This window comes from Streptomyces sp. NPDC057939 (assembly GCF_042887545.1).
Classification (GTDB): Bacteria; Actinomycetota; Actinomycetes; order Streptomycetales; family Streptomycetaceae; genus Streptomyces.
The window spans coordinates 1-57671 of record NZ_JBHVPG010000043.1 but is presented as its reverse complement, the minus strand read 5'-3'; the positions used below and the strand labels follow the sequence as shown (position 1 = coordinate 57671).

At 73.3% G+C, this 57671-nt stretch carries 34 protein-coding genes and 2 riboswitches (1 of these 36 running past the window's edge); of the genes, 11 read left to right on the top strand and 23 right to left on the bottom strand.

Annotated features, from left to right (window positions below):
- From ACFVS6_RS32890 to ACFVS6_RS32875, 4 genes are all read right to left on the bottom strand, one after another.
- Positions 1–6439 carry the 5' portion of an amino acid adenylation domain-containing protein gene (locus ACFVS6_RS32890; RefSeq protein WP_389709719.1) on the bottom strand. The gene continues 713 nt to the left of window position 1, outside the view, so 6439 of the gene's 7152 nt are visible here — the first part of the coding sequence; the start codon lies at positions 6437–6439; its stop codon lies off the left edge, out of view.
- Positions 6440–6459: 20 nt separating this feature from the next.
- A complete protein-coding gene (locus ACFVS6_RS32885; RefSeq protein WP_389709690.1) occupies positions 6460–20745 on the bottom strand; it encodes an amino acid adenylation domain-containing protein in 14286 nt (4761 codons plus the stop codon).
- 221 nt (positions 20746–20966) lie between these two features.
- Positions 20967–22295: an enterobactin transporter EntS gene (entS, locus tag ACFVS6_RS32880; protein WP_389709688.1), complete on the bottom strand. Its 1329-nt coding sequence runs from the start codon at positions 22293–22295 to the stop codon at positions 20967–20969.
- A 32-nt stretch (positions 22296–22327) separates the two neighbouring features.
- Positions 22328–22576, bottom strand: coding sequence for a phosphopantetheine-binding protein (locus tag ACFVS6_RS32875; RefSeq protein ID WP_389709686.1), 249 nt, complete (start codon positions 22574–22576; stop codon positions 22328–22330).
- 174 nt (positions 22577–22750) lie between these two features.
- Between ACFVS6_RS32875 and ACFVS6_RS32870 the strand changes: the two genes are divergently transcribed.
- Positions 22751–23251: a GNAT family N-acetyltransferase gene (locus ACFVS6_RS32870; protein WP_389709684.1), complete on the top strand. Its 501-nt coding sequence runs from the start codon at positions 22751–22753 to the stop codon at positions 23249–23251.
- Positions 23252–23330: 79 nt separating this feature from the next.
- Here the strand turns inward: ACFVS6_RS32870 and ACFVS6_RS32865 are convergent, their stop codons facing one another.
- The 12 genes from ACFVS6_RS32865 to ACFVS6_RS32810 all read right to left on the bottom strand — a co-directional run bounded on the left by ACFVS6_RS32865 (position 23331) and on the right by ACFVS6_RS32810 (position 37233).
- The gene (locus ACFVS6_RS32865; protein WP_389709683.1) at positions 23331–23540 is read right to left on the bottom strand and encodes an MbtH family protein; all 210 of its coding nucleotides are present in this window, start codon (positions 23538–23540) and stop codon (positions 23331–23333) included.
- Between the two features lie 9 nt (positions 23541–23549).
- On the bottom strand, positions 23550–26366 hold the full coding sequence (locus tag ACFVS6_RS32860; protein ID WP_389709681.1) for a condensation domain-containing protein: 2817 nt from the start codon (positions 26364–26366) through the stop codon (positions 23550–23552).
- 3 nt (positions 26367–26369) lie between these two features.
- Entirely contained in the window at positions 26370–26513 is a 144-nt protein-coding gene (locus ACFVS6_RS32855) for a hypothetical protein (RefSeq protein ID WP_389709679.1), read from the bottom strand.
- Between the two features lie 365 nt (positions 26514–26878).
- Entirely contained in the window at positions 26879–27592 is a 714-nt protein-coding gene (locus ACFVS6_RS32850) for a hypothetical protein (RefSeq protein WP_389709677.1), read from the bottom strand.
- 165 nt (positions 27593–27757) lie between these two features.
- Positions 27758–29659 (bottom strand): SIP domain-containing protein, encoded by a 1902-nt coding sequence (locus ACFVS6_RS32845; protein ID WP_389709675.1) that lies wholly within the window; start codon positions 29657–29659, stop codon positions 27758–27760.
- Positions 29660–29797: 138 nt separating this feature from the next.
- Complete coding sequence (locus ACFVS6_RS32840; RefSeq protein WP_389709674.1) at positions 29798–30838, bottom strand: ABC transporter substrate-binding protein; 1041 nt, start codon at positions 30836–30838, stop codon at positions 29798–29800.
- Between the two features lie 15 nt (positions 30839–30853).
- Positions 30854–31705, bottom strand: coding sequence for an ABC transporter ATP-binding protein (locus ACFVS6_RS32835; RefSeq protein WP_389709672.1), 852 nt, complete (start codon positions 31703–31705; stop codon positions 30854–30856).
- On the bottom strand, positions 31702–32844 hold the full coding sequence (locus ACFVS6_RS32830) for a FecCD family ABC transporter permease (RefSeq protein ID WP_389709671.1): 1143 nt from the start codon (positions 32842–32844) through the stop codon (positions 31702–31704). Before ACFVS6_RS32830 ends, ACFVS6_RS32835 begins: the two co-directional genes overlap by 4 nt.
- On the bottom strand, positions 32841–33890 hold the full coding sequence (locus tag ACFVS6_RS32825) for a FecCD family ABC transporter permease (protein WP_389709669.1): 1050 nt from the start codon (positions 33888–33890) through the stop codon (positions 32841–32843). Before ACFVS6_RS32825 ends, ACFVS6_RS32830 begins: the two co-directional genes overlap by 4 nt.
- A 378-nt stretch (positions 33891–34268) precedes the next feature.
- The gene (locus ACFVS6_RS32820; protein ID WP_389709667.1) at positions 34269–35111 is read right to left on the bottom strand and encodes an ABC transporter ATP-binding protein; all 843 of its coding nucleotides are present in this window, start codon (positions 35109–35111) and stop codon (positions 34269–34271) included.
- Between the two features lie 35 nt (positions 35112–35146).
- The gene (locus tag ACFVS6_RS32815; RefSeq protein ID WP_389709718.1) at positions 35147–36151 is read right to left on the bottom strand and encodes a FecCD family ABC transporter permease; all 1005 of its coding nucleotides are present in this window, start codon (positions 36149–36151) and stop codon (positions 35147–35149) included.
- A gap of 89 nt (positions 36152–36240) precedes the next feature.
- Positions 36241–37233, bottom strand: coding sequence for an ABC transporter substrate-binding protein (locus ACFVS6_RS32810; protein WP_389709665.1), 993 nt, complete (start codon positions 37231–37233; stop codon positions 36241–36243).
- 344 nt (positions 37234–37577) lie between these two features.
- A riboswitch (cobalamin riboswitch) is annotated at positions 37578–37714 on the bottom strand.
- 260 nt (positions 37715–37974) lie between these two features.
- Positions 37975–38195, top strand: a riboswitch (cobalamin riboswitch).
- Positions 38196–38367: 172 nt separating this feature from the next.
- On the opposite strand from ACFVS6_RS32810, the gene metE reads away from it, so the two are divergent.
- Positions 38368–40689, top strand: a complete 2322-nt coding sequence (gene metE, locus ACFVS6_RS32805; RefSeq protein ID WP_389709663.1) for a 5-methyltetrahydropteroyltriglutamate--homocysteine S-methyltransferase — start codon at positions 38368–38370, stop codon at positions 40687–40689.
- Between the two features lie 155 nt (positions 40690–40844).
- Positions 40845–41546, top strand: a complete 702-nt coding sequence (locus ACFVS6_RS32800) for a hypothetical protein (RefSeq protein ID WP_389709661.1) — start codon at positions 40845–40847, stop codon at positions 41544–41546.
- A gap of 63 nt (positions 41547–41609) precedes the next feature.
- Here the strand turns inward: ACFVS6_RS32800 and katG are convergent, their stop codons facing one another.
- On the bottom strand, positions 41610–43841 hold the full coding sequence (gene katG, locus ACFVS6_RS32795; RefSeq protein WP_389709659.1) for a catalase/peroxidase HPI: 2232 nt from the start codon (positions 43839–43841) through the stop codon (positions 41610–41612).
- A 264-nt stretch (positions 43842–44105) separates the two neighbouring features.
- Here katG and ACFVS6_RS32790 point away from each other — a divergent pair, with 264 nt between their 5' ends.
- Together ACFVS6_RS32790 and ACFVS6_RS32785 are read left to right on the top strand one after the other, a co-directional pair.
- Complete coding sequence (locus tag ACFVS6_RS32790; protein WP_389709656.1) at positions 44106–44516, top strand: Fur family transcriptional regulator; 411 nt, start codon at positions 44106–44108, stop codon at positions 44514–44516.
- Between the two features lie 204 nt (positions 44517–44720).
- Positions 44721–46199, top strand: a complete 1479-nt coding sequence (locus tag ACFVS6_RS32785) for an MFS transporter (protein WP_389709654.1) — start codon at positions 44721–44723, stop codon at positions 46197–46199.
- A 79-nt stretch (positions 46200–46278) separates the two neighbouring features.
- On the opposite strand, the gene ACFVS6_RS32780 is transcribed toward ACFVS6_RS32785, so the two are convergent.
- The 3 genes from ACFVS6_RS32780 to ACFVS6_RS32770 all read right to left on the bottom strand — a co-directional run bounded on the left by ACFVS6_RS32780 (position 46279) and on the right by ACFVS6_RS32770 (position 51017).
- Positions 46279–47196: a hypothetical protein gene (locus ACFVS6_RS32780; RefSeq protein WP_389709652.1), complete on the bottom strand. Its 918-nt coding sequence runs from the start codon at positions 47194–47196 to the stop codon at positions 46279–46281.
- Positions 47197–47286: 90 nt separating this feature from the next.
- Positions 47287–47721: a hypothetical protein gene (locus ACFVS6_RS32775; protein ID WP_389709650.1), complete on the bottom strand. Its 435-nt coding sequence runs from the start codon at positions 47719–47721 to the stop codon at positions 47287–47289.
- Positions 47718–51017 carry a CHAT domain-containing protein gene (locus tag ACFVS6_RS32770; RefSeq protein ID WP_389709648.1) on the bottom strand — a complete coding sequence of 1100 codons (3300 nt, stop codon included), beginning with the start codon at positions 51015–51017 and terminating at the stop codon, positions 47718–47720. The genes ACFVS6_RS32775 and ACFVS6_RS32770 overlap by 4 nt, the downstream gene beginning before the upstream one ends.
- Before the next feature lie 293 nt (positions 51018–51310).
- On the opposite strand from ACFVS6_RS32770, the gene ACFVS6_RS32765 reads away from it, so the two are divergent.
- The 3 genes from ACFVS6_RS32765 to ACFVS6_RS32755 all read left to right on the top strand — a co-directional run bounded on the left by ACFVS6_RS32765 (position 51311) and on the right by ACFVS6_RS32755 (position 54524).
- Positions 51311–52624 carry an extracellular solute-binding protein gene (locus ACFVS6_RS32765; protein WP_389709646.1) on the top strand — a complete coding sequence of 438 codons (1314 nt, stop codon included), beginning with the start codon at positions 51311–51313 and terminating at the stop codon, positions 52622–52624.
- A gap of 14 nt (positions 52625–52638) precedes the next feature.
- Positions 52639–53610: a carbohydrate ABC transporter permease gene (locus tag ACFVS6_RS32760; protein ID WP_389709644.1), complete on the top strand. Its 972-nt coding sequence runs from the start codon at positions 52639–52641 to the stop codon at positions 53608–53610.
- 89 nt (positions 53611–53699) lie between these two features.
- Complete coding sequence (locus tag ACFVS6_RS32755) at positions 53700–54524, top strand: carbohydrate ABC transporter permease (RefSeq protein WP_389709716.1); 825 nt, start codon at positions 53700–53702, stop codon at positions 54522–54524.
- 84 nt (positions 54525–54608) lie between these two features.
- Here ACFVS6_RS32755 and ACFVS6_RS32750 read toward each other — a convergent pair whose 3' ends face one another.
- Both ACFVS6_RS32750 and ACFVS6_RS32745 read right to left on the bottom strand, forming a co-directional pair.
- Complete coding sequence (locus tag ACFVS6_RS32750; protein WP_389709642.1) at positions 54609–54923, bottom strand: 4a-hydroxytetrahydrobiopterin dehydratase; 315 nt, start codon at positions 54921–54923, stop codon at positions 54609–54611.
- A 1-nt stretch (position 54924) separates the two neighbouring features.
- A complete protein-coding gene (locus ACFVS6_RS32745; RefSeq protein ID WP_389709640.1) occupies positions 54925–55596 on the bottom strand; it encodes a hypothetical protein in 672 nt (223 codons plus the stop codon).
- 56 nt (positions 55597–55652) lie between these two features.
- Between ACFVS6_RS32745 and ACFVS6_RS32740 the strand changes: the two genes are divergently transcribed.
- Positions 55653–56000 carry a hypothetical protein gene (locus ACFVS6_RS32740; RefSeq protein WP_389709638.1) on the top strand — a complete coding sequence of 116 codons (348 nt, stop codon included), beginning with the start codon at positions 55653–55655 and terminating at the stop codon, positions 55998–56000.
- Between the two features lie 27 nt (positions 56001–56027).
- The gene (locus ACFVS6_RS32735; protein ID WP_389709636.1) at positions 56028–56159 is read left to right on the top strand and encodes a hypothetical protein; all 132 of its coding nucleotides are present in this window, start codon (positions 56028–56030) and stop codon (positions 56157–56159) included.
- A 267-nt stretch (positions 56160–56426) separates the two neighbouring features.
- Here the strand turns inward: ACFVS6_RS32735 and ACFVS6_RS32730 are convergent, their stop codons facing one another.
- A complete protein-coding gene (locus ACFVS6_RS32730) occupies positions 56427–56897 on the bottom strand; it encodes a Dps family protein (RefSeq protein WP_389709634.1) in 471 nt (156 codons plus the stop codon).
- Positions 56898–57165: 268 nt separating this feature from the next.
- Between ACFVS6_RS32730 and ACFVS6_RS32725 the strand changes: the two genes are divergently transcribed.
- Entirely contained in the window at positions 57166–57645 is a 480-nt protein-coding gene (locus ACFVS6_RS32725) for a peroxiredoxin (RefSeq protein ID WP_389709632.1), read from the top strand.
- The last annotated feature ends 26 nt before the right edge of the window (positions 57646–57671 follow it).

The following is a 57671-nucleotide window of genomic DNA, read 5'->3' as shown; positions in this document are numbered from 1 at the left end:
CCAGGTGACGCAGCAGACCGGTGTACTGCCAGCTGAACCCGGAGGCCGGGTGGAAGCAGAACAGCGGGGCGGCCGTGCCGCGTTCGCGCAGCGGCATCAGGACCCGCAGCGCGTCGCGGCGGGCGTCGTCACCGATCCGGGAGGCGATGTCCGCCACCGTCGGGGCGGACATGACCGTGGCCACCTGGATCGGGATGCCGAGCTCCGCGCGGATCCGGCCGACCAGCCGCATCGCCAGCAGCGAATGCCCGCCCAACTCGAAGAAGTTGTCCTCCGCGCCGACCCGCTCCAGACCCAACACCTCCGCGAACGCGGCGGCGATCAGCTCCTCCCGCGCGTCCTTGGGCGGACGGCCGCCACCGTCCCCGAAGTCCGGCGCGGGCAGCGCCGACCGGTCCACCTTGCCGTTCACCGTCAGCGGCAGCGCCGCCAGCTCGACGAAGGCCGAGGGGACCATGAACTCCGGCAACGAGGAGGACAGTTCCGCCCGCAGCCGGGCCGGATCGGTCGATCCCGACGCGGTGGGCACCGTGTAGGCGACCAGGCGCTTGACCCCGGACGCCCCCGTGTGGACGGCGACGGCGGCCGCCGACACGCCCGCCAGGTCCGACACCGCCGACTCGATCTCGCCGAGCTCGATCCGGAAGCCCCGGATCTTCACCTGGTCGTCGGCCCGGCCCAGGTAGTCGAGCCGGTCGTCGGGCCGCCGGCGCACCAGGTCGCCGGTCCGGTACATCAGCGTGCCCGCCTCGCCGAACGGGTCGGCGACGAACCGCTCCGCCGTCAGGGCCGGCCGGCCGAAGTAGCCGCGCGCCAGTCCGGCACCCGCCAGGTACAGCTCCCCCGACACCCCGGCCGGGACCGGCCGCAGCGCACCGTCCAGCACGTAGGCACGGGTGTTGTGGATCGGGCTGCCCACGCACGAGGTGTCGCTGTCGGCGACGTCCGCGCCGAGCGCGTTGATCGTGTACTCGGTGGGACCGTACAGGTTGTAGCCCATGGTGCCCTCGGTGCGCCGGAGACGGTCCCACAGCGAATCGGGCACCGCCTCGCCGCCCAGCAGGAACAGCGCGGGCCGGTGCCGGTCCGCGTCGAGCAGACCGGCCTCGATCAGCTGCTGCCCGTACGACGGGGTCACGTTCACCACGTCGATGCCCACCCGGTCGTAGTGCGCCGTCAGCGCCGCCGGGTCCAACCGGAGCTCCTCGCCGATCACGTGCACCTCGTGCCCGTCGACCAGCCAGAAGAACTCCTCCCACGACATGTCGAAGGCGAACGAAACGGTGTGCGCCACCCTCATCCGACGCGCCCCCGCGAGCCGGGCGGCCGGCGAGAAGATCCGCTCCCGGTGGTTGAGCAGCATGTTCGTCAGACCCGCGTAGGGCACCACGACGCCCTTGGGGCGGCCGGTGGAACCGGAGGTGTAGATGACGTACGCCGGGTGCCTGCCGTCCCTGCGGCCCGTCAGCTCCTCCTCGGACGGTCCGGCCGGGGACAGCGAGGCCAGTTCGGCCACGGTCGCGGGGTCGTCCAGCGCCAGCGCGGGCACCCCTTCCACGACCGGGACCCGGTCCGTCACCGGAGCCGTCGTCAGCAGGCACAGCGGGCCGGCGTCGGCGACCATCGTCGCCAGCCGGTCCACCGGGTGGTCGAGGTCCAGCGGCAGGTACGCCGCCCCGGTCTTCAGTACGGCGAACAGCGCGACGACGAAGTCGGCCGAGCGGGGCAGCCCCAGGGCCACGACCCGCTCCGGCCCGACCCCCCGCGCCACCAGGGCGCGCGCCAGCCGGTTGGCCCGACCGTCGAGCTCCGCGTACGTCAGCCGCTCGCCCTCGAAGACCAGCGCCGTGTCGTGCGGGGTGCGCGCCGCCTGCTCCGCGAACAGGTCGATCACGGTGGTGTCCGGCACGGGTCGGCCCGACTCGTCACCGCGGGACAGTTCCGCGGCCCGCTCCTCGGGCGTCAGGGTGGCCAGCCGGCCTACCGGCAGCGCCCCGCCGTCGGCCAGCTGTTCCACGAGCAGACCCAACCGCCCGGCGAGGCCGCGCGCGGTCTCCTCGTCGTACAGGTCGGGGCGGTAGGCCAGGGTCAGTTCCAGCGACCGGCCCGGAGTGACCGCCAGGGTCAGCGGATAGTGGGTGCCGTCCACACTGTGCGTCCAGCCGATCTGGTGTTCCGCGACGGCCGCCTCGCGGGCCGCGTCGTCCAGCGGCGTGTTCCGGAACACGTACAGGGTGTCGAAGAGCTGCCCGATGCCCGTGTCCCGCTGGACCGGACCCAGCCCCACGTAGTGGTGCGGCAACAGCGCGGCGTGCTCGCCCTGGACCCGCACCAGCAGGTCCCGCAACCGCTCGCCCGGCCGCAGCGCCACCCGGAACGGCAGCGTGTTCATGAACATGCCGATCATGCGGTCCACGCCCGGCAGGTCCGCGGGGCGGCCCGAGACGGTGGCGCCGAACACCACGTCGTCGCGGCCCGTCATCCCGGAGAGCGCCATCGCCCAGGCCGTGCTCAGCACCGTGTTCAAGGTGACCCCGGCGCCCCGGGCGAAAGCCCGCAGCCGGTCGCTGGTCGCCTCGTCCAGGGACAGGTCCACGACCTCCGCCGTCACCGGCGTCCGCGCCGGGTCGGCCGGCGCCACCAGGGTGCCCTGCTCCAGACCCGACAGGTGCGCCCGCCACGCCCCCACCGAGGCGTCCGTGTCCACGGCCGCCAGCCACCGCAGGTACTCCCGGTACGGAGTCACCGGCGCGGCCTCCTCCACCGCCGCGCCCCGCGCCCCGTACAGCGCGAACAGCTCCTCGAAGAACAGCGACTCCGACCAGCCGTCCGTCAGGATGTGGTGCTGCGTCACGCACAGCATCCACCGGTCCGGCGCGAACCGCAGCAGCGTCACCCGCATCAACGGAGGCGCCGCCAGGTCGAACCGGGTGGCCGCGTCGGCCAGGGAGAACTCGCGCAACGCCGCGTCCTGCCCGTCCCGGTCCAGCCCGGTGTGGTCCACGACCCGCCAGGGCAGCTCCCACTCCCCGGGCACGACCTGGACGGGACCCGGCAGGCCCTCGTGCCAGAAGCCCGACCGCAGGTGCGGGTGGCGTCCCAGCAGCGTCTCGAACGCCGCCCGCAGCGCGCCCTCGTCCACCGCGTGCCGCAGCTCGACGAAGTTCTGCATCAGGTACACGTCCAGCGCGTGGTCGTCGTACACCGCGTGGAAGTACAGGCCCTCCTGGAGCGGGGCCAGGGGCAGCACCTCCTCGCCCGACGGGAACACCCCGTCGAGCACGGCACGCTGCTCCGCGGTCAGCTCCACCAACGGTCCGTCCGAGACGGGCAGCTGCGCGGCCGGCTGCCCGGCCGTCCCCGCCGAACCCGCCAGCCGGGCGGGCGTACGATGCTCGAACACGTCCCGGGGGGTCAGGACGAGACCCTCCTTGCGGGCCCGCGCCACCAGGCGGATCGAGACGATGCTGTCACCGCCCAACGCGAAGAAGTCGTCGTCGACACCGGCCGACCCCAACCCCAGGACCTCCGCGAACACCGCGCACAGCTGCTCCTCGGCGGGCGTGCGCGGCGCCCGCGAAAGGGCCGCCCCGCCGAGCGCCGGGGCCGGCAGCGCCGCCCGGTCCAGCTTGCCGCTGACGTTCACCGGCAGGGCCTCCAGGACCACCACCGCCGCCGGCACCAGGTAGTCCGGCAGCCGCGCCGCCAGCCGCTCCCGCGCCTCCACCGGATCGACGTCACCGGTGACGTAGCCCACCAGCCGCTTCACCCCCGGGGTGTCCTCCCGGACCACGGCGGCCGCACCGGCCACCCCGTCCAGGGCGCTCAGCTCGGCCTCCACCTCACCCAGCTCGATGCGGAACCCGCGGATCTTGACCTGGTCGTCGGCCCGACCGAGGAACTCCAGCTCCCCGTCCGGCCGCAACCGCACCAGGTCGCCCGTCCGGTACATCCGGCTGCCGGCGGGCCCGTACGGATCGGCCGTGAACCGCTCCGAGGTCAACGCCGGTCTGCCCAGGTAGCCGCGCGCGATGCCGTGACCGGCCAGGTACAGCTCACCGGGGGTGCCCGCCGGGACCGGCCGCAGTGCCCCGTCGAGGACGTACGCCGCGGTGTTGCCGATGGGCCGCCCCACCACCGCCGTGTCCGACACGGACAGGTCGGCCGCGAGGGCGTCCACCGTGTACTCGGTGGGCCCGTACAGGTTGACGGACATCACGCCGGGCGCCGACCGCACCTCGCTCCACACCGACTCCGGTACCGCCTCACCGCCCAGCAGCAGCAGCCCCGGCCGGTGGTGCGCCGCGGCGAGCAGCCCCCACTCCAGCAGCGCCTGCGCGTGGGTCGGCGTCACGTCCATGGCGTCGATCCGCTGCTCGCGGACGTACCCCACGGTGAACTCGGCGTCCCTGCGCCCCACTTCGTCCAGGACGTGCAGCTCATGGCCCGCGATCAGCCAGAACAGCTGTTCCCAGGACGTGTCGAAGCTGAACGAGGCGGTGTGCAGGGCGCGCAGTCGCCGACCGCCGGCCGCCGCGACGACCGGTCCGAGGATCTCGGCCAGGTGGTTGGCGTACAGGTTGGACAGACCGCCGTGGGTCAGCACCACGCCCTTGGGCACACCCGTCGAACCCGAGGTGTAGATCACGTACGCGGGGTGCGCCGCGTCGACCGCCACCACCGGCAGGACCGCTGGGTACGAGGCGAGTTCCCGCTCGGTGTCGGGCGCGTCGAGCACGATCCGCGCCGGCCCGTCCCCGTCGGGCAGCAGCCCCAGAGCGTCCTCCGTCGTTACCACGCACAGCGGACGCGCGTCGCCGAGCATCAACGCGAGTCGATCCGCCGGGTAGTCCAGGTCGAGCGGCAGATAGGCGGCCCCCGCCCGCAGCACCGCGAGGACGGCCACGGCCGAGTCCACCGACCGGGGCACGGCCAGCGCCACCACCGTGTCGGGACCCGCTCCCCGCGCGGCGAGCAGCGCGGCCAGCCGGCCGGCCCGCTCGTCGAGCTCGGCGAACGTCAGTCGCCGCTCCCCGGCGACGACCGCACAGGCGTCCGGTGTGGCCGCCGCCTGCTCCGCGAAACGGTCGGCGACCGTTCCCGCGGGCACGTCGCGCGCGGCGCCGTGCCAACCGGCCACCAGCTCGGCGCGTTCGGCGGGCGTCAGCAGCTCCAGGGAGCCGATCGGCAGCTCCGGATCGGCCGCGACCTGCTCCAGCAGGTCCGCGAACCGTTCGGCGACGACCGCCACGGCGCGGCCGGTGAACAGGTCGGGGCGGTATTCCAGGGCCAGTTCGGCCCGTTCGTCCAGGGACACCGCCAGCGTCAGCGGGTAGTGGGTGCCGTCACGGGCCTCGACGCCCGTCACCCGCACCCCGTCGGAGAGCGCGGACCGGGCCGCCGGATCCACCGGGTAGTTCTCGATGACGACCAGCGTGTCGAACAGCTCGCCGCCACCCGCCTGCTTCTGGATCAGCCGCAAACCCAGGTGGTGGTGGGCCAACAGGCCGTTCTGCTCGTCCCGGAACCGGCGCAGCACCTGAGCGACGCCCTCCCCGGGCCGCGCCGCGAAACGCACCGGGACGGTGGTGATGAACAGCCCGACCATCGACTCGACGCCCGGTATCTCCTCGGGCCGACCGGCCACCGTCAGACCGAACACCACGTCCTGACGGCCCGTGAGCGAACCGAGCAACAGCCCCCACACCGCCTGGATCACGGTGCTCGGCGTGGTGCCCAACCTGCGGGCCGTCGCCGTCAGCCGTGCCGTCGCCGCCTCGCTCAGCTCCAACCGGTGCACACCGGGTCGCACGGCCGTCCGCGCCGGGTCGGCCGGCGCCACCAGCGTGGCCCCGTCCACCCCCGCCAGGGCCGAGCGCCAGGCCGCCTCGGCGGCGCCGGTGTCCTGCTGCTTGAGCCACTTCAGGTAGTCGCGGTACGGACGTACGGGAGCCAACCCGGCCGGGGCGCCGTCGCGGTCGTACAGCGCGAGCAGATCGGCCACCAGCAGCGGCATCGACCAGCCGTCGACCAGGATGTGGTGGACGGTGATCACCAGCCGGTGGTCGTCGTGCCCCAGCCGGGCCAGCGCCAGGCGGAGCAGCGGCGGCTTGTGCAGCTCGAACCGGCGGGCCAACTCGGCCCGCTCGATCCGACGCACCGCCGACGGCGACGGGTCGTCCGACAGGTCGACCCGGTCCAGCGCGAAGGTCACCTCGGCCGGCACGAACTGCACCGGCTGCGGGACGCCCTCGTACCAGAACCCGGCCCGCAGGTTCGGGTGCCGGCGCAGCAACGCCGTCGCCGCCCGCTCCAACCGGTCCGCGTCGACCGGTCCGCCCAGCGACACCGACACCTGCACGGTGTACACGTCCGGGGCGCCGCGGTCGTACACGGAATGGAACAGCATGCCCTGCTGCAAGGGGGACAGCGGAAGCATGTCCTCGATCCGAGCCTGCGTCACTGCTGGGCCCTCCACATTTCTTCGAGCATGTCGATCTGGTCCTGGTCGAGTTCGACCAGGTCGAGGTCCGAGGGGGTGTGCCCCGCGGTGGTGCCGCCGGAAGCCCAGGCGGCGAGGGTGTCGAGGGCGGCCAGCCAGCGGTCGGCGATCAGCGCGACGGTCTCCTCGGGCAGGGCCTCACCGGCCCTGACGAACACGGCGGCCAGTTCCGGGCCGTCCGTCCCGTCGACGATCTCGACGTTGATCTCCAGCGCGTGCGACAACGGCAGCTCCGGGTGCGGACGGCCCGACAGGGCCTGCGCCTCCGCGGCCGGACCCCACGCGGAGGCGTCCGCGCCGGTCTGCCGGCCGAGGTAGTTCCAAAGGATCTCGGCGTTGCCCGTACCGGCGAACAGGGCGGCGGTCGCCGGGTTCCCGTACCGCAGCAGCCCGGCGCCGATGCCCCCGTCGGGCACCTCCCGCAGGAGCTCCTTGACCTCCTTCAGGGCGGCCCCGGCGTCCTCCCGCCCGTCCAGCACGGCCGCCGGATCGTACGAGGACGCCGCCAGCCGCACCGGATGGATGCTGGTCAGCCAGCCGACCGTACGGGTGAGGTCGGCGCCCGGCAGCAACTCCTGCTCCCGGCCGTGCCCCTCCAGGTCGACGGTGAACCCGCGAGCCCCGGACCGTCCGTGCCGGGCCGCCCACTCGCCGACGGCCAGCGACAGGGCCGTCAGCAGGGTGTCGCCGACCGTCCCGTGGAAGGCCGACGGCACGGCCTGCAGCAGCGGCGCCGTCCGCTCGGCCGACAGGCGCACCGTCAGCGCCCGGGCGGTGGCCGCCGTGTCCCGGGCCGGATCCAGCGGACGCCCGGCGAGCAGCGGCCCGCCCGGCGCGGCCGCCAGCCAGCGGTCGAGCTCGGCGGTCCGCCGGGGGTGCTGCGCCTCGGCCAGCAGGTGCGTGGTCCAGGTCCGCAGGGACGTCCCGACGGGTTCCAGCACCGGTGTCCCGCCGGCGACGGCCTGCTCGTACGCCGACCGGAGGTCGGGCAGCAGGATCTGCCAGGACACCTCGTCCACCGCCAGGTGGTGCGCGGCGATCAGCAGCCGCCCGGCGGCGCCGGGACCCCGGTCGAGGTGCACGGCCCGCACCAGCGTCCCGGCCACCGGGTCGAGCAGCCCCGACAGGCGGGCCGACTGCCCGGCCACCAGCTCCCTCAGCTCGGCGTCCCCGGCGGCGGACGCGTCGACGCGTTCCATGACGGCCGACGCCGCCACCGCGCCCACGGGCCGGACCTCCGCGCTCCACACCCCGGCACGGGGCACGGTCAGGAGCTGCCGCAACCCGTCGTGGTGGTCCAGTACGGACTGCAACGCGGTCACCAGGTGCGCGTGGTCCACCCCGGCGGGCAGCAGCACCAGCCGGGCCTGCCCGAACGAGGCGAACGGACCGCCGCGCGCGGCGAGCCACTGCGCGACGGGCGGCAGCGGCAGCGGCCCCGGGCCCCCGTCGGAGGCCCGCGCCGGGGCCGGCGGGGCGTCGGCCCGCGAGGTCGCGACGGCCGCGAGACCGGCCGGCGTCGGGTGCTGGAACACCTGCCGGGCCGAGACCGTCAGCCCGGCCCTGCGGGCCAGGCCCACCAGCCGGATCGAGATGATGCTGTCCCCGCCGAGCTCGAAGAAGTTCTCCTCGGTGGTGATCATCGGCAGTCCGAGGACCTCCGCCATCAGGGCGGCCAGCACCTGCGCCGGGTCCGCGGCCGGACCGGAGCGCGGTGCGGCCTCCGGCGCGGGGCGCGGCGGGGAGGCCGGTGCGGGCAGGGCCCGCCGGTCGAGCTTGCCGTTCGGCGAGAGCGGGAGCCGCTCCAGCGCGACGAAAACCGCCGGGACCATGTACTCGGGCAGGCGCGCGGCGGCCAGGACGCGCAGGGCCTGCGGATCGAGGTCCGTCCCGGGCGCGGGGACCGCGTACGCCACCAGCCGCTGCACCCCGGGCACGTCCTCGCGCACCAGTACCGCCGTCTGCTCCACCCCCGGCGCCGAGGCGAGCACGGCCTCGATCTCGCCGAGTTCGATGCGGAACCCGCGGAGCTTGACCTGGTCGTCGGTGCGGCCGAGGTAGTGGAGGTGGCCGTCGGGCAGCCACTGGGCGAGGTCGCCGGTGCGGTACATGCGCGCGCCGGGTGCGCCGTGGGGGTCGGCGGTGAAGCGTTCCGCGGTGAGGCCGGGCCGGGCCAGGTAGCCGCGGGCCAGCTGGATTCCGGCCAGGTACAACTCCCCGGGCGTACCAGGGGGTACGGGCCGCAGACGGGCGTCGAGGACGTAGGTCCGGGTGTTCCAGACGGGGGTGCCGATGGGGGCTCCGGTGCGGCCCGGCACGAGGGTCCCCGGGGTGCAGGTGGTGGCGGTGACGTCGACGGCGGCTTCGGTGGGGCCGTAGAGGTTGGCGAGGTGGACGGGGGTGGGTGGGGTGTGGAAGCGGGTGACGAGTTCGGCGGGGAGTGCTTCGCCCGAGCAGGTGACGAGGCGGAGGGTGGGGCAGTCGGTGAGGTCGGATTCGCCGAGGAAGGCGGTGAGCATGGAGGGGACGAAGTGGAGGACGGTGATGTGTTGTTGGCGGATGAGGTCGGCGAGGTACTCGGGGTCTTTGTGTCCGTCGGGGCGGGCGATGACGAGGGGGGTGCCTTGGGTGAGGGGCCAGAAGAATTCCCAGACGGATACGTCGAATCCGGCGGGTGTTTTTTGGAGTACGCGGTCGTGGGTGGTGAGTTGGTAGGTGTGCTGCATCCATTGGATGCGGTTGACGATGGCTTCGTGTTCGACCATGACGCCCTTGGGGCGTCCGGTGGAGCCGGAGGTGAAGATGACGTAGGCGGGGTGGCGGGGGAGCAGGGGTGCCACCCGGTCCGCGTCCGACACCGGATCGCGGGACAGCCGCTCCAGTTCGACCCCGATCTCCGGCGCGTCCACGACCACCACCTCGGCGCCCGGGGGCACCGGGACGAGGCCCAGCGACACCAGGTCCGTCACCACGCACACCGGGGCGGCGGTCTCGGCCATGTAGCCGAGGCGTTCGGTGGGCAGGGTGAGGTCGAGGGGGAGGTAGGCGCCGCCGGCGCGGACGACCGCGTGCAGGGCCACGAGCAGGGACAGGGACCGGGGCAGGGCGACCGCGACCACCGTCTCGGGGCCCGCGCCCCGGTCGATCAGCAGTCGGGCGAGCCGGTTGACGCGCTCCTCGAACGCGGGTCGTGACAGCTCCACCCCCTCGAAGACGAGCGCGGGGCCGGCAGCGCCGAGGGCGCCCTCGGAAACCAGGTCGGCGAGGGTGGCCGGGCCGGTCACGGGAACGGCGGTGTCGTTCCAGCGGTGCAGCACCAGCTCGCGCTCCTGCGCGGACAGCACCTCCAACTCCGCCACCGGACGGTCCGGAGCGGCCACCGCGGCATCGAGCAACCGCACGAGCCGGTCCGCGAGGGTGCGCACCGTCCCCTCGTCGAACAGGTCGGACGCGTAGCGGATGCCGCCCTCGATGCCCGCGCCCTCGCGGGCCGTACCGAAGGCGATCTCCAGGTCGAACTTGGCCCCGCCGGTCTCCACCGTCAGCTCGGCCGCCGGCATCCCGAACAGCTCGGGCAGCACGGAGTCCACCGAGTGGTAGGTCACCATCGTCTGGAACAGGGGGTTCCGGGAGCGGGACCGTTCGTGGTCCACCGCCTCGACGACCGCCTCCCACGGCAGGTCGGCGTGGGCGAAGGCGGCCAGCCCGGTGTCGCGCACCCGTGCCACCAACTCGCCGAACGTCGGCGTGCCGGAGAGGTCCGCCCGCAGGACCAGCGTGTTCAGGAAGAAGCCGGCCAGGCCCTCCCACTCCGCGCCGTCCCGCCCGGAGACCGGGCTGCCGAGCGGGATGTCGTCGCCCGCGCCCAGCCGGTGCAACAGGGCGGCGACCGCGGCGTGCACCACCATGAACGGCGTCGCGCCGCCCTCTCGGGCGATCCGCAGCAGGCCGTCCGTCGTCGCGGCGGACACCGAGAAGCCCACCACGCCGCCCTCGTACGAGGGCTCCGCCGGCCGGGACCGGTCGGTGGGCAGCGCCACCTCAGCCGGGAGCCCGGCGAGGGCGCCGCGCCAGAACTCGGTCTGCCGGGCGGCCACCGACAGCGGGTCCGCGGCGTCGCCCAGCACCTCCCGCTGCCACTGGGCGAAGTCCACGTACTGGAAGGGCAGTTCGGCCCGATCCGGAGCCGTACCCGCCCGCCGCGCCGTGTAGGCCTCGTCCAGGTCCGCGAGCAGCAGGGCCGTCGAGGACTCGTCGGTGGCGACGTGGTGCACGAGCAGGAGCAGGACGTGGTCGTCCGGCGCGGCCCTCAGCAGGGTCACGCGGACCGGGATCTCCGAGGCCAGGTCGAAGAGGTGACCGCCGGCCCGGACGGCCTCGTCGGCCGGCCGGTCGACGGGCACGTCACGGAGCTCCACCGGCACGTCCACCCCGACGGGCAGCACGCGCTGGTACGGCTCGCCGTCGTGCTCCGCGATCACCGTGCGCAGCACCTCGTGCCGCGCCACCAGGTCCCCGACCGCGGCGCGCAGCGCCGTGAAGTCGACCGGACCCCGCAGACGGACCGCGACGGGCACGTTGTACGTGGCCGCCGGGCCGCGGACACTGTCCACCACCCACAGCCGGTGCTGGGCGAAGGACAGCGGAGGCCGTTCGGGCCTGACGCCCGCGCCCGGTCGGGGCCGGCTGCCCGCGCCGGCCGGTGCCAGCCGCGCGGCGAGCGCCTCGACGGTCCGCAGCTCGAACACGTCGCGGATCCCGCACTCGACGCCGAGCACCTCACGGATCCGTCCCGCCGCGCGGGCCGCCAGCAGCGAGTGGCCGCCCAGGGCGAAGAAGTCGTCCCGTACGCCCACGGTCGGACGCCCCAGCACGGAGGCCAGGATCCCCGTCAGAACCTCCTCGCGCACGTCCCGGGGGGCGCGCGAGGAGGACACGGCCGCGAGTTCCGGCGCGGGCAGGGCCCGCCGGTCGAGCTTGCCGTTGGGGGAGAGGGGCAGGGCGGGGAGGGCGACGAAGGCGGTCGGAACCATGTACTCGGGGAGCCGGTCGGCGGCCAGCGCGCGCAGGGCGTCCGGGTCGCTGTCGGTGCCGGGCGCCGGGACGACGTAGGCCACCAACTGCTGCATCCCGGGTACGTCCTCGCGCACCAGCACGGCGGCCTGGGCGACGGACGCGGAGGACGTCAGGACCGTTGCTATTTCGCCGAGTTCGATGCGGAAGCCGCGGAGTTTGATTTGGTCGTCGGTGCGGCCGAGGTAGTGGAGGTGGCCGTCGGGCAGCCACTGGGCGAGGTCGCCGGTGCGGTACATGCGGGTGCCGGGAGGGCCGTAGGGGTTGGCGGTGAAGCGTTCCGCGGTGAGGCCGGGTCGGGAGAGGTAGCCGCGGGCGAGTTGGGTGCCGGCGAGGTAGAGCTCGCCGGGGGTGCCTGGGGGTACGGGGTTGAGGTTGTGGTCGAGGACGTAGGTCCGGGTGTTCCAGATGGGGGTGCCGATGGGGGCGGTGGTGTGGGTGTCGGTGTGGGGGGTGCAGGTGGTGGCGGTGACGTCGACGGCGGCTTCGGTGGGGCCGTAGAGGTTGGCGAGTTGGGTGTGGGTGCTGGGGGTGTGGAAGCGGGTGACGAGTTCGGTGGGGAGTGCTTCGCCGGAGCAGGTGACGAGGCGGAGGGTGGGGCAGTCGGTGAGGTCGGATTCGCCGAGGAAGGCGGTGAGCATGGAGGGGACGAAGTGGAGGACGGTGATGTGTTGTCGGCGGATGAGGTCGGCGAGGTATTCGGGGTCTTTGTGTCCGTCGGGGCGGGCGATGACGAGGGGGGTGCCTTGGGTGAGGGGCCAGAAGAATTCCCAGACGGATACGTCGAATCCGGCGGGTGTTTTTTGGAGTACGCGGTCGTGGGTGGTGAGTTGGTAGGTGTGCTGCATCCATTGGATGCGGTTGACGATGGCTTCGTGTTCGACCATGACGCCCTTGGGGCGTCCGGTGGAGCCGGAGGTGAAGATGACGTAGGCGGGGTGGCGGGGCAGGAGCGGGGTGATCCGCTCGGAGTCCGACAACGGACCGGTTCGCTGTGCCGCCAGGAGCTCCGCGGCCTCCCGGGAGTCCATCAGCAGCCGCTCGACGGCCGGGTCCGACGGAAGGAGAGTTGCCGACAGTGTGTCGGTAAGAATCAGGGTCGGGGCGGCCGTCCGCGTCATGTACGAGAGGCGATCGGCCGGCAGGCCGAGGTCCAGCGGGAGGTAGGCGCCACCCGCGCGGACGACCGCGTGCAGGGCCACGAGCAGTTCGAACGAACGGGGCAGGGCGACCGCGACGACGCTCTCCGGCCCGACGCCGCGGCCGATCAGCAACCGGGCGAGGCGGTCGACGCGCTCCTCGAACGCGGGCCGTGACAGCTCGACCCCCTCGAAGACCAGGGCGGCCCCCGTCGCGCCCGCCGTGCCGGCGAAGACCAGGTCGGCGAGGGTGGCCGGGCCGGTCACGGGAACGGCGGTGTCGTTCCAGCGGTGCAGCACCAGCTCGCGCTCCTGCGCGGACAGCACCTCCAACTCCGCCACCGGACGGTCCGGAGCGGCCACCGCGGCATCGAGCAACCGCACCAGACGCGCGGTCATCGCCTCGACGGTCTTCGCGTCGAACAGGTCCGTCGCGTAACGGATTCCGCAGGTCATCCCCGGAACCCCGGCCGCGGCACGCCGGAAGAGGATCTCCAGGTCGAACTTGGCGGCGCCGGCCGACACCGGCACCTCCTCGGCCGTCAGCCCCTCGAACAGGGCGACCGGGCCGCGCCCCGCGCCCTCGTACGCCACCAGGGTCTGGAACAGCGGGTGCCGCGACAGCGACCGCTCCGGGTTCACCGCCTCCACGACCGCCTCGAAGGGGAGGTCGGCGTGTTCCAGGGCCGCGGTGGCGGCCGAGGCCGTGCGCAGCAGCAGCTCGCGGAACGTCGGCGTCCCGGACAGGTCGGCGCGCAGGACCACCGTGTTGACGAAGAACCCGACCAGCGGGTCGAGGGACTCCTCGCCGCGTCCCGCGACGGGGCTGCCGAGCGGGACGTCGTCACCGGCGCCCAGCCGGTGCAGCAGGGCGGCGACCGCCGCCGACACCACCGTGAAGGCCGTCGTGCCCGTCGCCGCGGCGAGGGCGTCCAGACCGGAGACCAGTTCGGCGGGCAGTTCGGCGGTGACCGTCCGTCCCGTGTACGTGGGCTCCGCCGGGCGCGGCCGGTCCGTGACCAGGGGCAGCTCCTGGGGCAGGCCCGCCAGGGCCGTGCTCCAGTAACCCGCCTGGCGGTGCGCCAGGGCCCCCTCCCGCGCGGCGTCGCCCAGCAGCTCGCGCTGCCACAGCGCGTAGTCCGCGTACTGCACCGGCAGGACCGCGAACCGCGGTTCCGCACCGGCCGACCGGGCCGCGTACGCCTCCGCGAGGTCCGCCAGCAGCGGGCCCGTCGACCACTCGTCCCCGGCGATGTGGTGCATCAGCAGGAGCAGCGTCCACTCCTCCGGGCCGGCCTCCAGCAGGGTCGCCCGCAGCGGGAGCTCGGTCGCGAGGTCGAAGGGCCGGGCCGTCTCCCGGTCGATCCGTGCCGCGTGCCCGGCGGCCGGCGCCCGCTCCACGACGAAGGGCACCTCGACGTCCCCGACGGGCAGGATCCGCTGGTACGGACCCTGTGCGTCCTCCGCGTACACGGTGCGCAGCGCCTCGTGCCGGGCCACCACGTCCCCCACGGCCGCGGCCAGCGCGGCCGGGTCCAGGGCGCCGCGCAGCCGCAGCGCGAGCGGGATGTTGTAGGTCGCGGACGGGCCGTCCAGCCGGTGCAGGAACCACAGGCGGGCCTGTGCGTACGACAGGGGCAGCCGCTGCGGGCGCACGCCGCCCACCGGGGCGGGGCGGCCCGCCCCGCCGCGGTCGGCGAGCCGGGTGGCCAGCCGGGCGACGGTCCGGGCCTCGAACACGTCGCGGACCGAGCACTCCGTGCCCGCGGCGCGGATCCGGGCCGCCACCCGGGTGGCCAGCAGCGAGTGCCCGCCCAGCCGGAAGAAGTCGTCGTCGGCACCCACTGACAGCAGCGACAGGGACTGCGCGAAGACCTCGGCGATCCGCTCCTCGGCCGCGCCCCGCGGCGGGCGCGAGGACGCCGCCGTACCGAGGGTCGGGGCCGGCAGCAGGGCGCGGTCCAGCTTGCCGTTGACGTTGGTCGGCAGGGCGTCCAGAGCCACCAACGCCGCCGGAACCATGTGCTCCGGAAGATGTGCGGCCAGTTCCCCGCGGAGCCTCTCCACGTCCTCGGGGCCGGCGCCGGTCACATATCCGACCAGCCGGGGCATGCCGGGGTCGTCCTCGCGGACCACCACCGCCGCGGCCGAGACGCCGTCCAGCGCGGTCAGGGCCGCCTCCACCTCGCCGGGCTCCACCCGGAACCCGCGGATCTTGACCTGGTCGTCGGCCCGACCGAGGAACTCGATCAGCCCGTCCCCACGGCGACGCACGAGGTCACCCGTGCGGTACATGCGGCTGCCGGGCGACCCGAACGGGTCGGCGACGAACCGCTCCGAGGTGAGCGCGAACCGGCCCAGGTAACCGCGCGCGATCTGCTCGCCCGCCAGGTACAGCTCACCCGTCACCCCCGTCGGCACCGGCCGCAGCCGGCCGTCCAGGACGTGCGCGCGGGTGTTGTCGAGCGGTCGGCCCACGACCGGGGTCGGGCAGTCGCCCACCCGGGCCACCAGGGCGTCCACGGTGAACTCGGTCGGACCGTAGTAGTTGACGACCTCCACGTCGGTGAACGCGGCCAACTCCTCCCACAGCGCGGCGGGCACGGCCTCCCCGCCCAGCAGGAACAGCGGCGGTCGCCAGTCCCCGGTCAGCAGGCCCGCGTCCAGGAGCTGTCGGGCGTACGACGGCGTGACGTCGAGGGTGTCGATCCGCTCGGTGCGGACGTACGCCACGACCGCCTCGGCGTCCCGGCGCTCGAACTCGTCGAGCACGTGCAGCTCGTGGCCCGCCACCAGCCACAGCAACTGCTCCCAGGAGGAGTCGAAGGAGAACGAGGCCGTGTGCAGGGCGCGCACGCGGCGGCCCGACCGGCGGGCGACCGGCAGGTACAGCTCGCGCTCGTGGTCACGGAAGAGCCTGGTCAGGCCGGCGTGCCGGAGCACCACCCCCTTGGGGAGGCCGGTGGACCCCGAGGTGTAGATGACGTACGCGGCCTGTTCGGGGCCCGTCACGGCGTCCGGGCCGGGCACGGCCGCGGCCAGTCGTCGCACGGTCGCCGGGTCGTCCAGGACGACGGCCGGTACACCGGGCACCCGCGCCGCGACGGCGGCGGTCGTCACCACGCACACCGGGGACGCGTCCCGCAGCATGTGGGCGAGCCGTTCGGCCGGGTGGTCCAGGTCCAGCGGCAGGTAGGCCCCGCCCGCCTTGAGGACGGCCAGGACGGCGACGACGGCGTCGGCGGACCGGGGCACCGCGAGTCCCACGACCGTGTCCGGGCCGACCCCCTCGGCGGTCAGGACGGCGGCCAACCGGCCTGCACGGTCCACGAGTTCGGCGAATGTCAGCCGCTCGTGGCCGGCCACCACCGCAAGGGCGTCCGGTGCGGCGGCCGCCCGCTCCGCGAACACCTCCGTCACGCTCCGCGCGGGCACGGGCCGGGCCGTGTCGTTCCACCGGGCCAGCCGCTCCCGCTCCTCGGCGTCGCGCAGCTCCCACTGCGACACCCGCAGCTCGGGGGCCGCGACCGCTTCGGCGAGGGCGCGCAGCAGCCGGTCCGCGAAGGTCTCCACCGTCTCCCGGTCGAACAGGGCGGTGGAGTGGAAGACCTCCAGCTCCAGGTCCTCGCCGTGCGCGGAGTCCGCGAAGGTGACGTCCAGGTCGAACTTGGTGACGCCGGGATCGACCCGGTCGGCGCGGGCGGACCGCCCGAACAGGGTCCGTACGTCCTCGGAGACCGTGCTGTGCGAGACCATCGTCTGGAAGAGCGGGTGCCGCGACAGGGACCGCTCGGGGTTGACCGCCTCCACCACCTGGTCGAACGGCAGGTCGGCGTGGTCCAGGGCCGTCAGATCGGCCGCCCGGACCCGTTCCAGGAGCTCACCGAACGTCGGGTCGCCGGACAGGTCGGTGCGCAGCACCACCGTGTTGACGAAGAAGCCCACCAGGTCGTCGAGGGCGCTGTCGGCGCGTCCCGCGACCGGGCTGCCGAGGACGAGGTCCTCGCCCGCGCCGAGCCGGTGCAGCGTCGCGGCGACCGCCGCGTGCACCACCATGAACACGCTGGTGCCGCTCTCCCGCGCCAACGTCCGTACGGCGAGCGCGAGATCGCGCGGCAGCGAGCGGAACGTCAGCGCCCCGGCGTGCTGCGCCGTCGCCGCGCGGGGCCGGTCCGGGGTCAGGCCGCCGGCCTCCGCCGGCAGGCCCGCCAGTTCCGAGCGCCAGAACGCGGCCTGCTCGGCCGCGAGGGTGCCCGGCCGGTCCGCGGCGCCGAGCAGCTCCCGCTGCCACAGCGCGTAGTCGGCGTACTGCACCGGCAGCGGGGCGAACGCGGGCTCGGCGCCCTCCAGTCGGGCGGCGTAGGCCTGTTCCAGATCGCGCAGGAACGGCCCCATCGACCACTCGTCGCTCGCGATGTGGTGGAGCAGTACGACGAGGGCGTCCGTCCCCGCGCCGGTGTCGCGCACCAGCGTCACCCGCAGCGGAGCCTGCGCCGCGATGTCGAAGAGGTGCCCGAGGGCCCGGGTGACGGCCTCGTCCAGCGCGGCGGCGCCCTCGACCTCGTCGACGGAGAGCCGCACACCGGCCGCGGCCGCGTCCAGCACCCGCTGGAACGGGATGCCGTCGCGCTCCCCGAAGACCGTGCGCAGGGCCTCGTGGCGGGCGACGGTGTCGGCCAGCGCCGCGTCCAGCGCGACCGCGTCGAGCCGGCCGTCGAACAGGACGGCGAACGGGATGTTGTAGGTGGCGCTCGGGCCCTCCACCTGGTGCAGGAACCACAGCCGCTGCTGGGCGTAGGACAGCGGCAGCGGGTCGGGGCGGACCCCGGCCGACGGCGCGGTCCGGGACACCGCGGCGCGCTCCGCCAGCAGGCCGGCCAGCGCGGCCACGGTCCGGGCCTCGAACACGTCCCTGATCCCGCAGTCGGTGCCGAGAGCGGCCCGGGTCCGGGCGATCACCCGGGCGGCGGGCAGGGAGTGCCCGCCCAGTACGAAGAAGTCGTCGTCGGGGCCCACGGAGGGCAGGCCGAGGACGTCGGCGAAGATGCCGGCGAGGATCTCCTCGCGGGCACCGCGCGGACTGCGCCCCCCGGCGGAGACCAGCCCCGCCAGGTCGGGGGCGGGCAGGGCCCGCCGGTCGACCTTCCCGTTCGCGGTCAGCGGGAACGCGTCGAGGACCACGACGGCCGAGGGCACCATGTACTCGGGCAGCGCGCCGGCGGCGGCCTCGCGCAACGCGCCGGGGGCCGGGTCGGCGGCGTCGGTGGCGGGGGTGACGTAGCCGACCAGGGCGGGGAAGCCCGGCAGGTCCTCGCGGACCAGGCAGACGGCCCGGCCGACGCCCGCGCAGGCCGTCAGCACCGTCTCGACCTCCCCGAGTTCGATGCGGAAGCCGCGCAGCTTGATCTGGTCGTCGGCCCGGCCCAGGAACTCGATCCGGCCGTCGGCCCGGCGCCGGACCAGGTCCCCGGTCCGGTACATGCGCTCGCCGGGACCGCCGAACGGGTCGGCCACGAACCGCTCCGACGTCAGGGCGGGGCGGCCCAGGTAGCCGCGGGCCAACTGGCCGCCGCCCAGGTACAGCTCGCCGGGCCGGCCGGGGGCCACCGGGCGCAGCGCGCCGTCCAGGACGCGGGCGCGGGTGTTCCAGAACGGGGTGCCGATGTCGGGGACGCCCGAGTGGTCGGGGGCGAGGACGCCGGAGGTGGCCCAGACGGTCGCCTCGGTCGGGCCGTACACGTTGGTCACCGAAGCCGCGGTCCGGGCCAGCCGCTCGGCGAGGGCGGCGGGGAGGGCCTCGCCGCCGACGAGGACCCGGGTCCCGGCCAGCGAGGTCGGCCGGCCGTCCTCCAGCAGGGCGTGCCACAGCGAGGGCGTGGCCTGCATGACGGCCGGGCGGTGCTCGTCGACGAGGGCGGCCAGGGCCGCGGGGTCGCGTACGGTGTCGCGGTCGGCGAGGACCACGGTGGCGCCGCTCAGCAGCGGGGTGTGGATCTCCAGCACGTGGATGTCGAAGGAGACGGTCGTCACCGCGACGAGCCGGTCCCCGGGAGCGAGCGCGAGCTCCTCGGACTGCATGCGCAGGAAGTTGGCGAGCGCCGAGTGGGGGATCACGACCCCCTTGGGGCGGCCGGTGGAGCCCGAGGTGTAGATGACGTACGCCGGGTGGTGGGGCCCGGGCCGAACCGGACGCGGGATCGTTTCATCGGGGGCGGCGGAGCCATCGGTCGCGTCGCCGGGACCCGCGTCGGCCAGCGCGGACAGGGTGTCGGGGGAGTCCAGGACCACGACGGGCACCCCGGCGACCTGCGGGACGAGGGGCGCGAGGGCCAGCGTCGTCAGCACGCACACCGGTCGGGCGTCCTCGACCATGAACGAGAGCCGCTCGGCCGGGTAGTCCAGGTCCAACGGGAGGTAGGCCCCGCCCGCCTTGAGCACCCCGAGCAGCGACACGACCAGGTCCTCGCCCCGCGCGAGCGCGATGCCGACGACGGCCTCCGGGCCCACGCCGTGTCCGACGAGGACCCGGGCGAGCCGGTCGGAACGGTCGGCCAGGGCTGCGTAGTCGAGGGACTTCCTCCCGGCGACCACGGCCGTCACTCCGGGGTGGAGCCGCGCCGCCTCATCGAAGAGGTCCACGAGGGTACCGGCCGGCAGCTCGCGCACGGTGTCGTCGTCCGCGCGTACGACGGCCTCCAGCGCGGCGGGCGCCAGCAGGTCCGGCCGGCCCACCGGAGCCTGCGGTCCGGCGGCGGCCAGCTCCCGCAGGAAGTGCGCGAACTCGGCGCAACGGGCGCCCAGCGACGTCGCGTCGTAGGCGTCGGGGTTGCCGTCGAACTCGAACCGGATCCGGCCCTGCGCGCCGTCGTGGTAGACCCCGAGGGTGATGTCGTCCACCGGACCGGCGGCGATGTTGTGGACCGTCCCGGGGGAGCCCGCGAAGTCCAGGGCGGTGTCGAAGGCCTTGATGTTGACCATGGGCCCCAGGAGGCCCTGGGCCCGCCCGGACAGTCCGAGGTCGCGGCGGATGTCCTCGGCGCGGTAGCGCTGGTGGCGGCGCAGGCCGGTGGTCGCGGCGGCGACCTCGCGGACCAGCTCGCCGATGGAGGTCGCGGGGCGCACGGGCACCCGCAGGGGCAGCACGTTCACCACCATGGCCGGCACCTTCAGCGCGGCCGACCCGAGCCGGGCCATCGCCGGGACGGACAGCAGGACGTCGCGGCTGCCGGTGGAGCGGTGCACGAAGGCGGCGAAGGCCGCCGTCACCACGTCGGCCCAACTGGCCTTGGCGTCGCGGGCGATGGCGAGCAGACCGGTGGTTTCGGCAGGGTCGAGGGTGGCTCCGTCCCGGAGGAATCCGTGCGCGGCGGGCACGGCCGTGCCGCTCAGGGGTTCCGGCTCGGGGCAGTCGGCGAGGCGCTCCAGCCAGTACGCGCGGTCCGCCGCGAAGGTCTCGGAGGTCCGGTACTCCCGCTCGGCCTCCACGACCGAGGCGAGGGTGCCGAACGGGCGGGCCGGCGGCTCCTCGCCGTTCAGCAGGGCCGAGTAGACCTCGGCGGTGCGCCGGGAGAGCAGGGAGAACGCGAACGCGTCGAGGGTGATGTGGTGGGCCCGCTGGTACCACAGGACCCGCTCGGGGCCGACCCGGTGCAGGGTGAACAGGGACAGGGTGTCGGCGGTCAGGTCGAGCGGTCGCGCCATGTCGCGGCGCATCGCCTCGACGGCGGCGCCCACCGGGTCCTCCTCCCCGGTGTGGTCGAGCACGGCCACCAGCGGACCGGAGGCCGGTCCGGACCAGGTCTCCTGGTACGGCTCGCCCGCCGCGTCCTCGGAGAAGCGCGCGGTCAGCGCCTCGCACTCGGAGACCGTCCGCCGCAGCGCGGTGACGAACACGCCGGGGTCGAGCGGACCGTCGATCTCGACGTACTGGCCCACGTTGTAGACGGGGGACGCGGGGTCGAGCCGCTGGCCGTACCAAACACCGGCCTGTGCCCCGGTGAGGGGGAGACGCTGGGAAGGGCGGTCGCTCATGGGATCGTGCTCCAGATTCAGGCAGCTGCGGGGAGAGGCGAAGGGAGGGCCGTGGCGGTCGACGGCCCGTGACGGGGACGCGGGCGGGGCGCGGCGCGCGGTCCCCCTCCCCGTGCCGGGGGAGTGGGGCCGGGGGAGGAGGAAACGGTGACGGGGAACGGCCGTGGGCAGGGGCGACGGGGAACGGCCGTCGGTCGGACGAACGCGGAGGTGGCGAGCGGTCAGGTCGTTTTGGTGGGACCGAACTTCGCGGTGTCGACCGCCTCGCCGAGGGGGCCTTCCCCGACCGGCTCCGGCTCCGCGTCCTCGCGGGGCAGGGTGGCGCGTCGCAGTCCGGGTACGGCGATGGCGACGGCGACGGCGGCCACCGCGCAGACGGCGCCGTTCAACAGGGCCGCGCCGGCGGGGCTGAACCAGCGGGCGACCGCCGCGACCTCGACGTCGCCGATGATGTCCCCGGTGGTGCCCTGGGTGGTGATCACGCTGACGATGCGTCCGCGCAGTCGATCCGGAGTGCTGTGCTGGACCAGCGCGTATTCGAGGATCTCGTACACGGTGCCGCAGGCGCCGCCGACGGCGAGCGCCGCGCAGGCCAGGTAGACGTTGCCGCTGAGGGCGAAGCCGATGGTGGCCAGACCGCCGACGAACGCCGCGAGCAGCAGCAGGCGTCCGGGGCGCGCGGTGCGGGTGAGCCATCCGCTGGTCGCCGAGACCGCGACGGCGCCGACCGCCGGCGCGGAGTACAGCAGGCCCAGCATGACCTCGCCGCCGTTGAACTGACGGTCCACCATTTCGGGGAACAGGACCACGGGCACGTTGAACAGGGCGGTGACACCGCCGAGCAGCACCAGGCCGCCGACCACGCGGTTGTGCCAGGCGTGCCGGAACGCGACGAGCAGGGAGCCGGAGTCGGCGTCCTCGTCGTCCGCGTCGGGGTCCTCGGCGACGGGCGGCAGCGGGCGGATCCGGGAGATGAGGAAGGCGGTCAGGGCGGTGGTCACGGCGGCGAACGCGAAGACGGGCGCGGGGCCGGTCAGGGCGAGCAGCACACCGCCGAGGAACGGCGCGGTGATGGAGCCGATCTCCCCGGTGAGGGAGATCAGCGCGCCGGCGGCGGGGAGTTGGTCGGGTCGGACCAGGGTGGGGGCCACGGCCATGAGGGCGGTGAAGCTGACCCCGGTGGCGAGGCCGTCCCAGGCGACGCACAGGTGGATCGCCCACTGGGACGGGTCGTCGAGCATGGCGTTGACGGCTAGTCCGGCGAAGGCGAGGGCCGCGGCGCCGCGGGCGCGGACGATGAGCGTCCGACGGTCGTTGCGGTCGGCCATGACGCCGCCCCACAGGGATCCGAGCAGCACGGTGATGCTCATGATCATGCTGACGACGGCGACGTCGAAGGTCGACCGGGTCAGTCCGTACACCTGGGCGGACAGCGCGACGGTCGCCATGCCCAGGCCGAACAGCGAGACCACGCGGGCGATGAAGATCGCCCGGAAGTCGGGGCTGGTGCGCAGTGGTTCGATGTCGATGACGAGGTCACGCAGGGGCACAGGTGGCTCCGGGGGTGGGAGGGCGGGCCGGCTCAGACGGCGGGGGAGAGGATTTCGGCCCAGGCTCGGAGCGTCGGGCGCTCGGCGAGGTCGACGAAGCTGATCCGGGCGCCCTCGGCGCGCCAGCGCTCGACGAGGGTCATCAGCCGGATGGAGTCGAGGCCCTGGTCGAGGAGGCTCTCGTCCACGAGGACCTCGGCGGGTTCGGCGTACAGCACGTCGGCCACGTCGCGGACGAGCCGTTCGAGGGCGAAGGCCTCGGGAGCGGGGGTCGGATGCATGGGGGGTCTCCTGTTTCGGTGGCCGGACGGGTCGTTCGCCGGCAGGTGGGAGGTGGCGCGCGCCGGTGGGCGGCCGGCGGCGAGGGGCGGCGGCGAAGACGCGGTACCGACGCCATGTGCACTGCGATGCAGAACATTTGATGTGGCGACTTAGGTAAGGCTAACCTAAGTTTTATGATCTCTGTAACGGTGGACCAGCCCGGCCGTCCGGGCCCGGCACCCACGTCGCCGCAGGTGCGCACCGCCCGGACCGAGGACGCGCCCGCACTGCACGCGCTGTCCGCGCCCTTCGTCCGATCCGGTGCGCTCCGGGCCAGGCCGCCGGAGCACTACCGGGCCCACGCGGGCCGTTTCCTGCTGGTGGAGGGCGACGGCGAAGGCTCCGTCCGGGGGTGCGTCGCCCTCCGGGGGGCGGAGCCCGGCACCGCCGTCCTCTACAACTTCTGCGTCGCCGTCGCCGGCCAGGGCCGGGGCATCGGGGCCGCGTTGCTGTTCGCCGCCTGCGCGCGGGCGCGCGCCGAGGGCAGGCGTGCGCTGTTCACCGCCACCACCGGATCCGCCCGACTCTTCGTCCGGTACGGGTTCCGGCCCGTGGCGACCGTCGGGGCGCCGCCCGGCTGGGCCGCGCGGCTCGACCCCGCGCGCGGGTCGCGGGTGTTGAGGCTGAACCTCTGACCCGCACCCGAGGGCCGGGGCCCGGGAGGACTTCCCGGGCCCCGGCCCGCACCGGCCGGGCGACGCCCCGACGGAGTCATCAGCCCTGCGCGATCAGGCTCGCGGGGCGCATGTCCGTCCAGTTCGCGTCCGTGTACCGCGCGCAGCCCTGCCGGGTGTCCTCGCCGTGCGCGACGGTCCAACCCGCCGGAACCTCGGCGAAGGCGGGCCAGAGCGAATGCTGGTTCTCGGCGTTGACGAGCACGAAGTAGCGGGCGTCGTCGTCCTCGAAGGGATTGGTCGTGGCCATGGTTGTCTCCTAGAGGTGGTTGGCGGCGCCGGTCGCGCCGTCGGTCGTACGGGTGGTCTCGTGGAAGTCGGACGCGAAGCCGGCATCCGGGTGCGTGCCGGCGCGTTCCGAACGGGCCGACTCCTCCGCCGTGGCGGTGGCCTCCTCGCTCAGCGCGCGTGCCTCCGCCGCGTCGAACAGGGCGTCGGACCAGTGCCAGTGGAGCGTGAGGAGGCTCTGCCCGTCCTCGCCGGCCGCCGACCGGACGACGAGCCGCAACGGCCCCGCCAGCGGGAGCCCGCCACCGGACGGGTCCGCCGCGTACGCGGCGGGCCACCGCTCCCCGGCCGCGGGTGCCCAACGGGCGTCACCGGCCGACGGGAGCAGCGCGGCACGGCGCTGGTAGTGGACGCCGCGCCGGGGCAGGCCGGCCAGGAGCGTCGCGGTCTGCGTGTTCAGGTGCCGCAGCTGTTCCAGCCCGCGACCCGTGCCCGGAACCGCCCCGAGCGTCAGGACCGTACGGTCGTACGCGTCCGCCCCCGAGGTCGGACCCGGCGGCAGCGGCAGCCGGACGGTGTGGACGGTGCTCAGCCGCCCGGCCGTGCGCGGCGCGTGGTCGGGCCGCGGCAACTCCAGCTCCACCACCAGACCGGTCCCGTCGTGCAGCCTGGGCCGGGAGTGCGCCGTGCGGGCCAGGGCGGCCAGCAGCAGCACGTCGAAGGGGTGCGGCGCCCCGTCGGACCGCTCCGCCGGAGTGGGCAGTTCCAACCGGGTGACCACCCGGTGCCCGGGCCCGCCCGGCGGCCAACTCCGGCCCGCGGGGCTCCTCGTCAGCTGCGCCCAGTGCGTGAGCTCCGCGATCCGTGCCCCCGATCCGGCCTCCGCGCCGAGCCGGCCGGCCCAGTCGAGGAGGCCACCGGCGGGACCGGGCGGTGCGACCGGGGATTCCCCGTGGAGGAGCGGGAGCTCGTCGGTCAGCGTCTGCCAGCCGACGCCGTCCACCGACAACAGGTGAGCCACGAGCAGCAGCAGACCGGGCTCCCGCGCTCCCGCGTCGAACCACACGGCCCGCAGCACCCGGGCGCGGCCCGGATCCAGTTCCTCGGCGGCCGTGCGCAGGACGGCTTCGACCAGGCGGTCGCGCTCGTCCACCGGCATCCCGGCGACGGGCACCCGGCGCAGGGTGTCGGCCTCGGTGCAGGCGGGCGCCGCGGAGGCGGGCCTGACCTCCTGGCTCCAGACGCCGTTCGAGCGGTGCAGGGCCAGGCGCAGCGCCGGGTGCCGCCGGGCCAGCCCGGCCAGGGCGCGGCGCAGCGCCGCCGTACCCAGCCCGGCCGGAACGCTCAGCAGGACGGCCTCGTGCGGGGAGTCCACCGGGCCGTCGGTCGCGCGCAGTCGGTGCGCGGACGGCAGCAGGGCCAAGGGGCCCGCCTCGCCGTCGGCCGGGGGCGCCACGCGCCGCTCCGGGACCGGTACGGGTCCCCCGGCCGGGGTCGAGGCCGGCAGGGCGGGGCGGTCGGGCGTGCGACCGAGGGCTGTCAGCATCGCGGCGAAGCCCCGGGCGTGTTCGGTCAGCGAACCGGTGTCGTACAGGGCGGGGTTGCCGTCGACGTCCAGTCGCAGGCGCCCGTCCGGACGGCAGGACGCGGCGACCGAGAGGTCGTCCACGGGCCCGGAGGCCAGGCTGACCACGTGCCCCACCGTCCCGCCGAAGTCCAGCTCGGTCTCGAACGGTCGCAGGTTGACCAGGAGGCCCGGAACGCGCCGGCCGGACAGGCCGGGCCAGATGTGCCGGGCGAGGACCTCGCCCCGCACCCGCTGGTGGCGACGCAGGAAGTCCAGCTCGGCGGAGGCCTGCCGGAGCAGGTCCCGGAAGGTGTCGTGGGGGCCCGCGGTCAGCCGCGCCGGAAGGATGTTCACGGCGGTGCCGGGGACCCGCAGCGTGCCGGGCGCCGTACGGGCCGTCGTGTACAGCGCCATCGGGGTCTCCCCGCCCTCGGCGTACGGCGCGAGGTGGGCGGCGCACGCGGCGAGCACGGCCTCGCCCCACGTGCCCCCGGCGAGCCGTGCCGTGGCGGTCACGGCGGCGCTCTCTGCGGGGCCGAGCAGGACGGTGGCGCGCAGGGTCGTGTCGCGGGGAGCGGCTTCGCGGCCGGCGGGCCGGACGGGCACCGGCGGTTCGGGGTGGCGGCGGGACCAGGCCTCCAGGTCGGTCGCGTAGGCGGCGGAGCCGAGGTAGGCGCGCTCCGCGCGGGCCAGCACGGACACCGGGGCGAAGGGGGAGGCGGGCGGGCGCGAACCGGTCACGAGGGCGGTGTAGTGCTCGCTGACACGACGGCTGAGCAGGGACACCCCGTAGCCGTCGACGGCCAGTTGGTGGAAGTACTGCACCAGCAGATGGCGTTCGGCGCCGAGGGTGACGAGCGCCGCGCCGAACAGGTCGGGGGTGTTCTCCGGTGCGGGCGGGTCGAGCAGCAGGTCCAACCGCGGGGGGCAGGCGAGCCGTTCGCGTACGAGGTCCAGGGCGGCGGCGATGGGGTCCGCGGCCCCCGAGGTGTCCAGCCGCGGCAGGCTCCGCCCGGCCGGCCGCAGGGCCACGGGGGACTGCCCGTAGCGGCCGTCGTCGAGGGTGAGGCGGAACCGGAGCCAGGGCGCCTCGTCCAGGGTGAGGCCGAGGGCCTCCTCCAGTGCGGCGGGGTCGAGCGGGCCGACGAGTTCGATGTACTGACCGACGTGGTGACCGGCGTACGAGGGGTTCGCGCTCTGCGCGGCGAGCACGTGGGCCTGGGCGGCCGTCAGTTCCTCGGGCGCGGGGCCGACGGGGGCGGTGGCGGTGGTCGCGGACATGGTTCAGCTCCGGGGGGACGCGGTGGGGTCCGCCGCCCGGGCCGGCGTCGCCGACGGTCCGGTACGGGCGGTGGCGCCGACGCCGGCCCGGTGGCGTACGGCGGGTTCGTCGGTTCCGGGTCCGGGCTTCGCATGTGATGCGGACATGCCCATCCTTCCTCTGACCTGCCCAGGCGATCGGGGCAAGGCGTACCTAAGCTGACTTATGGGGTGTTGAGTGTCAAGTCGGCCTGAACCGGCTCGAATTGGCCGGTTCGGGGCATCGCCTCGGTACAGGCCGGAGCGGATCCGGGCATGCGGAGGAGACCCTGCGGCCCGGGCGCGCGAGCTGCCCGTCGGGGAGGGGTCGTGCGGGGGAGCGGCCGTCCCCGTCAAGGAAGGGGAGAGCGCCCGGGGGCGGGACCGTCGACGCCGAAACGGCGCGCACGGAGCCCGCCGCGCGTGGGGCGGGGCGGAGCGCGGTTCCCCGGTGCGGGGAGCCGCCGCCCGTGGTGGGGCGGGTGTCGGGCGGGCTACGGCGGCTCGTGCTCGACGCCCCGGCCCCGGCCGTCACGAACGGAGTTGAGGGGCCGGTCCGCCGGCCGGTCGTGTCCCGGGGACGGGCGCCCCACCGGACGCGGCGACAGCAGCGGGTCGTCGAGGTGGACCAGGCGGTACCCGGCCGAGGGCTTGCCCCGGGTGGAACCCGGTGCGGGTCCGGCCCCGCGCGAACGCCTGGCGGTGGCGCCGCGCAGCTTCGGTCGGGCCCGCTGGGCCGCCTCCACCAGGGCGCCGACGGCCGGCGCCTCCTGGCGCAGCCGGTTGAAGCCCCGTACGGAGAAACCCGCGAGCTTGGCCGCGTACGGCCAGGGAGCGCCCTCACGGATGGTCCGCAGCACCAGGTGGATCATGGCCGGTGTGGGTCCGTGTCCCGCGTGCAGGCCGCGGGAGGCGGCCAGGGCCCGGGCGGCGCTCATGGCGTGCGCGAACGCGGGGTCCCTTTCCAGCCACTCGCCCAGCATCCGGTCGGTCAGCCCGGCCGCGGCTGCGGCCGCCTCGACGGACAGGCCCTGCGCGGAGGCCTTCAGCGCCTCCGCCATCCTGCTCGCGATGTCCCACCGGTGGCTCGACATCTCGGGCAGCGCCGCCCGCAGCCGGCCGTCCGCCTGGTCGTGGCCCTCCAGCCAGTCGACGAGGTCCCCCGCCCAATCCTGCGGCTCGGGTTCCGCACTCCGATCCCCGTGCATCCCCTACACCTCCACGGGAACGTGGACGGCGCGGTACCCGGGCGGCCCGACTGGTCCGCCCCGCTCCCGCCGGTCGGGCGGTGTGCTGCGATCCTGCATGTCTTCCTGCCCCCTTCAGGTCCCCGTCCCGGGTTCCGCGACGGCGCGGAACCCGGAACGGCACTTCTAGATCCCGTCCGCCGTGGGCGCGAGCACCCACAGCCGGTGGTCCCAGCCGATGTCGCGACAGTCGCCGACCCGAAGGCCCGCACCCCGCGTCAGCTCCGTGATCTCCTCCTGCGACCGCACGGCCGAGCCGAACGCCGAGGCCAGGCGCAGGTGGTGCAGGGCCGCCTCCACGTCGTCGGCGTCCGCCGTCGCGACCTGCTCCACCAGCAGCAACGTTCCTCCGGCGGGCAGCGCGGCGCCGCTCTCGCGCAGGACGAGGGCCGCGTCCGCGTCCGGCAGCAGGTCGAGCAGCCGGCACAGCAGGACGGTCTCGTCGCCGGGCGGGACCGGACCGGTCGTGCCCAACAGCTCCACCCGGGGCAGCACGTCGGGATCCAACACCCGCTCACCGAGCACCCGCAGGGCCGAGGGCTGCGCGGCGACCGTCACCTTCAGCCCGGGGAACGCCCGGACCAGCGAGTTGACGACGGCGCCGGCGCCGTGGCCACCGGCGGTCAGCGAGCCCGCCGACGCCCAGTCGTACCCTGCGACGACGCCCGGCGCGATCCACAGCGCCTCGTCCTCGACGGCCGCCCTCGCCGAACCGGCCAGCCGCTCGTCCGAGGCCATCGCCTCGGCCAGCGGCAGCCCCGACAGCGTCCGGTAGCCCGCCCGCCCGGTCCACAGGCTCTCCGCGAGGCCCGACAGGGACAGGTCCAGCGCCGCCTGCGCGCCGCGCAGGTCGTACTCCTCCAAGGAGTGGTCGTCCTCGACGAGTTCCTCGCCCACCGGGGTGAGGCGGTAGCGGATCCCCGCGCCCCCGATGTTCCCGTCCGCGGCGTCCCCGCCCTCGGCGGATCCGTCCGCCGCGAAGACGTCGAGCGCGACGAGGTACGTCAGCAGCGCGCCGAGGGTGCGCGGCGCGGCACCGGTGCGCGCGGCCAGCTCCGGGGCGGTCCGCACGCCCTGGTGGACGAGGTCCATCAGACCCAGCGTGACCGCGGCCCGAACGGCCAGACCCGGCGCGAGGTCGGTCAGCTCGTGCAGCCGGTCGTGCGGGTCCTGCTCCTCGTCCGCCTCGACCGCCGCGGCCCGTTCCTGCCCCGCCGCGGGCTCGGTGCGGCGCCAGTAGCCGGTGATGTGCGTCCGCTCGCGCGGCACCTGACGGTCCGCCGCGAGGTGGCGCCGGATGCCCTTGAGGGTGACGGCCTCGCCCGCGGCCCAGGCGAACACCTCGCCCGGCAGCCACTCCATGCCGCGGACCGCCCGCTCCAGGAGGTCCGTACCACCGGCCGGGGCTCCGTCGCGCACCAGCCAGGTGATCTCGGCGTCGGCCCGCGTCGGCAGCTCCTGGCGGTGGCTCTCCTCGCCGACCTCGACGAACACGCGGGCCACCGTCCCGGCCGGCATTTCCGCCAGCCACCGCGCGATGGCGGGCAACGCCGTCTCGTCACCGATCACCAGCAGCCAATCGGCGCCCTCGGGGTGACCGTGCGACATCTTGGGCCCGGCGATCCAGGTGACGTCACCGGGCTTCGCGCCCTGCGCCCACGAGGAGGCCACGCCGCCCTCGTGGTTGACGAAGTCGAAGTCGATCTCCCCTGCCTCCGGGTCGAACCGGACGGGGGTGTAGTCCTTGGTCAGCGGACGGGCGTCGGGCCAGTCCAGGCTGGACACGTTCTGGCCGGGCAGCACGGGCAGGTCCGCGCCGTCCTCGGCGAAGAAGAACTTCACGTGGTCGTCGAAGCCCTCGGAGCGCAGCGCGGGCAGGTCCAGGCCGTCCTTGGTGAACGCGCCCAACTGCGGCCCGCCCAGGGTCAGGCGCCGCATGCCCGGGGTGACGTCCCGGACGCGGAGCACGGTGAGCTCGCGCAGCACGATGGGGAAGGTGACGACCGGACGGGGGTTGCGGCTGGACATCGACAGGGCTCCTCAGGGGTTGGGGAAAGCACGCGGAGTGCGGTGCGCTCGGGGGGCGGGGGCCCCGGGCGCCTGGGTTGGTTCCGGGCGGCGCCCCCGCACCGCGGGGTGCGGGGGCCGCCGTGTCGCACGGGCCGGCTACTGGCCGGCGACCGCCTTCGCGAGGAGCGGGGTCAGCTGCTGCGTCACCCACGGCGCGCTCAGCGGGTCCGGGTAGGCGATCGCCGAGGCGAGGGTGTTGTCCGACGGGACGACGGCGAAGTGCTTGTTCTTCACGGAGTTCAGCGACTGGAAGAGCTTGTTGCCCTCCAGCTCCTTCGGGCTGATGACACCACGGTCACCGAACGGGTAGGTCACCAGCAGCACGTCGGCGTCGAGCTGGTCGAGGTTCTCCAGGCTCACGCCGTTCTTGTCGGGGCCGTAGTTCTTGGCCTTGTCCGTCTTGGTGAAGCCGAGGCGCTCGAAGACGCCCGGGTCCTGGGCCTCGTACGACATGAAGCTGATCTGCTCCGGGTGGACCACCGTGTAGGTGTACGTCTTCCCCTTGAACTCGGGGTGCGCGGCGGCGGCGTCGTTCGTGGTCTTGTCGTTCGCGGCGATCACCTCGTTCGCCTTGTCCTCCAGGCCCAGGGCCTTCGCGGCCGTCTTCAGGCGCTCCTGCCAGGTGAGGGTGTCGGCCTGGGCCTTGTCGGTGAAGGTGACGACCGGGGCGATGGGGGACAGCTTCGCGTAGTCCTTGTCCATCTCCCAGGTGTTCATGCCGAGGATGATGTCCGGCGCCTCGGCGGCGATGGCCTCGTAGGCGGTGCCGTCGGTGTCGTCGTACGTCTTCAGCTTGGCCGCGCCGAGCTTGGTGATCGCCGCCTGCTTGTACTCGGCGACCTTGGAGCCGTCCTCCACGTCCGGGGTGATGACGGGGACGAGGCCGAGGGCGAGCGCGATCGCGGTGTCGCCGTCCGAGACGGTGGCGACCTTGACGGGCTTCTTCTTGACCTCGGTGCTGCCCCAGGCGTTCTTCAGGGTGACGGGCGCGAAGGCCTTCGCGTCGGCGGAACCCGACGCCGCGGGCTTGCCCTCGTCCTTGGTGGAGCCCTCGCCGCAGCCGGCGAGCAGGCCGACGCAGGCGGCGGTGGCCACGAGCGCGCCGATGGTCCGGAGTCCGGTGTTCTTGCTGTGCATCGGGATGTTCTCCGTTTACGAGGTGGTGTGACGGCCCAGGGGGAAGATCTGGGGCCGGTCGGAGCGGGGATGGGGAACGACGAGGCAGTCGAGGCCGAACACGTCGGCGACGGTCTGCTCCGTGAGGACCTCCGCGGGGCTGCCCTGTCGCACGATCCGGCCGTCGCGCATGGCGACGATGGTCGAGGCGTACAGGGCGGCCTGGTTGAGGTCGTGGGAAACCAGGACGATGGTCTTTCCGGACTGCTCGTTGAGGTCCGCGAGCAGGTCCATGACCTCGATCTGGTGAGCGATGTCCAGGTAGGTGGTCGGTTCGTCGAGCAGCAGCAGCGGGGTCTCCTGCGCCAGCGCGAGGGCGATCCACACCCGCTGGCGCTGCCCGCCGGACAGTTCGTCCACCGGACGGTCGACGAGCTCGGCCGTGCCGGTGGCGGCCAGTGCCCGGGCGATGACCTCGTCCTCGGCGGCCGTACGGCGCTGCCCGAACCGCTGGTGGGGGTGGCGTCCCCGCCAGACCAGGTCCGCGACGGTGATCCCCTCGGGGGCGATCGGGGACTGCGGCAGGATGCCGAGCCGGCGGGCCACCTCCCGCGTCGGCAGGGCGTGGATGTCCCGGCCGTCCAGCAGGACGGAGCCGGCGGCCACGGGCAGCAGCCGGGCCATCGATTTCAGCAGGGTCGACTTGCCGCACGCGTTCGGGCCGACCAGGGCCGTGATGCGGCCAGGCTCGATCGTCAGCGAGAGTTCCTCGATGACGTGCCGCCGGTCGTAGCCGGCGCTGATCGCCCGCGCCTCCAGCCCGGGGGCGGGGAGGGCCGGTTCGGCGAGGTCGAGGGCGGCGGGGCCGGGGGACACGAGGTCGTTCATGAGCGTGCTCCTTGGCGCCGCAGCAGCAGTCGGACGAAGTAGGGGGCGCCGATCAGCGCCGTCAGGACCCCGGTGGGCACCGGGCTGATCAGCGGACCGTGCTGGGCGAGTACGTCCGCACCCAGCACGATGACCGCGCCGACCGCGGGCGCCACCAGCAGCGTCCGTTCGGCGCCGACCAGCCGGACCGCGATCGGCCCGCTGATCAGCGAGACGAAACCGATCGGCCCGGTGACGCCCGTGGCGAGGGCCGCCGCCGCCGCGCCGACCAGCAGGGTGGCCGTCCGGGCGGCGCGCACCCGGGAACCGAGCCCGTGCGCCAGTTGGTCCCCCAGCGACAGCGCGCCGAGCGCGCGGTTCAGCGGCAGCACGCACACCCCGGCGCCGACGAGCGCCACGGCCAGGACCCCCACCCCGGACCAGTCGGCGCCCGAGACGCTCCCGACGAGCCAGCGGGTGACCTGGGCGATGCTGTGCTGACCGGCGGAGGAGAACAGGTAGTTGACGTACGCGGCGCACACCGCGGACAGGGCGATGCCGATCAGGACGAGCCGGTTGGTGTCCACCCGGCCTCCGCGCCGGCTGAGCAGCAGGATGACGCCGACCAGCAGGAACGATCCGCCGATGGCGGCGCCCTCCACCCCGTACGGCAGGGCCGGGGCGAACAGCAGGACGGTGACGGCGCCCGCACCCGCGCCGGAGGAGATGCCCACGATGTCGGGCGTGGCGAGCGGGTTGCGGATCAGCCGCTGGTACAGGGCGCCGGAGAGCCCGAACAGCGCCCCGGCCAGCAGCGCGGCCAGTGCCCTCGGGAGCCTGATGCGGTGGATGACGTAGTCGGCGAGGCCGGTGCGCATCCCGAACGCGGCGGGCAGCACGTCCCCGGCGGGGATTCCGCGCAGGCCGCCGAGCAGTACCGAGGCGACGAGCAGACCGAGCGCGAGGGCGACGAGCACGGAGACGACGACCGTCGCCCGGCGCGTCCCCGCGCGCCGGGCGGCGCGCAGTCGGGCGGCGGTGGCGGCGACGGTGTCGGCGGCGGAGGTCGCGGTCCGCGCGGTCGTCGCCGCGGCGGCGGGACGGACCGGCACGGCCACGCCGGTCTTCCCGGTGGTCGGGGTCGGATCGGTGGCGGTCATGCCCGCACCGTCCCTCGGCGCCGGGCCAGCCAGACGAAGTAGGGGGTGCCCACGATCGCGGTCATCACCGACACCTGGACCTCTCCGTGTTCGAGCACGAGCCGGCCGGCCGTGTCCGCCCCGACGACGAGCACCGCGCCGCAGAGCAGGGCCAGCGGCAGTGACCAGCGGTGGTCGCTGCCGACCAGCAGCCGGGCGACGTGCGCGGCGACGAGACCGACGAAGGCCACCGGCCCGACGGCCGCGGTGGCGCAGGCGCACAGCGTCACGGCGACGGCAGCGCTCGCCAGTTGGGCGCGCTCGACGCGCACCCCGAGCCCCCGCGCCGTCTCCTCGCCGAGTCCCAGCACGTTGAGGGTCCGACCGAGCGGCAACGCCAGGAGCAGTCCGATCAGCGCGAACGGGGCTATCTCGTCGAGGACCTGGGCGCGGCCGGTGAGCTGTCCCACCGACCAGAACCGCAGCGAGGAGTAGACGGCCTCGTCCCGGACGACCAGCAGGGTGACGATCGAGGCGAGCACGGCGGCGGTGGCGACACCGGCCAGGACCAGCCCGAGGGTCGAACTCCCCGTGTTGGTACGGGTGCCGATCAGGTACACGAGGACCGCGGTGAACGCCGAGCCGGCCAGGGCCAGCCAGAAGAAGCCGCTCGCGTCCGACACGTCGAGGAAGAGGATGCCCACCACCACGAACAGCGCGGCGCCCTGCTGGATGCCGAGGATGCCCGGATCGGCGAGCGGGTTCAGCGTCAGTGCCTGCATGACGAGACCGGAGGCGCCGAGCGCCGCTCCCACCAGGAGTCCCAGCAGGGTGCGCGGGATGCGTTCGGTCCACAGGACGTCGTGGTCGTAGCCGGAGGCTCCGGGGTGCAGCAGGATCTTGACGATCTCCAGGGCGGAGATGTCGCGGGCTCCGAGGCCGACGCTCGCGACGGTCACCGCCGCCAGGATCACGCCGGCGGCGACCAACGCGACCGAACCGCGCGAGAACCTGGTCCTCGGTGGGCGGGGCGCGGACGTGGCCACCGGCAGGGCCGATTGAGTCATGGGGGTGCGAGAGCTCCTCAAGTGCGAACGTGCACTTAGGTTAGCCTTATCTAAGTCTGGTGATCCATTGCGGAGCCCACGCCGATCGAACGCAGAGGCCGGAATGCCCGCTTCCGACACCTGTGACCCTCCGGTGTGAAGGGCGGGCCGCGTACGGCCCCCGCCCCCGGCGGACCGCCGACCCCGACCCGGCCGCACCGGACGACGCCGCACCCCTGCGAACCGTCGCGGCCACGACACCCGGCCGTCCCTTCCGAACCCTGCCGACCCGCACGGCCCGCGCCCGACCGACAGGATCCGAACGCGAGCCGGGGCCTGTCGTCGAACTCCCGTCCGCCTCGCGGCGTCCGGGCGACAACGGGACTTCGACGACAGGCCCTAGACCGGCGGGTGGTCGAGGCCCGGCAGCACGCTGATGACGGGCACCCCGGTGCGCGGGTGCTCCATGACCTCGGCCTCCACCTCGTACACGTCGGACAGGAGTTCCGCCGTGAGCACTTCCCGCGGAGTGCCCGTCACGATGACGCGGCCGCCCGCCATGACGCAGATCCGGTCGCAGAAGGCGGCGGCGAGGTTCAGGTCGTGCAGCGCGACGACCGCGGTGACGCCGAGGCGCCGGACGAGCCGCAGCGCGTCGAGCTGGTGCCGCAGGTCCAGGTGGTTGGTCGGCTCGTCCAGGACCATCGTCCCCGTGCGCTGGGCGAGCGCGCGGGCGATCAGCACCCGCTGCTTCTCCCCGCCCGACAGCCGGTCGAACGGAGCGTGCGCCAACGCGCCCACGCGGAGCTCGTCCAGCGACCGGGTGATGATCTCGCGGTCGCCCGCGTCGTCGCCCGCGAAGGCCCGCTTGTGCGGGGTGCGGCCCATGGCCACCACGTCGTACACCGTCAGCTCGAAGTCCCCGGAGGTCTCCTGGAGCACGGCCGCGAGCCGCCGGGCGAGCCGCTTGCCGGACATCCGCCACACGTCGTCACCGTCGAGGAGGACCCGGCCCGACGTGGGCCGCAGCGCCCGGTAGAAGGTGCGCAACAGCGTCGACTTGCCCGCCCCGTTGGGGCCGACCAGGCCCACCACCTCGCCGGCCGCCGCCCGCAGGGACACCCGGTCGACGAGGACCTTGCCGTCCACGACCACGCTGACGCCCTCGGCTTCGAGCGAACCGGGCACTCCCACCGCTGTGCTCGTCCCGCTCGTCCCGGTCGTCCCGGCCGTGCCGCTCATCCCGGTCGTTCCTGTCGCTCCGTTCAGCGGATCCGTCATCGGGCGGCCTTCCGTCGCATCAACCAGAGGAAGAAGGGACCGCCGACCAGGGCGGTGAGGATGCCGACGGGGATCTCCTCCGGGCTCATGAGCGTCCGGGCGGCCAGGTCCGCGGCGATCAGGAACGCCGCCCCCAGGAGCGCGGCGGCGGGCAGTGCCCGACGGTGATCGGCTCCCACGAGCAGCCGCACCACGTGCGGCATGATCAGCCCGACGAAGCCGATCTGTCCGCTGACCGCGACGATCGTGCCGATCATCAGGGCCACCAGGATGAACAGGGCGCCGCGGAAGCGGTGGACGTCCAACCCGAGGGCGGCGGCCGCCTCCTCCCCGGCCAGCAGGAGGTTGAGGGGACGGCAGACGCCGAGGAGGACGGCCGTGCCGACCAGCACCGCACCGACCGGGATCCACACCGTCGTCCAGGTGGTGCCGGCCAACCCGCCGAGCATCCAGCGCAGCGCGGACTGCGTCTTGTGCGGATCGTTCGAGGTGACGATCAGGAAGCTCGCCGCGGCCGACAGCACCTCGGCCATGGCCACGCCCGCCAGGACCAGTCGTACCGTCGTCATCCTGCCGCCCGAGCGGGCCAGGAAGTACACGGCGACGAGCGCCGCCAGCGCACCGCAGAACGCCGCGATCGGCAGGGTGAACAGTCCGAACAGGCCGAGGTTCAGGACGAGTACGAGCACCGCGCCGACCGACGCCCCCGAGGACACCCCCAACAGCATCGGGTCGGCCAGCGGGTTGCGGACCAGCGCCTGAAGCGCCATCCCGGCCACCGACAGGCCCGCGCCCACCGCACCGGCCAGCAACACCCTGGGCAGTCGGACGTCGATGACGATGGTCTCCCGCACCGGCGTCCAGGTCGGCTCGGCCAGGGCCGGGTGCAGGCGGTGCAGGAGGATGCTCCACACCTGGTCGGCGGGGACGCTGATCGAGCCGGCCGCGATCCCGGCCGTCGCGGCCCCCGCCACCAGGACGCCCAGGAGCGTCAGCACCATCGGATAGGGCAGCCCGGGCCGCCGCCCGGGACCGGCCGGGGACGCCGGACGGACGCCGGCCTCCCCGGCCGGTGCGGCCTTCACCCCGGTCACTTGACCTGACTCGGGTGGAGCTGACGCGCCAGCGACTCCACGGCCGCCGGCATCCGCACACCGAGCACGGTGGACGACAGCGGCAACACCGCGAACCGCTGGTTCCTGATCGCGGGCACGTCCTTCAGCGCCGGATGGGCGAGCAGGAACTTCTTCTTGTCCTCGACCGACTGGTCACCGTAGTCGTAGATGACGATGGCCTCGGGCGCACGCTGCGCCACCTGCTCGAACGACACGTCCCCGAAGGCCTTGTCCAGGTCGGCGAAGAGGTTGACCCCGCCGGCCCGCCGCATCATCTCGTTGCCGATGCCCTTGCCGCCCGCGGTGAACGCCGTCTTGTCACCGCTGTCGTACACGAAGAGCTTGACCGCGGGGACGCCCGCCAGCTGCGACTCGACGCGGTCGAGGACGCCGTGCAGCTTCGTCACCTGCTGCTCGGCCCGCTCGGGCACACCGAAGATCTTCGCGACGGTGCGGATCTCCGCGTCCATCGCGGCCGCGTCGACGGGACCGGTGGGGCACTCCTCGCTGTTGAGGTGCGTGTTGATGCCGGCCTTCGTGAAGGCGGCGCGGCCGCGGCCCTCCTTCTCGTCGAAGGTCGAGGACCACCCTCCGTACACGAGGTCCGGTTCGGCCTGCAACAGGACCTCGAACGACGGGTACTCCTTCGACAGGACCTTCACGCTGTCGTAGGCGCCCTGGTACTCGGGGAGGATGCGGTCGTCGAGGTAACCCGTGCCCACCATCGACTTCTCCAGGCCGAGCGCCAGCATGACCTCCGTCGCGTGCTGGTTCAGCGAGACGGCCCGCTGCGGCGGACGCTGGTAGGTGGTCCTGACCCCGCAGTTGTCCACCGTGACCGGAAAACCCGCCACGGTCCCGGCCGACGACGACGGGCCCGCGGAGGGCTTGGCGCCGCCCCCGCAGCCGGATGCGAGCAGGGCCACGACGAGCGTGGAGAGCAGGATCTTCGGGTGGTTGCGGGGCATGGGTGTGTCCTCTCGCCGCGGATGGAACGGGTGTTCTTCGTGCTACGTCGGCCGTAGCCCGGTCAATCGGTCGACGGCCGCGCAACGCCCGACGGGGTCGACGGGGTCGGCGGACGCGGAATCGGGGGCGTGAGGAAGGCCACTCGCGGGCCCGGGGGCCGGAGCGCGGAGGTGGCCGGACGCGACGGGCGCCCGGTGTGCGGGTGCCGCTTCTCCAGCTGTTCGGTCGCCACCGCCGGCCTCTCGTCCCTGCCGGGCGGCCGGTCGCGTGGCGGGGCACCCCCGTGCACGGCCGAGCCGTGGGGGAAGTGCTGACGGCCACGCCGTAGTCCGCGACGGCGTTCTCGTGTACATGACTGCGCGCCAGGTGTTCCGACTCGCCCGGCGGTGCCGGGCCCACGGTTGCGGGTCAGTGCCGGATTTCGACCGGCTTCCCCTGGTGCTGCGTGCTTTCAGCCGGAGTGCAACACGAGCCGGCCCGGGGCGTCAAGGTGGCGTACGTCGCAACGCGCCCCACGGCCCGACCGGCCATCCTCCCGACTGGCGACTCCTTGATCACTCGGGTACCGTCAGGGGCTTTCACCTGGGGGAACGGGGTGCGGACCCGAAGCCCGACGTCGGCTCCGGCGCACCGTCGACGGCGATGCCGATGCCCGCCGCCACTGCCGGCGCTCCCGCCCCACATCTCACGAACCCGTCCAGCATGCGGACTTTTGGACCGTTCCTCCAGCGAGTCGGCCTAGGGTGGCTCCCGCAGCTGGTTCGCCCCGTCCGCCAGGCGGGATGCGTCGTAAGAGGGAACCCGGTGGGAATCCGGGACTGCCCCGCAGCGGTGAGTGGGAACGACCGCCGTCATACGCACTGGACCCGTCAGGGTCTGGGAAGCGACGGCCAGTAGGAGCCGGCCCGAGTGGCCGGCGCGCCCGCGAGTCCGAAGACCTGCCCGTTGCCCGTGCGCGATCGACCGCGCACGGCTTCCCGGTGACCTCGTGGGCGGGTCGGCGTGCACCACGGACGGATCGTTCCCGTTCGCGTACCGGTCGTACGCGTTCCCGACGAACCGCCCGTTCCGGCACCCTTCGCGTCCTCGTCCCGCCACCGGGCCATGGAGACACACTCGCGAAGGAGAGTTCCGTGACCACCGAGTCCGCAGCCGCAGCAGTGCGCGCCACCGTGTACGGCTACCCCCGCCAGGGCCAGAACCGCGAACTGAAGAAGGCCGTCGAGGGCTACTGGAAGGGCCGCGTCACCGCCGACGCCCTCCGCGACACCGCCCGCGCCCTGCGCGCGGACGCCTGGCGGCAACTGACCGCCGACGGCGTCAACGAGGTCCCGACCGGCGACTTCTCGTACTACGACCACGTCCTCGACACCAGCGTCATGGTCGGCGCGGTCCCCGCCCGCCACCGGTCCGCCGTCACGGCGGACCCGCTCGACGGATACTTCGCCATGGCGCGCGGCACCCAGGACGTGGCGCCGCTCGAAATGACCAAGTGGTTCGACACCAACTACCACTACCTGGTACCCGAATTGGGCCCGGACACCGTCTTCACGGCCGACTCCACCAAGCAGGTAACCGAGTTCGGCGAGGCCCGCGCCCTCGGCCACACCGCCCGCCCGGTCCTCGTCGGCCCGGTCACCTACCTGCTCCTCGCCAAGCCCGCCCCCGGCGTCGCCGACGACTTCGAGCCCCTCACCCTCCTGGACCGGCTGCTCCCCGTGTACGCCCGGGTCCTCGCCGACCTCAAGGCGGCCGGCGCCGAGTGGGTGCAGCTCGACGAACCGGCCCTGGTCCAGGACCGGACCCCGGCCGAACTCAACGTGGCCGCCCGCACCTACCGGGAGCTCGGCGCACTGACCGAGCGCCCCAAGCTGCTGGTCGCCTCGTACTTCGACCGCCTCGGCGAGGCCCTGCCCGTCCTGGCGAAGGCGCCCGTGGAGGGTCTCGCCCTCGACTTCACCGACCGCGCCGCCGCCAACCTCGCCGACCTGGCCGCGGTCGGAGGCCTGCCCGGCAAGCGGCTGGTCGCCGGCGTGGTCAACGGCCGCAACATCTGGATCAACGACCTCCAGCAGTCGCTGGCCACCCTCGGAACCCTCCTCGGCCTGGCCGACCGGGTCGACGTCGCCGCCTCCTGCTCGCTGCTGCACGTTCCGCTGGACTCGGGCGTCGAGCGGGACATCGACCCGCAGGTCCGACGCTGGCTGGCCTTCGCCCGGCAGAAGACCGTCGAGATCGCCACGCTCGCCCGCGGCCTCGCGCAGGGCGCCGGAGCGATCACCGCCGAACTCGCCGCGAACCGCGCCGATCTGGCCTCCCGGGCCGCGTCCCCCATCACCCGCGACCCCGCGGTCCGGGCACGCACCGGGGCGATCACCGCCGCGGACGGCCGCCGCGCGCAGCCGTACGCCGACCGGGCCGCGGCCCAGCGGGCCCACCTGGGACTGCCTCTCCTGCCGACGACGACCATCGGTTCCTTCCCGCAGACGGACGAGCTGCGGGTGGCCCGCGCCGACCTGAGGGCGGGCCGGATCGACACCGCCGGGTACGAGGAGCGCATCAAGGGCGAGATCCGCGAGGTCCTCTCCTTCCAGGAGAAGACGGGCATCGACGTCCTGGTGCACGGCGAGCCCGAACGCAACGACATGGTCCAGTACTTCGCCGAGCAGCTGACGGGCTACCTCGCCACCCAGCACGGCTGGGTCCAGTCGTACGGCACCCGCTACGTCCGACCGCCGGTCCTCGCCGGGGACATCTCCCGCCCCGAACCGATGACCGTCCGCTGGACGGCGTACGCCCAGGAGCAGACCACCAAGCCGGTCAAGGGCATGCTCACCGGGCCCGTCACCATGCTCGCCTGGTCCTTCGTCCGCGACGACCAGCCGCTCGGGGAGACCGCCCGCCAGGTCGGACTCGCCCTGCGCGACGAGGTCAACGACCTCGAAGCCGCCGGGACTTCCGTCATCCAGGTCGACGAGCCCGCTCTGCGCGAAACCCTCCCGCTGCGTGCCGACGGGCACGCGGACTACCTGGCGTGGGCCACCGAGTCGTTCCGCCTCACGACCTCGGGCGTGCGGCCGGAGACCCAGATCCACACCCACATGTGCTACGCGGAGTTCGGTGACATCGTCCAGGCCATCGACGACCTCGACGCCGACGTCATCAGCCTGGAGGCCGCCCGCTCCCACATGCAGGTCGCGACCGAGCTCTCCGAGCACGGCTACCCGCGGGAGGCCGGACCCGGCGTGTGGGACATCCACTCGCCGCGCGTCCCGTCGGCCGCCGAGGCCGCCGCACTGCTGCGCAAGGGCCTTGAGGCCATCCCCGCCGAGCGGCTCTGGGTCAACCCCGACTGCGGTCTGAAGACCCGCGGTTGGACCGAGACCCGCGCCTCCCTGGAACACCTGGTGGCGGCGGCCCGCGAAGTCCGGGCGGAGGTGGGCGGCGCCGCCTGACGCGCCGGAGGGCCGGGACGTCGCGACGTTCCGGCCCGCTCGGGCCCGCGCACCTCTCCCGGCGCCACGGCGGGTCCCCCGCCGCGGCGCCGGCCGTGCGACGTCGGACCGAGCCGTGCGACGTCGGACCGAGCTGTGCGACGTCGGACCGAGCCGTGCGACGTCGGACCGAGCCGTGCGACGTCAGGCCGATCCGGCCGCGGCGGCCCGGTGGACGTGCACCGAACGCTCCAGCTCCCGGACCACCTCGGCCGCGGACGGCATCCGCTGCACCTCGTCCGCCCGGTACCGCCGCCGCGACCGGGGCGCCCGCGGTCACGACGACCAGCACCCTTCCGTACGTCTGCCAGACCCGGCTCTCCGGTGAGTGGATACCGGTCGAGTACAGCCGTAACTTCACCACCACGGCCCCGGCCAAGGTCGCGCCGTTCCACACGTTCAAGGTCACTTTCGACTCGGCGCCGATCAAGGCCGTCGCCGCCTACAACAAGCTCCTGAACACCATCTCGTTCAACTACAAGGTTCCCGCCAACGCGACCGTCGTCAGCTACAAGCTGACCGGCGGCAGCAACCTGGGCACCGCCAACCAGTGGGTCGAGCGCAACGGGAACGAGCTGCGCGTGAAGTCGGACGGCGAGTGGGTCGGCGGCGTCGAGTTCGACTTCCCGAACCTCGAAGTCACCCTGCGCGCCCCGGGCAGCGGCACCCTGACCACGGGCGCCGGCGGCTCCAGCTTCACGAACACCGCGTTCGGCTGGGACCGGCTGCAGCCCGACACCAACGAGTGGGACCCCTTCCAGTGCTACGCCGACCCGGCGCAGCCCGTCACGTTCTCGACCACCAAGGTCAAGTTCTGACCGAGGTGCGGGCAGGGGGCGGTCCGGGCCGGCCGGGAAGACCGGCCGGCCCGGGCGTCACCGTCAGCCGAGGTCGAACCGGTCGAGGTTCATGACCTTGTCCCAGGCCGCCACGAAGTCCTTCACGAACTTCGCCTTCGCGTCATCGCTCGCGTAGACCTCCGCGAGCGCGCGCAGCTCGGAGTTCGAGCCGAACACGAGGTCGGCGCGAGTGCCGGTCCACCGGACCTCGCCCGTGGCCGCGTCACGGCCCTCGAAGGAGTTGCCGTCCCCGGCCGTGGCGGTCCACGTCGTACCCAGGTCGAGCAGGTTGACGAAGAAGTCGTTCGTCAGGGTCCCGGGCGTCGTGGTGAGGACCCCGTGCCGCGACTGCTGGTGGTTCGCGCCGAGGACGCGCAGGCCACCCACGAGCACCGTCATCTCGGGGGCGCTCAGGTTCAGCAGGTTGGCCCGGTCGATCAGCAGGTACTCGGCCGGCAGCCGGTTGCCCTTGCCGAGGTAGTTGCGGAAGCCGTCGGCGGCCGGTTCCAGCGCCGCGAACGATTCGACGTCGGTCTGCTCCTGCGAGGCGTCCACCCGGCCCGGGGTGAACGGGACCTCGACGTCGAAGCCGGCGTCCTTCGCGGCCTGCTCCACGGCGGCGCCGCCCGCGAGGACGATCAGGTCGGCGAGCGAGATCCGCTTGTCCCCGGACCCGGCGGAGTGGAACTCCTCCTGGATCGACGTCAGGGTGCGCAGCACCGTCGCCAACTGGTCCGGGTCGTTGGCCTCCCACCCGCTCTGCGGCTGGAGCCGGACGCGCCCGCCGTTGGCGCCGCCGCGCTTGTCACTGCCGCGGAACGAAGCGGCCGAGGCCCACGCGGCGGAGACCAGCTGGGAAACCGACAGGTCCGAGCCGAGTACCCGCGCCTTGAGGTCGGCGACGTCGTCGGCGCCGACGGGCGCGTGCGTCACCGGCGGCAGCGGGTCCTGCCACAGCAGCGTCTCGGTCGGGACCTCCGGGCCGAGGTAGCGCACGACCGGGCCCATGTCGCGGTGGGTCAGCTTGTACCAGGCGCGGGCGAAGGCGTCCGCGAACTCCGCCGGGTTCTCGTGGAAGCGCCGGGAGATCCGCTCGTAGGCCGGGTCGAACCGCAGCGAGAGGTCGGTGGTGAGCATCGTCGGCGCGTGGGTCTTCGACGCGTCGTGGGCGTCGGGCACGGTGCCCGCCCCGGCGCCGTCCTTCGGACGCCACTGGTGCGCGCCGGCCGGGCTCTTGAACAGCTCCCACTCGTAGCCGAAGAGGATGTCGAAGAAGCTGTTGTCCCAGGCGGTCGGGGTGTCCGTCCAGATGCCCTCAAGACCACTGGTGATCGCGTCGGCACCCTTGCCGGTGCCGTGGGTGCTCTTCCAGCCGAAGCCCTGCTGCTCGATCGGCGCGGCCTCGGGGTCGTCGCCGACGCTCTCCGCGGGGCCCGCGCCGTGGGTCTTGCCGAAGGTGTGGCCACCCGCGACCAGGGCGACCGTCTCCTCGTCGTTCATCGCCATCCGGCGGAACGTCTCACGGATGTCGCGGGCCGCGGCGATCGGGTCGGGGGTGCCGTTCGGGCCCTCCGGGTTGACGTAGATGAGGCCCATCTGGACCGCGCCGAGCGGGTTCTCCAGCTCCCGGTCGCCGGTGTAGCGCTCGTCGTCGAGCCAGGTGGTCTCGGGACCCCAGTAGACGTCCTCGTCGGGCTCCCAGACGTCGGCCCGACCGCCGCCGAAGCCGAAGGTCTCGAAGCCCATCTGCTCCAGCGCGACGTTGCCGGTGAGGATGATGAGGTCGGCCCAGGAGAGGTTCTGGCCGTACTTCTTCTTGACGGGCCACAGCAGGCGGCGGGCCTTGTCCAGGTTCCCGTTGTCCGGCCAGCTGTTCAGCGGTGCGAAGCGCTGCTGACCGGCGCCGGCGCCGCCGCGCCCGTCGCTGATCCGGTAGGTGCCCGCGCTGTGCCAGGCCATTCGGATCATGAAGGGGCCGTAGTGGCCGAAGTCGGCGGGCCACCAATCCTGCGAGGTCGTCAGTACCTCGGCGATGTCCCGCTTGACGGCCGGCAGGTCGAGGGTCTTGAACGCCTCGGCGTAGTCGAACTCCTCGCCGAGCGGGTTGGCCACGGCGGGGTTCTTGGCGAGGATCTTCAGGTTCAGGCGTTCGGGCCACCATTGGCGGTTTCCGCCGCCCTGCGTCGGGTGCGCGGCGCGCTCGTGCGCGACCGGACAGCCTCCACCGCCCCCGTCCTTCGCGTCTACGACGATTGCGTCATGGTTCTCAGACATGGGAATCCTTCCGGACCGGATCACGGTGCTCAGGAACTGCATGCGTGTGGAACAGTCGGGGCGCAGGGCGCGGGGCCCCGGTCGGGCCCTCGGGTGTGGCCTCTCCTGCCGCGCTGGAGTCGTCCTGCCCCTTGGCTGTCAATAAATCCGATCCTACGATGGACGCAATCCAAGTCAAGAAGAACACCAAGCTCCGTGCCACGGGTTCCCGTCCTCCGCCGGTGGTCCCGGGGAACCCTCCGCCCGACCGAACAGGGTGATGCCATGAGTGACCTGCTGGAGCGACTGCGAGGGCGTGGATGGAGGATGACCGCCCAACGGCGCGTGGTCGCGGAAGTCCTCGACGGCGATCACGTGCACCTCACGGCCGACGAGGTGCACGCCCGAGCTGTGCGGAAGCTGCCGGAGATCTCCCGGGCGACGGTCTACAACGCCCTCGGGGAGCTGGTCTCCCTCGGCGAGGTCGCGGAGGTCTCCACCGACGGCCGCGCGAAGCGCTATGACCCGAACGCGCACCACCCGCACCAGCACCTGGTCTGTACCGGCTGCGGCCTGATCCGCGACGTCCACCCGGCCGGTGATCCCCTCGCCGGCCTCCCGGACGGGGAACGCTTCGGCTTCACCGTCGCCGGAGTCGAGGTCACCTACCGGGGACTCTGCCCGGCCTGCGCCTGAGCCCCACGCGCCCGACGCCGTCCTCCCCGGAGCCGCCCGGGGCGGTTCCGCCGTCCCGGAACCGCCCGGCCCCACCGTGGACACCGCGCCCGCGTCGGCCGGGGTCCGCATCCGCCCGCCCCGGAATCATCTGTTCCGGATCTGTCCGTCCCGGAACCGGCAACAAGGTTTGCCGGACGGACGCCCCGCGCGCACGCTCCGCGCATGAACCCGCACAGCCGTTCCGCACCGGACCCGGTCCACGCCGCCCCCCGGAACCCGAGGCCGCTCACGCCCTCGACCCGGTGGATCCTGGCCGGCCTGTCCCTCTCCGTCCTGCCGGCCTCCCTCGGCACCAGCATCGCCCACGTGGGCCTCCCGGCCATGGCGGAGGCCTTCGACGCCTCGTTCCGAGCGGTCCAGTGGATCGTCCTGGCCTACCTCCTCGCCCTCACCACCCTCATCGTCGGCGCCGGTCGGCTGGGCGACCTCGTGGGCCGCCGACGCCTGCTGCTCGGCGGGATCCTCCTCTTCACGGCCGCCTCGCTGCTGTGCGCCGCCGCGCCCACCCTGGGGCTGCTGATCGCCGCCCGCGCGGCGCAGGGCCTCGGAGCCGCCGTCATGACGGCCCTCGCCATGGCCCTCGTCACCGGGTCGGTGCCGAAGGAACGGGTCGGCCGCGCCATGGGCCTCCTCGGGACCACGTCCGCGATCGGCACCGCCCTCGGCCCCTCCCTGGGCGGACTCCTGATCTCCGGAGTCGGCTGGCAGGCCCTCTTCCTCGTCGGGGTGCCGCCCGGCCTGGTGGCCCTGTACCTGGTGCGCCGTCACCTCCCCTGCGACCCGCCCCGGTCCGCCGCCCCGGTTGCCTTCGACCACCCCGGCACCCTGCTGCTGGCCCTGACGCTCGGGGCGTACGCCCTCGCCGTGACGCTCGGCGGCGGCTTCGGCGCGGTGAACACGGCCCTGCTGGTGGCCGCCGCCTGCGGCGCGGCCCTGTTCGTACGCGTCGAGGCCCGGGCCGCGTCCCCGCTCATCCCACCGTCCGCGTTCCGCGATCCGGTGCTCGGCGCGGGCATCGTCACGAGCGCCCTCGTCTCGACGGTGATGATGACGACCCTCGTCGTCGGGCCCTTCCACCTCACGCGCGGCCTCGGGCTCCCCGGAGCCCTCGCCGGACTCGTCATGGCCTGCGGGCCGGTCGTCGCCGCGCTGACCGGCGTGCCCGCCGGCCGCCTCGCGGACCGGTTCGGCGCGCACCGCACGACCGCCGCCGGCCTTACGACGATGGCGGTCGGAACCACCGCCCTGACCGTACCGGCGTCAGGTGCCGGGCCGTTCGGGTACGCGGTCCCCCTCGTGGTGGTCACGGCCGGCTACGCGGTCTTCCAGACGGCCAACAACACCGCCGTCATGGCCGGGGTCCCCGCGGACCGCAGGGGAGTGGTGTCCGGAGTGCTCAACCTGTCCCGCAACCTCGGTCTCATCACCGGCGCGGCCGTCATGGGCGCCGTGTTCGCCCTCGCCTCGGCGACGGCCGACATCACGACGGCGGCACCCGCGTCCGTCGCCACCGGCACGCGGATCACGTACGCGGTGGCGACGGCCCTGACCCTCCTGGCCCTGACCGTGGCCACGACCACCACCCTCACCCACCGCCGCGCCACACGTGTCGTCCCGGAGCCGCGCCGAGGTGACGAGTAGCCATTCGTGATCGGAGTGACGCTCGGTCAGGAGGGAGGGAGCGTCGGCCCGGGAAGCCTGCCCCGACCGACCCACCGGGTCAGGGGGTGAACCTCATCGCCGGGTCGTCCGAGCCGCGGGCGAGGTGGAGTGTGACGGCACGTCCGTCGGCCGGTTCTCCTGCGGGGGAGGTGGGCAGCGAAAACCGCAGGGACCGGTAGAGCTCGCCGCGGTACACCGCGAACGCCGACTCCATCTCCGACGCGAAGCGCTCCGCCCGCCTCGGCAGCACCCCGTACACCACCACCGGCACGACGAGCAGTCCGACCGGCACTGCCCAGTAGGAGAACGGCCACATCGAGGCCGCGAACGCCAGGCCCCACAGAACGGACGCCGTTGCCCGGTCCAGCCCGGCGCGGGCCTGTTCGACGGTGAGCAGCGCCGGTTCCGGGAGCACCCGTGACAACGCGGGCCAGGCCACGGCAGGGTCCAGCCCGTACCGGCCCTCGATCCGTCGTTCCGAGGCGCGAACGAGATTGCCCAGCCGGGTCGGCAGCAGGTACGCCGGGTCGGCCGGGTAGCGCCGCCGGGCCCGCTCCCACCGCTGGTAGGCGGCCAGCTCGCGCGGTCCGGAGCCGGCGGCCTGCTGCAGGGTGAGGGCCAGGCGCCATCGGTCGCGCGTTCGAGTCGCCCGTTTCCCGGCCGCCCAAAGGAACGGCATCGCGCACCATCGCCACACCGGTCCGAGCCCATGCAGGAACCTCAGCAGCGGTGCCGCGAGAGCTCGTGCGATGAGGCCCGCGGCGGCGAGGGCGAGTACCCCCGCGAGTACGAGGACCACCGTCACTGGCGTACCGGCCTTCTGCATCCATCCGCCGACGGCCCGGACCCTGTCGATATCGCCGTCGGACCACAGGACGATACCGGCGCAGCACAACAGGAACATCATCGGCTGGAGGGCGAGCGAGAGCCACCGCTCCAGGGCGCGGGGGCCCAGAGCGCTCAGAACCTGTTCCAACACGGCATTCTCCGCTCTTCGGCACGTCGGACGGACCGGGGCCGCGTCGTGGGCGTGCGCCGGCGTACAGCTGTGGACGACGGATACGGATCAGATGGAGGGCATGCGGACGACACCGGGGGTGCGGCAGTGCTCGCACTTCTCGGGAACGGGGTCGGCTGCGTCGGCCCGGGGCCAGGTGTGCCCGCAGGCGCCGCATTTCCAGATGGAGACGGGTGGGACAGGCCCGGGAAGGCCCACCGGACCGCCGCGCAAGGTGTCCCTGCCCCGTTTCCTCGCCGGGCGGTACAGCGGCCGGTCGGACAGCACGTCCTCCAGGTGTGTGCGGGTGGCGCGGTGGCGTCCCAACAGTTCCGTGAGCCGTGCGGCGCCGGCCTCGTCCGGCGGGTCGGTCTCTGCGAGGACTGTGTCGAGTTCCGTCCTGAAGGCTTCGGCCTTGGGGCCCAACAGCCTTTTCAGGTAGGGCTGTACGTTGTGGGCGGCGGCGTACACGCCGGTCACGTCGATTCCGTCCGAGCTGCTCACATCGAGTCCTTTCGAGAGGCTGCCGGTTCGAGGCCGCCGACGTGCAGGAGGCAGGCCCAGACCGACGGACGGTCGCTCCACCCCGACCTCAGACCCAGGACTGCCTCGTGCAGGGCGTCCGCCGCGACGGTCGGGCCGTCCGCCGCGACGGCTTTGTGGACGTCCCGCACCACGGACAGCGCGGGCTCGCCGAGCAGGGGCCACAGCGTGCCGATGACCTGCTGGAAACCGGCGAGCCGGAACCCGGAGACCAGATGCACGGCCTCGTCCGGATTGCGCAGGCCCGGAGCGGCGGTGGAGCAGGCCGCGAGGAAGGCGAATTCGGCGTCGGTGAGTCGGAGCGCGGAGATCGCCGTGACGTCGAAGGGTCGCGTCGCGTGGTCGGCGAGCCGTAGTTGCCCGGCTGCCGGATCGTTCGGGTCGGTGTCGGCGTGACAGGCGAAGTGGACGCGGTGCGCGGCCTTCAGGGCGGTCTCGACGTTCTCCCGGGTGGCGTTCGGTCCGATGAGGCGCTCCACGGGCCCGGCTGCGAGTCGGGTGACCGTGTCCGCCTCGACGAGGGTGTCCGGCCTTTCCGCGTCGGCGGACACCCCGGGAGCGGTTGCGGTGGCAACGACCAGGGTGCGGACCGGTTCGTCGGTCCGACGGGCCTCCCGAGTGGGAGAGCCGACAGGCAACAGGGAGTCGAGGGTGGGGGTGTATGAGGAGACGACCCGGTCGGGGACGGTGAACGGGTCGTCGTCGAAGAGTGTGTCGGTCCGGCCTGCGGCGTGCAGGGGCAGGGCGCTGAGGGCCCCCGCCGGGCACCACCACACCCGCGGCCGCTCCGACAGCGGGCCACTGGCGCGGGCGCGGTGCCCGAGTGCGTCGAGGACGGGGCCGGTCACGGCATCCCAGAGATCGCCGAGGATCTCGTCGATCTCTTCCTCGGCGGCCTCGGCGGCGGCCTCTTCGAAGGTGTCCGGGGCCAGAGCGGTCTCAAGCGCCCGGCCCAGCCGCTGGGTTCGGTCGGCGGCGAACGCGGGTGTGAGCCTGGGCAGTCGGACCACCTCGGGGTCGCGTCCCGCCCGCAGGAGTACCGCGTCGGAGCGCAGGCGGGAGACGTTGACGACGACGATCGCGCCGTTCTCGCCGGCCGCCCCGCTCAGTCGGGCCAGGTCCGGTGGGACCCGAAAGTCCGGCAGGGCCGCCTCGGCACGGATCCGGCCGACGACCACGTCGATCTCGGCCGAGATCAGCCGCCGCCGCTCCACCGGGTCGGCGACGCCGGCGAGTAGTCCCGAGAGGGGATCGATGCGTGCCCCGATGTCGTTCCCCGGCGCAGGGCGAGCCTCCTCCGGGGCGGACAACGCGGACTGGAGGACGTGGAGGCGCTCGGCGAGCTCGGGCGCCAGTTCGGAGAGTTCCGTCAGATCGGTGCGGGCGGCGAGGGCCTGCCGCAGGATCACGCCCCGCCCCTGTTCGAAGAGGAGCACTCCCTCGGAGGTCCGGCCGGCGTCGAGACAACAGGCCAGTGCATCGGACGCGAGGCCGCGCAGGGCCGTGAGTCGTGCTTCCTGATCGGCGCGCCGCAGCGCCGAGGGAGCCACGGTCTTCAGACGTGCCACCGCCTCCGCGTAGGCGTCGGCCGCCGCCGATGGGTTCCCGGCGCGGGCCGCGTTGGAACCGAGGGCCGCTGTCGCCAGAGCGGCGCCGACGGAATCGGCCGACGGGTGGGCGGCGGCCAACCGGTAGGCGTGGTCGGCGCGGGCGTGGGCGGCCGCACGGTCGGCCTCGCGGGCGCCGGTGGCGGCGAGGGACTCGGCCGTGAGTCGGTGCGCGTTCCCCACCGCGTGAAGCCCGGCCGCGTACAGCCAGGAACCGGACGGGCAGTGGCTGAGGACCTGTTCGGCGGCCTCCAGCGCCGCCGTCGCGTCAGCCGTGCTCCCCGTGGATTCGGCCCGGGTCAGCAGTGCGTTGCACCGGTTCAGGAAGGTGCCGGCCACGGGCTGGGAGAGGATGTCACCGATTGCGGCGGCCCGCAGCTCGGCGAGCGCCGTGTCTGCCGCGGTCAAGGCCGCCTCGATGTCCTCGGTGGTGCCGGAGGCCTGCGCCCGGAGTTGAAGCAGTCGGCTGTGGTTGGCGAGGGTGACGGCCCGGTCGGCACTGCCCCGGCCGAAGACCTCGGTTGCCGTCCGGGAGGCGTTCACCGCCGCGTCGAGGTCCGCCGGATCGGCCGTTCGCCCGTACCGGGTGTGATGGGCCATGGACAGGTGGGACAGGGTCAGTCCGGCCATCTCCCGACTGGTCACCGGGAGACTCACGGCCTCCTGGGAGAAGGCCAGGAGCTCGTCCAGGTCCTCCCGGTGCCCGAGGTTCTCGTACCGCAGGCGCAAGGCGTTGGCCAGCAGCGCCAAGGTGTACGGGCGGAGCGGGTGTGTCTTGCTTAGGAGTCCGAGACAGCGCCGGTGGACTCGAATGGCCTCATCCAGATCGCTCCGGGACCCCGTGAGTTCGGCCCGGATCCGGCGGGCGATGGCCAGGTTGTTGAACGCTCCCGGCAGTTCGCCCGCGGAAGCCCGGGGCCAGGTGTCGATCAGCTCGCCCCACGACTCGATCGCCTCGTCCAGGTCCGCCCGGGTTCCGCCGACGCGCAGGCCCATCATGAGGGCGGAGGCGTGCGCGATGCGCACCATGTGCAGGCCCGTATCGTCCGCGGCCAGCACCTGGGTGGCCGTGCGGGCGGCCTCCACCGCCTTCGCCGCAGAGGTCGCGTCCCCCCGTTCGACGCGCAGAACGTGCAGTTGAGCGAGGTACGCGAGGTGGACGGCCCTGCTGTGGCACTCCCAATGGGTGTCCTCGCGGATCGCCGACAGGTGCCCCACCACGGTGTCCAGGAATGTGTCGGCGGCGGCCCCGGCATGCCCGTCACGCACCCGGACGGCGGCGACCTCGGCGACGGCACACGCCGCCGAATACCGCGAGAAGTACTTGGTGGGGCCCGTTCCGACGCGCCCCGGTTCCGACAGCTCGACCGCCCCGACCCAGAAGGCCATCAGATCGCGTTCCGCCTGGTCGGCGCCCGGCGGCAGGGCGTGGTACCGGATCCAGTGCATCGTACCCACGGCCTGCGAGGCACTGAGATCCCCGAACGGGTCGGGCACCGAGGCGTCGACCGTCGCCAGCGCCGCGTCCACGTCCCGACCGAACGCGAGCCGCCGCACGGAGCCCGGCTTCCTCACGTACGCGTTGGCCCGCTCGCGTAAGAACCGCACGGCGCCGTGCGCATCCGCCGCCATCACCATGTTGCCCCCCACAGTCCGTCCTGTCCGAATGCCGACTCCCCGACGGTTCCCTACCCCACCCCCCACGCGCGACAACCCCGCCCGCCGCACCTGATCCGTCGCCCGAACCGGGCGTTCTCCGGGGGTGGGTGAGGAGGTGTCATCGGCGCCCTCCGCGTTGCGCGGGGTGCTTCGTCCGGTCACAGAGTGGTGGAGACCACTTGTCCCCGGCGTTTGAGTCGTTCTAGCCTCCTCCAAGTTGTGCAATACGAAACAGGCGTTGCACCCTGTGCAACGCGTTCGCACTCTCTCCCGGGGAACCGCCCATGAAGCTCCGCTCCCGCATAGCCGTACCCCTCGCCGCGCTCGTCCTGACCGGCCTGACCGCCCTGACGTCCACCGCCTGCGCGCCCCAGACCTCCGGCGCCACCTCGTCGAAGGACGAGAAGGCGGGGACCCTGCGCGTCTGGCTCTTCCAGGAGGTCAACAACGACCCCAAGAAGAAGGTCGTCGACGGAGCCGTCGCCGCCTTCACCGGGCAGCACGCCGGAGTGAAGGTCGAGGTCGAGTACATCCCGGTCGAGACCCGGGCCCAGCGCATCAAGGCCGCCTTCAACGACCCCAAGAGCGCCCCCGACCTGATCGAGTACGGCAACACCGACACCGCCGGCTACGTCAAGGACGGCGGACTCGCCGACATCAGCGCGGAGTTCGCCGCCTGGGCGGAGGCCAAGGACACCGATGGCACGGCCGCCCGGTCGGTCACCGTCGGCGGCAAGGTGTACGGCGCACCGCTCTTCGTCGGCGTGCGGGCCCTGTACTACCGCACCGACGTCTTCACGGAACTGGGACTGGCGCCGCCGCGGACCCAGGACGAACTGGTCGCCACGGCCAAGCAGATCCGCAAGGCCCGGCCCGAGCTGTACGGCCTGGCCGTCGGCGGCGCCTACACCTACGGCGCGATGCCCTTCATCTGGGCCAACGGCGGCGAACTCGCCGAGGAGGGCGCCGGCACGTTCAGGTCGACGATCAACAGCGACGCCGCCCGCAAGGGCATCGAGACGTACACCTCCCTCTTCGGCGACGACAACTGTCCTGCCGCCAAGTGCGCCGCCATGGGCGGCAACGCCACCGTCACCGCCTTCGCCTCCGGCAACGCGGCCATGGCCATCGGCGGCGACTTCAGCCACCAGGCCGTCGAGGCGGGCACGGTGAAGGGCAAGTACGCCGTCGTCCCGCTGCCCGGGGTCAAGGAGGGCGAGATCGCCCCGGCCTTCGCAGGCGGCAACAACATCGGCGTCCTCAAGAGCAGTTCCCACCGCACGCTCGCCGTCGACCTGATGAAGCGGTTCGCCGGCAAGGACACCCAACGGCAGCTCTTCGACGCCATGGGCTTCCTGCCCACCTACACCGACGTCCGCGCCGAGGTGGCGAAGAAGGACCCGTTCGTGGAACCGTTCGTGCGGACCCTCGCGGCGGGCACCAGGTTCGTACCGGCCTCCCCGGGCTGGGGACAGATCGACGCCTCGACCGTCCTGCCGACGATGTTCCAGGAGATCGTCAGCGGCAAGAAGGACGTACCCGCCGCCGCCGGGGACGCGGCGAAGAAGATGGACGCGGCCTTCTCCAGCGCCGGCTGACCGGCCCCGCGGACATGACGCACGAAGCCCCGGCCCTCGCGCCGCCGACCACATCCCCCAAGACCGCCCCGGCTCCGGCACCCCGACCGCCGCGCACCCGCGGCGGGCGCCACGGCAGCCGCTGGACCCCCTGGCTGTACCTCGCCCCGGCCCTGCTCGTCCTCGCCGCCCTGCTGGTCTACCCGATCTACCAGCTCGGCCTGATCTCCTTCCTCGAATACACCCAGGCCCAGGTCAGCGGCGGTGAACCCACCACGTTCAAGGGCCTCGACAACTACCGGACGCTCTTCGCCGACGCCCAGTTCCGACAGGTCCTGCTCGCGACCGTCGTCTTCGCCGCCGCCTGCGTGGTCACCACCCTCGCCGTCGGCTGCGCGCTCGCCGTCCTGCTGACCCGGATCCGGGCGCTCCCCAGGCTCGCCCTGATGCTGGCCGCGCTCGGTGCGTGGGCCACCCCGGCCGTCACCGGGTCCACCGTCTGGGTCTTCCTCTTCGACCCGGACTACGGCCCGGTCAACCGGCTGCTCGGCCTCGGGGACTTCTCCTGGACGTACGGACGCTTCAGCGCCTTCGCCCTCGTCCTCTTCGAGGTCGTCTGGTGCTCGTTCCCGTTCGTCATGGTCACCGTGTACGCGGGCATCAGGGCGATCCCCACCGAGGTGCTGGAGGCGGCCTCGCTGGACGGCGCCTCCCAGTGGCGGATCTGGCGCTCCGTCATCGCGCCGATGCTGCGCCCCATCCTGATCGTCGTCACCATCCAGTCGATCATCTGGGACTTCAAGGTCTTCACCCAGATCTACGTGATGACGGCGGGCGGCGGCATCGCGGGCCAGAACCTCGTCCTCAACGTCTACGCCTACCAGAAGGCCTTCGCGTCCTCCCAGTACAGCCTGGGCTCGGCGATCGGCGTCGTCATGCTGCTGATCCTGCTGGCCGTCACCCTCGTCTACCTACGCCTCATGCGACGGCAGGGAGAAGAACTGTGAGCCCCACCGGCACGCACCCCACGCTCCCAGCCACCCGGACGGTCCGGACTCCCCGGACCCCCCGCACCGCCGGGAGGGCCCGGTTCGGGATCCGTCGCCCCTGGCGGCTCGCGGCCGAGGCGTCCGCGCTGGCCGTAGCCCTGGTCGTCGCGTTTCCCCTGTACTGGATGGTGCTCTCCGCCCTCAAGCCGGCGGGGGAGATCCAGTCGATCGAGGCCCGCCCGTGGACCCTCGCGCCGTCCCTCGACTCGTTCCGCCGGGTCTTCGAACAGCAGGAATTCGGACGCTACTTCCTCAACAGCCTCCTCGTCGCGGGCTCGGTGGTCCTCGCCTCCGCGCTGATCGCCTTCCTCGCGGCGACCGCCGTCTCCCGATTCCGGTTCCGCTTCCGCACGACGCTGCTCATCATGTTCCTGGTCGCGCAGATGGTGCCGATCGAAGCCCTGACGATCCCGCTCTTCTTCCTGATGCGGGACACGGGACAGCTCAACACCCTCTGGTCGCTGGTCCTGCCCCACATCGCCTTCTCCCTGCCGTTCGCGATCTGGATGCTGCGCGGCTTCGTGAAGGCGGTCCCCGAGGCGCTGGAGGAGGCGGCGTACATCGACGGCGCGAGCCGCACCCGCTTCCTGTGGCAGATCCTCTTCCCGCTGGTCTTCCCGGGGCTCGTGGCGACGAGCGTCTTCTCCTTCATCTCCACCTGGAACGACTTCCTCTTCGCGAAGTCGTTCATCATCAGCGACACCTCCCAGTCGACCCTCCCCATGGCCCTGCTGGTGTTCTTCAAGCCGGACGAGAACGACTGGGGCGGCATCATGGCCGCCTCCACGGTGATGACCCTGCCGGTCCTCGTCTTCTTCGTCCTCGTCCAACGCCGCCTGGTCTCGGGCCTCGGCGGCGCGGTGAAGGACTGACCCCCGCCCCACCAACTCACCCGACCCCACCCCAAGCCCCCTCCCGCCTCCCCGGCGGGCGGGGGCGCTCTCGTGCGTGCGGGATCAGTCCAGGGGGAGTTCCTGGTGCGCGGCCACGATGGCGTCGATCCGGTGCGCCAAGTCGAAGTCCGCGCGCGTCAGCCGGTTCCCCGCGTCGTGCGTGGTGATCGAGGCACGCAGGTGATCGATACGGAGGTCGAGATCGGCGTGATGCTGAATCCTCCGGGACCGGTCGGCGATCGTCACGATCGCAGCCACCGCGGCGTGGTAGCGGATCGCGTACGTTCGGGTGATCGCGTCGCCTTCCTGTACCCAACCAGGCAGGCCGGCCAAATGCTCGGCGATCTCCTCGTGTGTCATCGGCGTCGACTCACCCATGTCATACCCCCTCGGTCACGGGCGCCAGGAGCTCGGCAAGGTCCCGGCCCACGGGCGCATCCTGCCACGGGCGCATGACCCGCTCCAGGGTGGCCAGTTCCCGGACCATTCGGGCGGAGCGGGTCGCGGCTGCGATCTCCGCCGCTTCCCCCGCGATCTCCAGTGCCTGCTCCGGTTCCCGGGCACCGGCCGCTGCGATGGCGTGCCGGGCCAGGTAGACCCCGCGGTCCCGGCGGGCGGACGCCGGGACTTCGGCCAGGACTTGCGACCACAAGGATGCGGCTTCGCGGCCGAGACGGAGGCGTCCGTAGCAAGTGGCTCGCTGCACCTCCAAGTAGCCCGGCGTGCGGCGGCAGGCGTTACCCCAGGGCAGGTCATCGTCAACCCGGGAGAGCAGGCCGCTCGCGGTGTCGATGAGCCGGTCGACGGCGGTGCGGTCGCCGATGAGCCCGGCGCCGTGAGCCTGCTGCTGCATCGCCATGATGCGCACACGTTCCTGCACACGACCGAGGAGAAGCATGTCCACCCCGCCCGTACCGCCCTGCTCCACCCGCCCCGGCAACCCGGTCCCGCCGCCTGTCGTGCTGAACGCCCGCGCGCTGCTGAACGACGCCCAGTTCAGCGGCGTCCTCGCCACGGTGCTCGACAACAACCCCGACATGGACATCAGCATGGGGTCGCATCGTCGTCGAGGCCTTGAAGTTCGTGGCCGCCGGGGCCCGGACACCGGTGGGCATCGCCCCGTCCCGGGTCGTCGACGAGGGCCGGCATGCGCTCATTCTGCACACGGCCCTGTACCAGGACCTGTGTGGGCGGCTCGGCGGTGCCTTCGTCCATCACTATCCGGAGCGCCCGGACACCGGCCGCTACGACCAGGAGATCCACGACCGGACCTTGGTCGCGATCCGGGCTGCCGGGTACGAGCCGGACCTCCGGCTATGGGCGGGACCGGAAGACGAGCTGGTGTCCGTGGCGGCGAAGTGCCAGCACGCGCCGAGCTGCACGATCCGGCCGATGCCGATGCCGATGCCGATGCCGATGCCGATGCCGAAGCCGGAGTGGCCGGCGCAGCCGTAGTCCGGCGCCTTTGACAGGGAGGTTCGGATGACCGAATGGATCGACCCGCGGTACGCGGAGCTGGTGGCCGAGTGGGAAGCGGCGCAGAGGCCGGACTCGCGTGACCCGGACGAGCCTCGCCCGGTGCGGGGGTTCCTCGTTCCGCACTCCGAGGGCTAGGTACGAGACCAGCCCCGGCCGGCTGCCACCGGCCGGGGTCTCATCTGACATGTCGTTGCCCCGACCGTCCACAGACGGTCGGGGCAACACTGCTCCCTGAGGCCTCGTGAGCTGTTGTTCCAGGCGGGTGCGACGTTCCGGAATCGTTCCGGTCGGGCCCTGGATTCCGGCGAAATTCCGTACGTTCACGAAGCCTTAGGAAACATCTTGGAGCGCCATGAAATAGGTTCCGTTGCAGGTCAACGCTGTAGAAGACCTCTGACCTGCTCAGGCGCTCTCGGCCTGGAACATCCAGTGGTGCTTTTCGAGGTCGCCCGTCAGGCCGATCAGGATGTCCTCGGTGACCGGGTCGGCGTCGCCCGTCGCCTGGATGCGCTCGCGCATGCGGGTGATCACCGCGCCCAGGGCGTCCACGAGGACCTGTACGGCGTCCACGTCCTTCACCCAGCCCTCCTTAACCCCGGCGATCCCGCTCGTCGACGCCACCGTCGCCGCCCGGCCGTCGGGGGAGACCCCGAGGGCGGAGGCGCGTTCGGCGACCACGTCGGAGTGGGTGCGGGCCGAGGTGACCACCTCGTCCAGCTGGAGGTGGACCGACCGGAAACGCGGGCCGACCACGTTCCAGTGCACCTGCTTGGCGACGAGGGAGAGGTCGACGAGGTCCACCAGGGCGCCTTGCAGGGCGTCGCCCACGATCTTCAGGTCGGCGTCCTTGAGGGAGCTCTTCACGATGGCCACTGGGAATCTCCACTTCGCGATGTCGCCGACGGCGCGTCCGCCCCCATGGGAGCGGCGGAGTCGACGAACACGGTGTCTCGGTCGAAACCTCGCCTACCCACCCCAGTCGGGAGGAAACAGTCAAGAACCGGCCAGTCGGCGCGCGCCCCGACGCACACCCGTCGCCCCGCACCCAGGGGCCCCGTACCGAACGGTCGGCACGGGGCGCACAATGGCTGCCGACGCGCCGCGACGCGGGGCGTCACCGACTACGGAAGGAACCACCACCATGGGCCGTACTCCCGCAGTGGGGGACATCGTGGGCGACTTCTCCCTGCCCGGAGGAGTCCTGCTCCAGGACCGGTTCGAACGCTCCGATTACGCACTGGCCGACCAGCGCGGCAAGCCCGTGGTCCTGGCCTTCTACCCGGGGGACAACACCCCCGTCTGCACGAGACAGCTGTGCTCCTACTCCGACGGCCTCGACGCGCTCCGGACGTCCGGAGCCACGGTCTGGGGCATCAGCCCCCAGGGCGTCGACAGCCACGAAAGCTTCGCCCGCGACCGCGACCTGCGCATTCCGCTGCTCGCCGACGAGGGGCGGACCGTCGCCCGGGCGTTCGGCATCGACGCCCCGCTGATCGGGCTGCGACGTTCCGTGTTCATCGTGGGGCCCGACGGCCGCCTCCACTGGAAGCGCGTCGGCGCGGTGGGTGCCACGTTCCCCGCTCCCGACGTCCTCGCCCGGCAGCTCGCCACCATCGGCTAGCGCCCGACGCGCGCACAGGTGTGCGG

Bases quoted from the DNA above. Each gene is read 5' to 3' on its own strand.
- ACFVS6_RS32885 (WP_389709690.1), bottom strand. From the start codon at position 20,745: ATGAGCGACCGCCCTTCCCAGCGTCTCCCCCTCACCGGGGCACAGGCC.
- ACFVS6_RS32875 (WP_389709686.1), bottom strand. From the start codon at position 22,576: ATGCATCCGACCCCCGCTCCCGAGGCCTTCGCCCTCGAACGGCTCGTC.
- ACFVS6_RS32870 (WP_389709684.1), top strand. From the start codon at position 22,751: ATGATCTCTGTAACGGTGGACCAGCCCGGCCGTCCGGGCCCGGCACCC.
- ACFVS6_RS32865 (WP_389709683.1), bottom strand. From the start codon at position 23,540: ATGGCCACGACCAATCCCTTCGAGGACGACGACGCCCGCTACTTCGTG.
- ACFVS6_RS32860 (WP_389709681.1), bottom strand. From the start codon at position 26,366: ATGTCCGCGACCACCGCCACCGCCCCCGTCGGCCCCGCGCCCGAGGAA.
- ACFVS6_RS32855 (WP_389709679.1), bottom strand. From the start codon at position 26,513: ATGTCCGCATCACATGCGAAGCCCGGACCCGGAACCGACGAACCCGCC.
- ACFVS6_RS32850 (WP_389709677.1), bottom strand. From the start codon at position 27,592: ATGCACGGGGATCGGAGTGCGGAACCCGAGCCGCAGGATTGGGCGGGG.
- ACFVS6_RS32845 (WP_389709675.1), bottom strand. From the start codon at position 29,659: ATGTCCAGCCGCAACCCCCGTCCGGTCGTCACCTTCCCCATCGTGCTG.
- ACFVS6_RS32840 (WP_389709674.1), bottom strand. From the start codon at position 30,838: ATGCACAGCAAGAACACCGGACTCCGGACCATCGGCGCGCTCGTGGCC.
- ACFVS6_RS32835 (WP_389709672.1), bottom strand. From the start codon at position 31,705: ATGAACGACCTCGTGTCCCCCGGCCCCGCCGCCCTCGACCTCGCCGAA.
- ACFVS6_RS32830 (WP_389709671.1), bottom strand. From the start codon at position 32,844: ATGACCGCCACCGATCCGACCCCGACCACCGGGAAGACCGGCGTGGCC.
- ACFVS6_RS32825 (WP_389709669.1), bottom strand. From the start codon at position 33,890: ATGACTCAATCGGCCCTGCCGGTGGCCACGTCCGCGCCCCGCCCACCG.
- ACFVS6_RS32820 (WP_389709667.1), bottom strand. From the start codon at position 35,111: ATGAGCGGCACGGCCGGGACGACCGGGACGAGCGGGACGAGCACAGCG.
- ACFVS6_RS32815 (WP_389709718.1), bottom strand. From the start codon at position 36,151: ATGGTGCTGACGCTCCTGGGCGTCCTGGTGGCGGGGGCCGCGACGGCC.
- ACFVS6_RS32810 (WP_389709665.1), bottom strand. From the start codon at position 37,233: ATGCCCCGCAACCACCCGAAGATCCTGCTCTCCACGCTCGTCGTGGCC.
- katG (WP_389709659.1), bottom strand. From the start codon at position 43,841: ATGTCTGAGAACCATGACGCAATCGTCGTAGACGCGAAGGACGGGGGC.
- ACFVS6_RS32790 (WP_389709656.1), top strand. From the start codon at position 44,106: ATGAGTGACCTGCTGGAGCGACTGCGAGGGCGTGGATGGAGGATGACC.
- ACFVS6_RS32785 (WP_389709654.1), top strand. From the start codon at position 44,721: ATGAACCCGCACAGCCGTTCCGCACCGGACCCGGTCCACGCCGCCCCC.
- ACFVS6_RS32765 (WP_389709646.1), top strand. From the start codon at position 51,311: ATGAAGCTCCGCTCCCGCATAGCCGTACCCCTCGCCGCGCTCGTCCTG.
- ACFVS6_RS32760 (WP_389709644.1), top strand. From the start codon at position 52,639: ATGACGCACGAAGCCCCGGCCCTCGCGCCGCCGACCACATCCCCCAAG.
- ACFVS6_RS32750 (WP_389709642.1), bottom strand. From the start codon at position 54,923: ATGGGTGAGTCGACGCCGATGACACACGAGGAGATCGCCGAGCATTTG.
- ACFVS6_RS32745 (WP_389709640.1), bottom strand. From the start codon at position 55,596: ATGCTGATGTCCATGTCGGGGTTGTTGTCGAGCACCGTGGCGAGGACG.
- ACFVS6_RS32735 (WP_389709636.1), top strand. From the start codon at position 56,028: ATGACCGAATGGATCGACCCGCGGTACGCGGAGCTGGTGGCCGAGTGG.
- ACFVS6_RS32725 (WP_389709632.1), top strand. From the start codon at position 57,166: ATGGGCCGTACTCCCGCAGTGGGGGACATCGTGGGCGACTTCTCCCTG.